Here is a 57,671-nt window from a genome sequence, read left to right on the forward strand (position 1 = left end):
TGACGGCCTGCGCCTCTGGCCCCGCTCGTCGGCCAGCCTCCTCCCGGCACCAGCGGCGCAGCGTCTCGCTCGTGCAGCCGATCTTGCCAGCAATCGAGGTCAGCGCCGCCCACTCCGACGGGTAATCCCCACGATGCTCCGCCACCATCCGCACGGCACGGTCGCGAAACTCACCCGAAAACTTGTTCCTTGTAGCGCTCATCTCAGCTCCTTCTCACAAATAGGAGCCTCCTGGAAAGCCAGGACGGTTCACTTTCCATCATTGCCCTTTATCGTAAATACTCGCCCTCGTTCCGGTATCATGTCGATTACATAACTTGGAGCACGGTGATACGGATCATCTTTAAGAGCGCTGCCAACAGGCTGTGCACCGCTTATTTCTTGGGCGGCGTACTGTGCACGCAAGCGTTCAAACTGCGCAACATTCTGAGCTGGTCCCGCCCCACTCAACACCTCCTCAACCCGGCCGGTTTCCTTTGCCAGCTTGAAGCGCTTGAGCATGTTGATGGAGCTGGAGGGAAGGAAGACGGAGACGACGGCCGTGCCGCCCTTCAGCTGGTTCTGAAGGCGCGGGTCAAGCTCGTTCCAGCGCTTTGAAATCCGCTGGCCGGTGGCTTCGTCGATATAGACGACGGTGGCATCAACCGCCCCGCCAACGACTTCCAGAACCCCCAGCACAGCCACCGTCTGATCCGGATAGTTCTCCATCGCAAGGCTGACGCCCTGCTCCACTCCGTATGCCATCGCCTGGCTGAGCGGGTCATCACCGGCACCGATCCGGGCAAGCCCTTCCAGCGGGTCCCCTTCTCCGGCGCCGGCGACATAAGCTCCGGCAGCAATCATTCCCCAGACAATGAGGGGAATTGCGTTGTTTTCAGCAGCGTTGCCGCCTGTGTTGGCGCCCGTATCCACATCGCCGCCCGCAAGGGCTGCAGCAAGGCCGCCAGCCAGCCGGGCAACATCAACACCCTTGGCCCGGAAACGCTCGAAGTCGCTTTCCAGAAGCGCCCTGATCGCCATAGCTTCCTGGGCTGTCAGCGTCTGGCCGCGAAGGCTCTCGGCCTGCTCCAGCTTGTCCCGAACCCAATCCTGAAGCTGAATCTGCGCAACGAGTTCCCCTGCCACGCCGCCTGCGGCACCTCCAGCGCAGTCACCTGACTGGATCGCGCCCGTCGCACAGCCAAGCGCGGCATGGGCGATGAGCTGGGCCGAAGTGCCGATGTCACCGTTGAACTTCGCCTGGCCAATCTCTTCGGCTGCGACCTTGCCGACCATGTCCGCCGCAGCAAGGCGCAGGGCCGGCATGAGGTTGTCACCAAAGCCGCCGCCCTGAATAACAGTCTCAACGCTGGCGTTGACCGTTGCCTTGATGAGATTGCGCTGTGCCTCCCTCAGTATCCGGTCCGCTACCGGGGCCGTTCTGGGCAGAGACTGCCCAATCCCCGACACATCCATCAGATGCGCGGTGAGGCCTGCGGTGACCATGGAGGTGACGAGGCTGCGCAGGGTGGCGGAGGAGCCGAGTTCTTCGAGCGCGCCGCCGAGGTTGCCGCGGTTGTTGACGAGGGCGACGGCGGTTTTGTTGATGAGGGCCTGAACACCCGCCTGAAGCGCGGCTTCCAGCGCCACGTTGCCCGCAACGCCGAGGCTGGTGGCCAGCGAGGAGGAGAGCGAGGCGGTGAGGCCGCCGCTGCCTGCGGTGAGTGCGGTGGCGACCAGCGTCACCAGCGCTGCGCCTGCCTCCGTCAGCCCCTGTTCCTTGTAGTCCCACTGTTCGAAGCGGGTCTCAACCGCCTGCCAGTCCACCTTGCCGGCCAGCGCCGGATCGTCGCGAAGCTCCCCCACCCAGGAAAGCCCGGGCTGCGCGGCGAGCTGTTCGATGGAGGCTTCGAAGCTGCCGGTCTTGTGGTACTCGACGATGATGCCGTTGCCCGCGTCGATCTTCAGGCCGCCACCCGCCTCGATCTCCACGTGCGCAATTGTTTCACTCAGCTGGCCCTGATCGCGCGAGTTCCACCACAGCAGGTCTTCTTCACGCTTGCTGTCGTGGCGGTAGCTCTGGTCCGTCGTGGTGAGCAGCGCCACCTGGCCGTTTTTGGCCTCGATGCGGGTTTCCCCGCCGCTCTGCAGGCGGGCCGCCCCCAGCGCGATGTTGCCCTCGCGGCTGATGATGGCGATGTCCTCGCCGGCCGTGATGGTGGTGCGCCGGGTTTCGGTGCCTGCGGCCTGGCGGCGGATGTTGGTTTCCGTCCCCAGAAGGCCGCTGGTCTTGATATCCAGCTTCAGGTCGCGGGAGAACTGGTCCTGCACGGAGATGATGGCAAGGTTGCCGCCCGCATCCAGCGTCACCGTGCGGCGGGCTTCCAGCTCTGCGCCGGCAAGGGTCAGGTTGCCGCCGGCATCCACCAGCATGGCGCCGCCAGCGCTCAGTTCCGCCAGCGTGTGGGTCAGGCTGCTGGCCCGGTCATAGCCGCCCTTGATGGTGTCGTCGCGGTTGCGCTCCAGCTGCAGGGCGGAGATTTCCACTGCATCACCGGCGGTGAGGACGAGATCCTCCCCGGCGGCAAAGCGCCCGCCTTCGGACAGGATGGAGCCCGAGGCGTTGATCAGCAGATCGTTGCGCGCCTCGATGCGGCCCACCTGCTGGATGCGGTCGGCATAGCCGTTGAAATAGCTGTCGCGCTGCTTCAGCGTGTCATTGGCCACCATATCCGCGTTGATGACCACGGTGCCGCCAGAAACGGTGCCCGAGCGGTTGGCGAAGAGGCTGCCGGCATCGATGATGATGTCCGCCCCGGCAAAGAGGCTGCCGCCTTCGTTGACGGTGCTGAAATCGGTGTCGATGCGCAGGTCACCCGCCGTGGCGATGAGGCCCGAGTTGGCCACCCCGCCCGCAACCAGCGTGGTGTCCCCGCCGGCGCGGATCTGGGCCGAGGCCACCTGCGTGCTGTTGCGCAAGGCGGCCAGATACAGCCGGGGCACGAGCACGTCCTGCCCGTTGACGTTCCGCTTCTCCAGCCAGACGATATCGCGCGTCAGCGCGGCGGCCTGCTCCTTCGTCAGGGCAAGGCCCGGCGTCAACTGCAGGTCCCCCTGCACGGCAAGGGCATTGTCATAGAGCTGGCGCATCAACTCGATCGGGTCGAGGCCCGTGCCCAGATCCAGCGTGCCGGTCTGGTTGAAGATCTGCTCGCGGATCAGGCGGAACTCGGCATAGGCATCGCCAAAGCGCCGCTCGATGGCCGCAGGATCGTAGTTGCCCACGCGGGAGAGGAAATAGTCGGAACTCAGATATTTGCTGAGGTCGACAAACTCGGAGCGTGTTTCGATGAGGAACGGCGCATCCGGGCTCTGGGCCTGCTCGAAGGTTGCCTCGCGGCCGATGAGGCCGTCGATGCTGATGTCGAGGGATCCGGTTCCGGCAAAATCCCGCGCTGCCGTGCTGGCATCCACCAGCGCCGGATCCAGCGCCCGCTCGCCCGAGGCAAGGCCGATCTGGCCTGCGGCCTCCCGCACCGCGTTGTTGGTCAGGAAACCGGTGACATCCGCGTCCAGATCCCCGCCCGCCACGATGGTACCGAAGACCTGATCATAGGTGGAGGACTCGGTATCCGTGTCCGTCGTCGTCCAGTAGCGCGTCTTGCGGCTGAGGCAGATACCCAGGACGCGCCGGGCGCAGTAACGCTCGGAATGCTGGGTGACGGCTCTTGTCACCACGGTCTCGATCAGATCACGCCCCTCGTTGACCACGGTTGTGGCCGCCAGCGTCATGTCACCGCCAGAGGCAATCTGGCTGTAGCTGTTGGTCAGCGTATCCGTGCTGACGGTCAGCGTGCCACCCGCAAGGATCTGGCCTGCCGGGCCATTGGCCGTTGCCTTCTCGCGGGTCGTCTCCACCGTTGTGGTGGTGTTGCCGGAAGTGCTGGAGGTGCTCGTCGTCTCCGTGGTCACCACCAGCCCGTCGCGGCTGTTCGTGATGGTGCCGGCCGCCAGCGCCATGTTGCCGGAGACGGCCTCGATGGTGCCGGAGCGGTTATCGATGGCAGCCGCACGCGTGCTGCTGCGGCCAGCGATGGTCAGATTGCGTTCGGCCAGAATATCGGCAATGACATTCGTCAGCGTGCCGTCGAGCAGGATGGCCAGATCCGTGCCGCCATAGAGGAGGCCGGTGTTGTCGAGATTGCCCGAAAGCGCGAGGTCCAGCGCCCCGCCTGAAGAGCCGAGAGCCCCTACGTTGACAAGCGATGCCGCCTTGAGGCTGACGCCCGCGCCGCCATTCACCGAAGCGCCGGAGGCAACTGTTACCGCGCCTGCCAGTTCGCCGCTGATGCCCTCAAGCGTGAGAAGTCCGGCAGAGACCAGACGCCCGCCGAAGAGCGTTGCGCCATCGGTGGCAAGCGTCACCGGCCCTTGCACCAGGGTTTCGGTGCCAAGCTCCAGAGCTCCAGCGCTTGTGACGTTGAGCGCACCGGCATAGGCCACAAGGCTGCCCCGGCTGAGGAAGCTGCCTGCGTCCACCGTCACCGTGCCGCCGTTGATGGTGCCGGAGGAGGTGAGCGTGGTGCCGGAAGCGTCCAGCGTCAGCGCGCCGCCCGCAGCCATGATGCCGCTGCTTGACAGCGTACCGCCTGCCTTGATCAGGGCGCCGGAGGTGCTGGAAAGGGTGCCGGCATTTTCCAGCGCGCCAAGGCTCGTCACCTCAAGGCCATTTCCAGCCGCCGTGGACTGTCCGCCGATGATGCCGTCATTGCGGATGCTGGCAGCAGAAACGGTCACCTTGCCATCCGCCGCGACGACAGCGCCGCTGCCGGTGGTCAGTGCCCCGGTGGAGACGAGGCTCAGGGTGGAGGCGGAAACCGTGCGGCCGTTGACGGCCATGTTGCCTGCCGATGTCAGGCTGACGCCGCCGTTGGCCGAAACTTCGCCGTCCTGGCTCAGCGCACCCTCGGTGCTCGCCAGCGTGGCGCTGCCAAGGGCGGCAAGGCTGGCCGTGGACGTGAGGCTTGCGGCCTGCGCCAGCAGATTGCCGCCAGAGGCATAGCGGCCATTTTCCAGCGCCAGCGCCGCATCGGAGCGCAGGGCGATATCCCCGGCGGCGGTCACATTGGCGTTGAGCGCAGCGATCCGCTCTGCCGACAGGATCATGTCCCCGCGAGAGCGCAGGGCCGTCACCCCATCAGCCGAGGCGCGGTTGATTAGAAGCTCGTTGGCTGTGACAGACAGACGCCCTGCCCCGGCGAGCTGACCGGCACGGGCATCCACGGTGTCCGCCTCGACACTGAGCGTGCCGCTGGTGCCCTGCGTGCCATCGGCTGCGGTCCCGGAGGCGGCAAGCGCGCCTTCGCCCAGCGTGACTGCGCCGCCCTTCAGCGCCACATCGCCCGTGGCTGCCACCAGCGCGCCATCGCGCAGCGCAACGCCCTTCAGCCCCTCAAGGACAATGGCTTCATCGGAGAAGAGCGTGCTCGTCACCTCCACCACATCGCGGGTGGAGCGGGCGGAAATCGTCTGCGTGGCCCGTGCCTTGCCGAGTGTCAGCTTGCCATCGGCGGAAAGCGACATGGCCCCGGCATTGGCCGCCATCTGGCCCGACATGCGCACGCCCGCGCCCTGATCGGTGGAGATGACCTTGATCTTGCCCGCATACATGCCGCCCAGCAGGGAGGAGTCGATGGCAATGCCCGGCTCCTCGCCATCGCTGCCCAGCGGCGTCACGAGGCCGGAGGCGTAGTCATAGGCGTTGCGGCCTGCGATGAGGTTCAGCTCGCCGCCCGACAGCACGGGCCCGTTGACGGAGATGCGGCGCGATACGATGTCGAACACCGAAACGCCGCCAAGATTGGCGCCCTTTTCGCCGATCAGCACATCGCCGCGCTCGACGCGGAAGCCCGTCAGCCGGCCATCGGCGCCGATTTCCGGCAGGCCTGTTGTCAGCGTGGTGCGGGGCGTGTTGAGGAAGCCGCAGCCGTTGCAGGTAACGCCATTGGGGTTGGCGATGATCACATCGGCCTGCGCGCCATGAACCTCCACCATGCCTTCCAGCAGGGAGCGGCTGGTGCCGGTGACCTCGTTGAGGATGACGCTGGCAGGGCCGGAGGTGGCAAGGTTCGGGTTGCCAGGCACAACGCCGCCCAGCTGCGACAGGCCCACATCCTGATTGTTGTTGTTGAGGATCAGGCCCGGCGTGCCGACGTTGAAGCTGTCGTATTTGTTATGCGACAGGCCGGCATCATTGGGGGTGACGATGTTGACCATCGGCACGCCATTAGGCGCAACGCCAGCCTCCTGCGCGCGCAAAGCGATGGGCTGGATGACGATCAGCGCACTCAGCGTGCTGGCCAGCAGCCTGCGGCCGAAACCCTGCAGGACTGAAACGGTCTTCGTACCCAGACCTGTAACGGTCCGGCGGAAACGGCTTGCGCGTTGGGCCATCTTGGTCATCCGTTCAAATGTTCAGCCATGGCCCCTCAAGGGGTCATGGGAGATCCAGTCGTCAGAAGGAAATCGCCACCCGCCCCAGGAAAAGGCCTGAGGAGGGTTTCTGGGCGGCCGGCAAATCCGGCTCGATCAGCAAATCACTGTAGGAAATATCGAAACTCACGCGGCCGCTGCGGTTGCGCAGGCCAACGGCAGCGCCCAGCATGCTGCCGGACACGCCATTGCCCTTCCCGGCAGCCAGGGTGCGGCCAAAATCGACCGCCACATAGGGTTCAACCCGCCCCAGAAACCGGGCCAGCTGCGCATGTTCGGGAGCCGGCAGAAGCAGCGACACTTCATTGCGCCAGACGTAGCCCCGGTCGCCATAAAGCACGCTGTCGCGCACACCGCGCACGGTGTAGTAACCGCCGGTGGCAATCTGCTCGGAGCCGAACAGCCGCTCGCTGGACCACTGTCCGGTCGCGTTGGAATTGAACAGCAGGTTCGCCTCACCCACCGGAAAGGCGCGGAAATAACCAAGCGAAGCAGTAACCTTGTTAAACTGGGCGCGCGGCGTGCCGGGCGCTGCCCATTTGTCGCGGACGGCCCCCAGCGCATCAAGGCCACGGTTATAGGCAACGGACGCACTGGCCTGTCCGCCGAGAAACTGGCGCGAATGGCCCAGCTCGAAGGTGCCGATGGCCAGCACGCGGCTGGACACGTCGATGCGGTTGCCGAGGATGAAGTTCTCGGTTTCCTTCCAGGTCAGGCGGCTTGTGGCCCAGGTCTTGGAGGTCTGATCCCGGTGCAGCACCCGCGACACATAAGGCGAGAGGGAGCGCGAGCCGCCCGAGGTGTCGATCTGGGAGAACTGCCCCTCGATGTTGGAGCGGTAATTACTCCAGCTGCCATTGAGGCCAGCCGTCCAATAGCCGAAGGGCACGGAGACGGCGCCGTTCAGCGTGTTGCTGTCCGGGCGCTTGGGCGAAATGAACAGCGGGTGCCGGTCCATGGAGCGCTGGAAGCCGAAGCTCCACTGGTCATTGATGCCGAACACATTGTCGAGGCCAAGGTCCACGCGGCTCTGATAGATGCCGGTTGCCTCGGAGCCCAGATTGTCCGCACCATAGCTCAGCGCCCAGAACTGCCCGCGCTCGATGGCGACCGCCAGCACGCTGTCGCCCAGCTCTGCGCCCGGCTCCAGCGTGATCGTGGCCGTGCTGGAATTCACCCGGTTGATCTGGTCCAGCCCCTGCTCCACATCGCGCAGGTTCAGCGGCTTGCCCTTCATGCCGGGAAAGGCGGTGACGAGACGGCCGGTGCCAATCTGCTCGCCCTTGAGCACCACGTCCTCAAGCTGGCCTTCCACGATCTCGACCCGGAGGGCTCCGGTCGAAAGATCCTGTTCCGGCAGATAGGCGCGCGAGGCGATGTAGCCGCGCGTGAGATAAAGCTGCGTCAGGTCTTCCAGAACGCCATTCAGTTCGGCAAGGCCCAGACAGCGGCCCTGCCACTTGGCAGTCACGGCATTGATGCGGGTCTGCGGCACCAGAGTGGCGCCGGTCACGCTGATGGTCTGAACATCCACGCAGGTGCCGCCCGGCGGCGGCCCGGCGTCACGCGGAGTATCGAGAACTGCGCCCGACGGCGCGCGGCGCTGGGTCTCCAGGCTTTCAGCCTCGAAAAGCCGTTGCTGCTCGGAGAAACGGCGCTGGATTTCCTCGGCCTGACGTGCGGCCTGATCGGCAGCGCTCTGCGCAAGGGCAGGCCCGGCGAAGCCAAGGCCGGTGACGGAGGCCAGCAGCAGCGGGCGCAGAGGCAAGCGGGAAAGACCCCTCATCCGCCCTCTCCTGCCGCACCGTCCGGCACCTTGCCCGAGGCCAGCGCCTCAAAGCCCTTGGTGAAGCCGGCGAGGGAGAAAGACACCTTCACCGCCCGGCCATTCAGCAGGCGGAAATAGGCCGTGCCATCGGACGCCTTCTGCATCTGGCCGATCATGCCCTTGTCCAGCGGCACAACGGCAAAGCAGCCCAGATGATTGCAGTTGCGGTAACGGAACAGTGCCGGCTTGCCCTGCCCGGCCTGCAGGCCGAAATCAGACGGCAGGTCCACGTCCAGCGGGGTCAGCACCACCAGCACCCAGTCCGCCTTGCCGGACCTGTCGGCAGCCTTGGAAACAGCGAGCGTCAGCAGCTCAACAGGCTGGCCCTCATGCTCCACCATCAGCGGCTGCACCAGTTCGCAAGGGTTGCCGCTCTCCGCCCCAACGCATTTCAGCAGCCAATCCCCGAATTGCCCGGACACGGGCTGGCCTGGAGCCGCACTGTCCTGAGCGCGGGACGCAAAATACCCTCCAGAAACATTAAGAATTAAGACTGCAAAAAGAACAAACTGAGCGTATTTCAGAAATCTTGAAAAAGAAAAACCGCGAGAAAACAGCGCATATCCGGATTTGAAGACCCGCGAAATACAGGCACCGGAATTCACAACCTCATTTCCATTAAAGGTATAGATAGCACCCGCCAAATCAATGCTCCATACAACCTGCCATATCAGGTTTTATACGTAGCAAACCTGGACCTAAATGTGACCTTGATCACATTCTTTTCGCTTCAGATGACATTGGCAAAAATGCTTAAACTTCAGAAACATATGCAATCAGGGAGCCGTCCGCCTGACGCTGTGCAATTTTCGGAGAGCCTGAACCAAGGCAACAATGAGGCAAAACGGCAGGCCGAAGCGCGTCCGCAGCCTGCCTTGCCGGCGCAGAAGCGCCACAACTCATCCCGATTCCCGATGAGCTTGGCTCGTCGGAAATTGGTTAAGCGTGTGCGGCGCCTGAGCAACTTCAAGACGTGATGCGTCAGCATCGAAAGCCTTGGCATCACTTACTGAACAGCCCGTTCAGGGCTGCCAGCCGCCATAGAGCGGATGATCTGAGGACAGCGGCAGCCTGACCAGTCCTTCCCCCCGCGCCGAAGCATAGAGCGCCGTCATCAGCTCCACCGAATGGCGCGCTTCGGCAAGACTGGGCAGATAAAGGTCCGGCTGGCCGCTGAGCCTTGCGTGAATGTCGGCAAGCTGCCCGGCATAGCGCAGCGGCGGTTCGGCGGCGGCGGCCACTACGGCATCGATTTCCGCCTGACGGGCCGGATCCGTGGCCTCGAACGTCCAGGGACCGGCGCCGATCTGATAGGGATGCGTGCCGGATGTCGCGGTCACATGCTCGAAACAGGCGCGGAAGCGGGAGGTGTTTCCAGAAGCGCCAAGCGTAACCGACGAGGTCACCAGTGCCCCACTTTCAAGCCGCAGGATGATGGCGGCGCAGTCTTCCGTTTCAATCGGGTTCACCCGCGTCTCGAGGAAGGCCGCCACCTCCTGCACGTCACCCATGAGGAAAGTGGCAAGGTTGTGGGCATGGCAGGCATGGCTGACGATGACGCCGCCCATCTCGCCCGCCCAGGTGCCGCGCCATACCGGGGCATAATAGTCCGCCCCGCGCTGCCAGTGGGTCTCGATGGACAGCGTATAGGCCTTGCCCAGCAGCCCCGCCTGCTTCAGCGCATGCACAGCCCTGTAGCCAGCGCCATAGCGGTACTGGAACACCGGGAACACATGACGGCCAGAACGCTCCGCCGCTGCGATGATCTCGTCCGCCTCACGCAGGGAACCGGTCAGCGGCTTTTCGCAGATGGCATGCTTGCCAGCTTCAAGCACTGCCAGCGTCACCGCATGATGCAGGCGCGGCGGCAGGCAGATAGCGGCAATCTCCACCTCCGGATCCGCCAGCACTTCGGCTATGTCCGTCACCGCCTTGCAACCCGGCACGGCGCTGGCTGCCTCTTCCGCCCGCGCCCTGTCCAGATCGCAGACATAGAGCAGGCGGTAGTGATCCGGCAGAGCGGCGATGGCCAGCGCATGCGCCTTGCCGATGCCTGCCCCCAGAACGGCAATACCGATGGGACGGCTCATTCTGCTGTCTCCCCCTGCCCTGCCGCTTCCGCCATCTGCTGTGCTGTCAGGGCCAGTTCCGTTGCCAGAAAGGCGTGCGCCTGCGGCATCGCACTTTCGCCCCGCGTCAGGATGTCCGCGCAGAGCGCCGCGAAATAGGGCTTTCCGGCGCCTTCGGCATTGAGATAGTGCGTGCCGCTGCGGTCCGACAGGAACACGTGATCCTTGCCCGGACGGCCCGCGATATCGATGTATTTGCGCAGCTCGATGAAGCCTTCGGTGCCCAGAATGGTGATGCGTCCATCACCCCAGACCGGCAGGCCATCCGGCGTCAGCCAGTCCACACGCGCATAGCCGCGCCCGCCGTTCCCTTCCAGCAGCACTTCGCCGAAGTCCTGAAAGCCGGGCCGCTCGGCATTGGCCACATTGCCCGCATGGGCACTGACCACCCTTGCAGTGGTGGAGCCGGTGAAGAACAGGAACTGGTCGAACTGATGCGCGCAGATATCCGTAAGGATGCCGCCGGAGCGCTCACGGGCCCAGAACCAGTCCGGGCGCGTTGGCCCATTCAGCCGGTGGGGGCCAAGGCCAACGGTCTGCACCACCTTGCCGATCCGCCCTTCGGCGATCAATTGCCCGGCCAGCGTGGCGCTCTCTACCTGCAGGCGCTCGGAAAAGCAGACGGACCAGATCCGCCCCGTCTCCGCCTGCACCTGCCGGATCTGCGCCAATTGCTCCAGCGAGGTGCAGCCCGGCTTGTCTACCATCACGTCCTTGCAGTGGCGCATGGCCGCAATGGCGATCCGCGCCCGGTCCGCATTCACCGCCGCGCTCAGAATGATATCAAGGCTGCCATCCTCCAGAACGGCAGCCTCCTCGCACTGCGGCACGTCAGGAAACAGGCTGCGGAAGGCGGCGCGCTCTGCGTCGCCTGTTTCCACTCCGGTGCTCCAGGCAACGATCTGTGCACCCGCCGCCCGCATGCATGCGGCCATGCCGAGAATATGGCCATGGTCAACGCCGATGACGCCAACCCGGATCGCCCGTTCCATGACGGCCTCCCTATCTGTCTTGCGGTCTGATACCAACTCTCGATGAGCTCGCCTCATCGAGAGTTGGTTAAGCCTGTGCGGCGCTTGAGCAATTTCAAGGCGTGATGCGTCAGCATCGAAAGCCTTGGTATTAAAGCTTGATGCCGCGGGCCCGCAGCATGGTGGGAATGTTCACGGCGGAGCCGGTCTCGATGGACATGTTTGCGGCAATGCCGGTCAGGATCGACCAGCCGCCCGCCACATGGTCGGATGCACGGCCAAAGCGGTCGGGCTCCATGCCTTCGGGATCGAAGATATAGCCCAGCATCACGGGATCAGCGCCGCCGTGGTGGCCTTCGCCGTGCGGCACCTCCAGCAGGCGCGGATGCTCTCCGGCCAGATGCAGCTCGGTCGTCACTGCATCCCCGCCCGCATGGGCGCGCTCGCCGCCGAAGACGCCATGCACTTCCACATGCCGGTGGGTGATGTCGCCCTTCGTGCCCTGGAACTTGATCTCCAGCCCCTCCCATGGGGAATAGGCGGTCAGGGTGTAATTGGCCGTCACGCCGGAAGCATAGCGGATGTGGGCCTGCATCGTGTCCTCGATGCCGATATCCGCATCAAAGACGCAGCGGTCACGGTAATAGCCATCCTCATCCTCCGCCTCGCGGTAGAGGCTGCGCAGGTTTTCGTCCCCGTCCATATCCAGCTCGAAATCGCAGGACGAGGCGACGGCACAGTCCGCGCAGCGGGCACCGCGCCCGCCAAGCCCCAGTTCCTGCGCCATTTCCGGCCGGTAGAAGGCGCGCCGTCCCGAGGCAAACACATCCACCGGCACGGAAGCCAGCCACCAGTTCAGCAGATCGAAATGATGAGTGGACTTGTGCACCAGCAGCCCGCCGGAATTTTCCTTCTGCCGATGCCAGCGGCGGAAATAGTCAGCCCCGTGCACCCGGTCGAGATGCCAGCGGAAATCGACCGCCGTCACCGTGCCGATGGCGCCCGACATGATCAGCTCCTTGATCTGCGTGCGGGCCGGCGAATAGCGGTAGTTGAAGGTGACCATTACCTTGCGGCCCGTGCGGGCCTGCGCGTCGAGGATCATCTTCAGCCGCGTCAGATCAATGGTAAGCGGCTTCTCGCAGATCACATCGCACCCCGCCTCGAAGGCGCGGACGATGTAGTCGCTGTGCAGGAAATCCGGCGTTGCCACCACCACAGTGTCCGGCTTCTGCTCGGTGATCAGCCGGTCGAAATCCCCCGCCAGATAGGTCGCAACCCCGTTGGTGCCGGGCTGCGAGGCGGCTTCCGCCGCAAGCCGCAGCCGGTGGCCGTTGCTGTCGCACAGGGCGACGATCTCATGCTTGTCCGAGTAATCCTCGACAACGGAATCGCGGAACATCTTGTGCCGCGACCCGCATCCTACGATGGCTATCTTCACTGGTTCTGGCTCTCGTTATGCCAAGGCTCGGAGATGCTGACGCATCGCACCTTGAAATTGCTCATGCGCCGCAAGGGCTTGACCGGCACTCAATGAGACAAGCTCATTGAGTGTTGGCATTGGCAGCCCCGGTGCGCTGGCCCGAGGCATCGAAGTAATGAAGGTCTGACGGATCGAAGCCGACCGGCACCATATCTCCGGCGCGGAAGGCGCGGCGGCTGGAATCGCTGACCAGCAGCATCTGGCCATTCGCCAGCGCCACATGCAGCAGCGTCTCGCTGCCAAGATACTCGACAAGGCGAAGGCTACCCTGCCCCTGAACTTCGCCTTCACCGATGCGCATGGCTTCCGGACGGATGCCGAGCGTCAGCTTTGTGTCGCTGGTGGCCAGCTGCGGAATGGTAAAGCGGCCAAAGCCCTCCACATCCGCCGCAGACGCACCATCAACGGCAGAATGGCTGGCCGACATCAGGTTGATCTTGGGCGAGCCGATGAAACCGGCGACAAAGAGATTGCGGGGCTTTGTGTAAAGCTCCTGCGGCGTGCCAACCTGCTCGATCTTGCCGCCGCGCAGCACGACGATGCGGCTGGCCATGGTCATGGCTTCCACCTGGTCGTGGGTCACGTAGATCATCGTGGTACCCAGCCGGTTGTAGAGCGCGGCAAGCTCCGCGCGCATCTGCACGCGAAGCTCAGCGTCGAGGTTCGACAGCGGTTCGTCGAAGAGGAAGAGTTTCGGCTCACGCACAATGGCACGGCCGATGGCCACACGCTGCTTCTGCCCGCCGGACAGCTGGCGCGGCTTTCGCTCCATCAGCGCCTCGATCTGCAGGATACGCGCCGCCTCCGCCACGCGCCGGGCCACTTCCGCTTTCGGCACATTGAAATTCTGCAGGCCGAAAGCGAGGTTCTTGGCGACTGTCATGTGCGGGTAGAGCGCGTAGCTCTGGAACACCATCGACAGCTCGCGCTTAGAGGCGGGCAGATCATTGACGATGGTGCTGCCGATGGAAATCGTGCCCTCTGAGATATCCTCAAGCCCGGCAATCATGCGCAGCAGGGTGGACTTGCCGCAGCCCGATGGGCCGACGAGCACCAGAAATTCCCCGTCCACCACGTCGAGATCAAGCCCCTTGATGATGCTGAGCTTGCCGTAGCTCTTGCCGACGTTGCGAAGTGTCAATCCAGCCATAGTTATGTTCCTTTGGAGCACTGCTCTCACTTCATTCCGGAGGTCGCGATGCCGCGCACGATCAGCTTCTGGAAGGCCACGAAGAAGATCAGCACCGGCACGAGCGAGAGCACCGACATGGCAAACATCTGTCCGTAGAGGGACTGGCCCTCCTGATCGAGGAACAGGCGAAGCGCCAGCGGCACGGTGTAGCTCTTGATGTCATTGAGGTAGATGAGCGGGGCGAGGAAATCCTCCCACACCCAGATCAGCGAGAAGATCGCTGCCGTTGCCATGGCCGGCAGCGACAGGGGCAGGATGATGGCCCAGTAGATCTTGAAAGGCGAACAGCCGTCGATCATCGCCGCCTCGTCCAGTTCCCGCGGCAACTGGCGGAAGAACTGCACCATCAGGAAGATGAAGAAGCCATCTGCCGCCAGGAAGCGCGGCACCACCAGCGGCAGGTAGGTGTCCACCCAGCCGAGATTGAGGAACAGCACATACTGCGGGATCAGCACCACGTGATAGGGGATCATCAGCGTCATCATCATCAGCGCGAAGAAGAAGCTGCGCCCCGTGAACTGCAGCCGCGCAAAGGCATAGGCAGCAAAGGAGCAGGAGATCAGGTTGCCGATGACCGACAGCACCGTGACGATGGTGGAGTTGATGTAGAAGGTGGTGAAGGACAGCGGCAGGGCAAACCAGCCCTTGGTGTAATTGTCGAACTGGAAGTTCGACGGCCATAGCGAGAGATTGCCGAAAATCTCGTTTTCCGGCTTCAGCGAGGAGGCCGTCAGCCAGAACAACGGATAGAGCATCACCACCGAAAACAGCATCAGGAACAGATGCTTCAGGTAACGGCCGTTGCGCTCGCGCCGGTCGCGCTTGAGACGCAGCTCATGGGCGATGCGTGCGGCTTCATCGGCCTCGATGGCCTTGTCCAGGTCAGTCGCGGTCGTTGTCATAGTGCACCCAGTATTTCGAGGTGAAGAAGGCAAGCGCCGTGAAGGCCGCAATGATCAGCAGCAGCACCCAGGCCAGAGCCGAGGCATAGCCCATGCGGAAGAATTTGAAGGCTTCGTTGAACAGATAGACCGTGAAGAACAGCAGGCTGTCCGCCGGCGCCCCGACACCGTTCGAAATGATGAAGGCGCTGGAGAAGGTCTTGAAGGCATCAATCGTCTGGAGGACCAGATTGAAGAAGATGACCGGTGCCAGCAGCGGCAGCGTGATGCGGGTGAACTGGCGCCATTTCGGCGTGCCGTCAATTTCCGCCGCCTCATAGAGATCCCTTGGAATGCCGCGCAAGCCAGCCAGGAAGATCAGCATCGGCGACCCGAACTGCCAGACGGCCAGCGCCACCAGCGTGTAGAGCGAGGTCTTCGGATTGGTGATCCAGTCCGTCCCGGAAATGCCGAAGAAGCCCAGCACCTCGTTGACGACGCCAGAGGCCGCAAACAGCTCGCGCCAGAGAATGGCGATGGCAACGGAGGCCCCGAGCAGAGAAGGCAGATAGAAAATCGCACGGTAGAGCCCGATGGTCCGCAGCCCCTTGTCCAGCAGCATCGCCACCGCCAGCGCAAAGGCCAGACGGGCCGGAACGGCCAGAACAACGTAGGTGAACGTCACCTCCAGTGCCTTCCAGAACCGGCGGTCGCGGCTGAACATGTAATCATAGTTGGCAAGGCCGACCCAGCGCGGATCACTCACCATGTCGTATTTGGTGAAGGACAGGTAGAGCGACACAAGGATCGGCCCGAGGGCCAGAAGGAAGAAGCCAAGCAGCCACGGAGACAGGAACAGATATCCGGGCGCATTGCGGGCGAGGAACCGTTTCATGAAAGGCAGGCCTTGTTTGCAGGCATCCGCCCCGCCGGCTGGCAGGGCGGATGAATCCAGGCAATGCGCGTATCAGCGTGCGCGTTCGATGATCGACTGGGCGTCGTCGATGAACTCCGCACCGGCATCGGCAGGCGTCTGGGTGCCGAGGATCACATTCGAAGCCGTACGCATGAAAGCATCCCGCACCTCGCCTGCGCCCTTGGGCTGCGGCATCGGCAGCGGGCCGACCTTGTCCTGAATCGCCGTGAAGTAATCGACCGTGCGCTTCTCGATGGAGCTGAAGGACGGGGCCAGCGCCTCGCGCACCTTCGGCGAGCACGGAATGCCACGCTCGAGGCCGAGAATGCCGGTGATCTCCGGATCATTCACCCAGTCGTTCATGTATGCCATGGCTGCATCCACATCCTTGGCATCGCGCGACAGGGACAGGAACATGGACGGCTTGATGAACTGCCCCGGCTTGCCGCCCGGCAGGTGCGGCAGCATGGCAGGGCCTGCCTCGTCCTGCATCAGATCCTGCACACCGACGATCTGGTTCGACCAGATCAGCGACATGGCCGTATCGCCCTTGACGACACCGCGCTCAGCCAGCGCCGGATCGAGCATCAGCGCCCGGTCCTTCGGGGCAACGGCATCGGCCTTGCGCAGGTCATCCCAGAACTGGAAGAAGGAAGCGGCATCTTCGGCCGTCGCCGCCACGTTGCCCTCGTTGTCATAGAACTCGCGGCCGCGCTGGCGCACCCAGGCTTCCAGATATTCGATGTAGGTCGAGAAATCATCCGTGCCCTTGACCCTGCCCCCGGACGCCTTGGTGATGGCAGCCGCAATCTTGGCAAAGTCCTCGTGCGTCCAGCTCAGAGGATCAAACTCGATGCGCGCATCCTTGAAGACCTGCGCGTTGTAGACAACCATCTGCGAGTTCGAGCCGATGTTCAGCGCATAGAGCTTGCCGTCCACCTTGCCGCCTTCCAGCGGACCCTGATCGAAACCATCGAGCATCAGCGTCTTGCCGATGTGGTCATCCAGCGGCTGCAGCGCACCGCGGCCGACATATTCAAACAGGAAGCGGTGATCCATCTGCACCAGATCGGCCATGTTGCGGCCGGCGGTCTGGGTGGCCATCTTGGTCCAGTAGTCGCCCCAGCCGATGGTTTCGCCCGAAACGGTGATGCCCGGATGCTTCTTCTGGAAGGCCTCGATCACGGCGAAGGTGCGCTTGTCGCGCTCCGGATTGCCCCACCAGTAATGGCGGATCGTACGGCTCTGGGCGAGGGCTGCACCGCCCGGCATGGCGGCGGCAAGCGCGGCAAGACCCATTCCCCCAAGGACGGTTCTGCGTGTGACAGTCATTCTGGTCTCCTCCCTGTTCGGCCCGGAACCTCCATTCCGCGGCCTTTGTGCTCCGGCAGGGCTCCTCTCCCTGCCGCATTCCCCCGCAGCCCTGTCAGATGTAGCTGCGCAAAAGCTCCGTCAGGCACAGCATGGCCATCGCCTGCCCGTAAGGCATCGAGGTCAGCTTGATCTCACGATAGAAATCGAGGTCGTGGCCCATGGCGGTGCCAAAGGACACCTGCTGAAGCTCACCATCTTCGCTGATGTTTGCAACAACACCGCGCATGGCACGCTCGGCCACCTCAAGGTATTCGCCCGGCAGGTAACGCTTGCGCACGCCCTTCATCAGGCCATAGGCAAAGCCCGCCGTGGCTGAGGCTTCCACATAGCTTGACGGGTCGTCCAGCAGCGTGTGCCACAGGCCGCTTTCATGCTGGTACTGTTTCAGCGCCGCCGCCTGACGGCCCAGCACCGACAGGAGATGGCGGCGCAGCGCATCGCCTTCCTTCAGGTCCAGCATCTCGATGAACTCAGGGATAGCAATGGTGATCCAGCTGTTGCCACGCGCCCAGAGGGCACGGGCAAAGTTGTGATTGCCATCAAAGCTCCAGCCGTGGAACCAGAGCCCGCTTTGCGTGTCCATCAGATACTGGATATGCAGAAGGAACTGGTACTTCGCCTCCTCCACATACTCCGGACGGCCCAGCACAAGCCCGGTCTTGGCCAGCGGCAGCACGCTCATCATCAGCGTGTCATCCCACATCTGCTGGTCGTTGACGCTGTTGTAGACAATGTGCTGCAACCCGCCCTCGCGGGTGCGCGGCATCTCGTGCATCACCCATTCGGCCCAGGTTTCCAGATAGGGCACCCACTGCGGGTTGGGCTCCAGCTCATGCAGCCAGGCAAGAGTGAGGAAAGGGGCAACCGTGTTGATGTTCTTGGTCGGCGTGCCTTCCGCCAGCCGCGCCGAGAACCAGTCCCGGATGATGCGCATCGCACCGGCATTGCCGGTCAGCTGCCAATAGCGGAACAGGCCGTAAAGCCCGATGCCGTGAGTCCATTCCCAACCGGCCCAACCCTTGGTATCAATGACGCGGCCATCTTCGAGGCGGAGCAGGAATTCACCCGTCTTGTCCTCGATGTTGATAAGGTTCCCGGTCAGCCGGTCGATGAGGCCGCAGACCTCGTCCCGGGTGACAAACCTCTCCTTCTGCCGCAACAGCGGATGCATGCGCGATCTCCTCCCAGATACCGCTTGAAATTTTTTCGGAACGCAGTTCCGTAATTGTCAGGCAATCACAATCCCGCAACCTTGGCAATCACTTAAACCGATTTAATCGTCATTTTTACACGCCTGCATAATCTTTATTCATGCCCTGCACACGGCAGCTTGACAGACAGGAATTCAAATTTCAGAATGACGTTTCAAAAAATACTGAACGAGAAAAATGCCCGACAGCAAGTCCAAGGCTTCTTCCAGAGCCGAGCCCAAAACCGAAAATGCCGCTGCGGTCCTCAAGGTTTTCGCCGTGCTGGAGGCATTGGTTGACGAGCGGCAGGCCAGCCTTGCCGTCATCGCCCAGCGGGCCATGACCTCCAAGACCACGGCGCACCGGCTTTTGCAGACCATGGTTGACCTTGGTTACGCCGAGCAGGACGGCGACACGGAGAAATACCGCCTCACCCTCAAGCTCTTCAGCCTCGGCGCCCGGTCCCTGAACGAGGAATCGGATCTGATCCGCATCGCCGACAAGGTGATGGGCCGGCTGTCCCGGGCGACAGGCGAATGCATCAATCTCGGCGTCTTGGACGACCGGGAGCAGCGTGTCGCCTACATCCACAAGTACGATTCCTTCTACAACCTCTCCACCCAGTCCACCCTCGGCCGCCGCAATCCGCTGCACAGCACCTCTCTGGGCAAGGCCCTGCTGGCCTGGCGCAGCGACGAGGAAATCCGCGAACGGCTCAACGGACTGGACATGCCCAAGCTTGCCCCGCGCACCATCACGGATGCGGAAAGCCTGTTTGCCGCCATTCTTCAGGTCCGGGCGCAGGGTTTTGCCGAAGAAATCGAGGAAAGCGAGGCCGGCGTGCGCTGCATGGCCATTCCGGTTCTGGACCATCTGGGCCGCTCCATCGCCGCCATCAGCATTTCCTTCCCGCTGTTCCGCTTCGATGAAACCCGCAAGGCCGAATACGCAGGCCTCCTCAAATCCGCCTCCCGCGAGGCCTCCACCGCACTGGGCTGCCCGCCGGACAAGCTGGTGTGATACCGTCCGGAGCGTGGCCGTGTTTGCATCGAACGGCAAGGAGAAGGAAGGCCGTCCTATAGCCTCGGCGCCCCTCTCCCCCCTTGAGGGGGAGATGTCTGCGATAGCAGACAGAGGGGGGTAGCAGCGCTTCACCATGGCCTTAACTTTCATTCAAACGGACAGTCCGTTACCCCCCTCTGCCCCCTGCCGGGGGCATCTCCCCCTCAAGGGGGGAGAAGAACTGGAGCCTGACTGGCAGTCCGGAAAGACATCACTCCGCCAGGAGGAGGGCTGAGAAGAAGACGCTTGTCCCACGCCCTCAGTTCACCCCTCAGCCACAGCCCGCCGCCACGCAGCGGCGTAGGCGGCAAGACCGTCTTCCGGTATGACAGCCGCCGCCTCATCCTGCACCGTGCCTTCCCCGTCCCGTCCTTCATCACCCGCCAGCAGCAGCGCTGCGCCGATGCTGGTGCCGGTGACGGAGCCATCGCCCACCTGCACCTTGCGGGCGGTGGCCGCTTGCAGCATGGCGAGGTAAAGCCGGTTGGCGGCAAACGGCCCTTCCACAATCACCGGCCCCTGCCCACCGGTCATGGCAAGGCATTCCGCCGTCACGAGCGCCAGATAGAAAGACACCGCCGCGTAGCGCTGGCCATCAGACAGACCGGCCTCGTCCACGCTCCAGCTGTGCGTCCGGCCCTGAAACGGGCCGGAGCGCGGTTCGACAGCGGGCAACAGAAGGATGGAACGGTCCAGAACCTGCTGCACATCAGCATCCGTGCTGGCTCTGTCATGCCCCTCCATCATCAGATCAAACTCGCGCCCGCCCATGAAGCGGGCCGAAGGCACGGCCCCGCCAAGCGCGTTGACATTGACCAGCGTGTCGCGGGCCGGATCGAGCATTTTCGCAGCCGCGCCAACACTCAGCGAAATCACCCAGGTGCCGGTCGAAACAACAGAAAAAGCTCCCTGCCGGGCCAGAAGATGCGGATAGAGCGAGGCGTTGCTGTCATGGATGCCGCAGGCAACCGGAATGCCCTCCGGCAGCCCTGCCCGTTCCGCCACATCCGGCAGCAGCGGGCCCAGCACGTCCCCAGCCTTGCGCACCGGCGCCATGCGGCCCTCAAGGCCAAGCCGTGACACCAGCGGCGAAAACACACCCTCGAACGGGTTCCACAGATCCGTATGGCAACCCAGTGACGTGACCTCACAGGCGGCAAAGCCCGTCAGGCGATAGGTCCAGTATTGCGGGTAGGTGAGAACCTGCGCGGTGCGCTCCCGCAGGCCCTCTTGCGTTTCCAGCAGCCAGTGAAGCTGCGCCCCCAGATTGAGCCCCATGGACAGGCGCGGCGAGCCGGTCTGTGCAAAGCCGGGCCGCAGGGCATCGTACTGGCTGGCGAGATCATCCGGGCCGGTAAATTCATAGTCGAGCACAGGTGTGGCCAGCTTGCCGGAGGCATCCAGAAGCACGGCTGAGGCGCCATGGGTGGTGACGCTGATGCCGTCGATCCGGTGCTCCGCCGCCAGTTCCTTCAGGCTTTCCAGAAAGAAGCTCCAGAGCCCTTCCACATCGAAATGCGGATAGGGCCCGTCCGTCAGCACAAGGTTCGGCCGCCGCCGCACGCCCAGCTCCTGCCGGCACACGATGTCCACCACCGCCACCTTGGCGTTGGTCTTGCCGATGTCGATCACCGCGATGTTGCGCAAGCTGGTCATGCCGGGTCAGTCCATGTGGAAGACGGTTTCGAGCGCAATCGCCACCGGCTCGTTGTCCGGCTTCGTTTCCATGATATCGGCCATATGCGCCCACCAGCGCTGCATCACCGGCGACGCCGGAAGGCTTGCCACCTTCTCGGCGCTCTCGCGCCACATCACGGCGAAGAGGATATTCGTCTCCCGGTCGAGATGGATGGAGTAGTCGCGGATGCCGGCTTCCTTCAGCAGGGCGGACAGCTCCGGCCAGATCTCGTCATGCCGGCGGCGGTATTCGGCCTCCATGCCGGGATTGAGCTTCATCTTGAAGGCATATTTCTCCATCTCACGCTCCCTTGCGGCGCTGCAGGATCTGGCGGGCAAGGCGCGGCAGGGCGATGACGCCGATCAGCAGCAGGCCGGTGAAGATCGACATGACGATGCCCGGCACGTTGAGAAGACCGAGACCGAAGGTGACGAGCCCCATCACCAGCGCCGCGATGACGACCCCGGCGATGCTGCCTGCTCCGCCCAGAATGCTGACCCCGCCCAGCACCACCATGGTCACCACCTCCAGTTCCATGCCCGAGGCAATGGACGGGCGCGTCGCGCCGAGCCGCGAGGTGAGGCACACGGCGGCAACGCCGGACATGAGGCCGGTGAGCAGGAACAGGGCAAACTTCACCCGCGCCACCCGGATGCCGGAAAAGAGCGCCGCCACCGGATTGTTGCCGATGGCATAGACCGCCCGGCCGAAGGTGGTGGCATGCAGCAGCAGGCCGAAGAGAACAGCCAGAATGGCAAAGAGCACCAGCTCGAAGGAGATCACCCACCAGACATAGCCCTGCCCGAACCAGGCGAAGGACACCGGATAGCCGGTAAAGGCCTTGTCGCCCAGCACGATATAGGAGATGCCGCGGAAGAGGCTCATGGTGCCGATGGTGACGACAATCGACGGCAGGCCCAGACCCGTGACAAGTGCGCCGTTCACCACCCCGCACAGCAGCCCGACACCGAGGCCGATGGCCACCAGCGTGGGCGTGTCGGCCCCCATCTGCACCGCATAGCCCATGGCGGTGGAAGACAGCGCGATGATGGCGGCGACCGACAGGTCAATCTCGCCGGAGATGATCAGCAGCGCCATGGCAAAGGCGATCATCGCCTTTTCGGTGAAGTTGAACGTGGCATCCGACAGGTTCCACGGATCAAGGAAATAGGGAGAGGCCAGCGCATTCAGAATGAAGATGGCCACCGCCACACCGAAGAGCATCAGCTCCCAGCTTGTCGCAATCCGCTGCAACGGGCTGCGCAGCCGGTCGGGAATCTGCCGCCCGCCGCCGGGCGCCCCGGAACCAGAGCCGGGCGTTTGAAGGGAAACGGATGTCATGCCGTATGCTCCGCCGCTTTCAGGATGACCCGGCCCTTCGGCCGGTTCTGGGTAACATTGACCGCCACTGCAATCAGGATGGCCGAGCCGGAGATGGCGAGCTGCCAGAAGGGCGAGACATTGACCACCGGCAGTGCGTTCTTGATGATGCCGAGGAACAGCGCCCCCAGCACCGCGCCTGCCACGCTGCCCGCGCCGCCGGCGATGGAAATGCCGCCGATGACGCAGGCCGCCACCACATCCAATTCAAAGCCTGCGGCAATATCCACATAAGCGACCGCATAGCGCGCAACCCAAAGATAGCCGGTGAGCCCCGCCAGCGCGCCGGAGAGCACGAAGGCAGCGCATTGGGTGCGGCCCGTATCGATGCCCGCATATTGCGCCGCATGCGGATTGCCGCCCACCGCATGGAAGGCCCGGCCCAGCGCCGTGCGGGTGACCAGAACGGCAAAGCCGGTGACAACCGCAATCGCTATCCAGGACAGTACCGGCAGGCCCAGAACCACCGTGCGCGGAAAGGCCTTGAAGGCATCGCTCATCTGATGCGCGTTGATCCAGCGCCCTTCGGAAATGAGGAAGATGATGCCCCGGAAGATGGTCATCGTGCCCAGCGTCACCACGATTGGCGGGATTGACAGGCGCCAGACCAGCAGCCCGTTGATCAGCCCGAGCCCGCCTCCCAGCGTGATGGACAGGAGGATGATCAGAGGCACCGGCAGATCCGGCATCATGGTGTTGACCAGCGCCGCCACCATGCCCGTGAGCGCCAGGTTGGCCGCCACCGACAGGTCGATGCAACGGGTCAGGATCACCGCCATCTGCCCCAGCGCCAGAATGATCAGCGGTGCGGTGTCATTGAACACGCTGGCAAGATTGCCGGGCGCGACAAAGCCTGGAAAGCGCGAGGCGATCAGCCCGGTCAGCGCCACCATTGCGCCTGCCAGCACCAGCTCGCGGCCATGGGAAAGACGGATGCTCATGCGTGGCCCTCCTCGATCCCGGCAGCGGCCCGGACCAGATTTTCCGGCGTCATCGCCTCTCCCTCGAATTCGGCGGCAATCCGCCCTTCGCGCATCACGATCACCCGGTCGGACATGCCCAGCACCTCCGGAATCTCGGACGAGACGAGAATGACCGCGAGCCCTTCGGCCGCCAGTTCCGCCATGAACTCATGCACCGCCGCCTTTGAGCCAATGTCGATGCCCTTGGTCGGCTCGTCCAGAATGATGACGCGGGGCCGGGTCGCCAGCCATTTGGCGATGATCACCTTCTGCTGGTTGCCGCCCGAGAGGAGGCCGATATCCTGATCGAGCGCAGCAGCCCTCAGGTCCAGCCGGCGGGTGTAGTCCCGCGCCAGCGCAAACTCTTCCGCCATCTTCAGAAAACCCTTGCGGGAAACGGCCTGCAAAGACGGCAAGGTCACGTTCTGATAGATCGGCAGGCCCTTCACCGCCCCCTGCTTGCCCCGGTCCTCCGGCACATAGACGATGCCCTGCCGGATGGCCGCATTGGGGGAGCGGATCACCGCCACCTCGCCATCAATGCGGATCGCGCCCTTGGACGGTTTCGTGATGCCGAACAACGCCTGCATGAACTCGCTGCGCCCGGCCCCGACAAGGCCGTAGAAGCCTAGGATTTCACCGGCACGCAGGGTGAAGTTGATGTCCTCGAACTCGGTCGGATGAGCATAGCCCACCACCTTCAGCAGTTCATCGCCCAGCTTCGGGGTGCGCTTGGGGAACACCTGATCCACCGGGCGGCCCACCATCATGCGCACAAGATCGCCCTCGCGCACATCGCGGATATGCCCTGCGCCCACCAATTCCCCGTCACGGAATACGGTGTAACGGTCAGCCACGCGGAAGATTTCATCGAACTTGTGGCTGATGAAGAGGATGGCCTTTCCTTCCGCCTTCAGCCGGTCCACCAGCTCGTAGGTTTCCTCGATTTCCTTGTGCGACAGTGCCGCCGTCGGCTCGTCCATGATGACGACGCGGGCGTCAATTGACAGCGCCCGGGCAATGGCCACCAGATGGCGGCTGGCGATGCCGAGGTCCTTCAGCTGCACGTCCGGTTCAATCTGTGCGCCGATCCGCTCCAGCAGGCGCCGCGCCTCCTGGCGCATCTTGCGCCAGTCGATGAGGCCGAAGCGGCTGCGCGGGGCATGGCCGATGAAGATGTTCTCTGCCACAGTCAGCTCGTCAAAGAGCACGGTTTCCTGATGGATCGCCGTCACTCCGGCCTTTGCGGCCGCCTCAGCTGCGGGAAAGGCCACCGGCTGGCCGTCCACGCGGATCTCGCCCGCATCCGGCTGGTAGATGCCGGTCAGAACCTTGACGATGGTGGACTTGCCCGCACCATTTTCCCCGATCAGCGCCGTCACCTGCCCCGGATAGAGATCCAGCGACACGCCCGACAGCGCCTTGACGCCCGGAAAGGACTTGGAAATGCCGGTCAGCGAAAGAACCGGATGGTCCTTTACGCTGGCCGGGTGCAAGGCGGCACCCGGCTGATCCGGGAAGTTGGCAAGCATGGCAATGCCCCGGTTATGCCGGGACGTGCAATCCCGGCGTCATGTGTGATGTTTCATCAGGGTCGCGGACGGTGCCCGGCCAATCACACAGCGTGTCACGGGCCGGGCACATGTTGAGGCCTGGGAGGTCTCAGAAAATGTCCTTGAAGGCATCGATGTTGGAGCTGTCATAGACAAACGGATCTGCCATCGCGCCCGTGTTGCTGTCATCCAGCTTCAGCGTGCCCATGCGGCCCATCGGAATTTGCGCGCCGGGCTTGGCTTCGGCCTTGCCGGTGGCAAGGTTGTAGGACAGCACCGTGGCGGCATAGCCGAGGTCGATCGGGTTCCAGATGGCGAAGGACTTGGAGGCACCCGACTTGATGTGACCGGCCATTTCGGACGGCAGGCCGAGACCCGTCACATTGACCTGACCAGCCTTGCCCGCATCGGTGACAGCCTGCGCCGCCGCAACGATGCCGACGGAGGTCGGGGCAATGATCGCCTTCAGGTTCGGATAGGTCTGCATCAGGCCCTGGGCCTCACGGTAGGACTTGTCGGCAAGGTCATCGCCATAGACGGTGGCCACCACATTGATGCCCTTGTATTTGTCCTTGACCTTGTTCATCTCCTCGATCCAGATGTTCTGGTTCGTCGCCGTGGCAGAGGCCGACAGAACGGCCACATCACCACCCTCCGGCAGGTGATCTGCCGCCAGCTTGATGATCATGTTGCCGATCAGCGGATTGGACGAGGGGTTGAGATGCAGCTGGCGGCCTTCCGGCGCCACGCCCGAGTCCCACGAAATCACGGTGATGCCGCGGTCCATCGCCTTCTTCAGGGCCGGAACCAGCGCGTCCTGATCATTGGCCGAGATGGCAATCGCATCCACCTTCTGGGCGATCAGTGCATTGATCACCTCGATCTGGCCTTCAGCCGTGGTGCCGGTCGGGCCAGTGTAGATGATCTCCACATCGCCCAGTTCCTTGGCAGCTTCCTGCGCGCCCTTGTTGGCCGCCTCGAAGAAGCCGATGCCCAGCGCCTTCACCACCAGCGCAATGCGCTTGGTTTCGGCATGGGCCGGAGCGGAGAATGCGAGCGCGGCAACAGCAGTCGCCGCCAGAAGCGTCTTCATGAATGTCATTGTCTTCCTCCCAGTCATTCCACCGGCTGTTCCTCCCGCCGGTCAGAAATCTTTGTTTCGTCAGCCCCCGCCGGCGGCGCTTGCCTGCGCTGCCTCGACGGGCGCTGCAATCACCTGCACCCCTGCCTGCTCCAGCATCTGGGCGGCGCTGTCTGGAATGCCCTCGTCGGTGATCACCGTGGTGATGCGGTCCAGCGGGCACAGGATGAGGCTGGAGCGGCTGCGGAATTTGGACGAGTCCGCCAGCACCACCAGTTCATCCGCCTGCCCGATCAGCTTCTGCTCCGCCTGGATGAGAAGCGGATCCGCCTCCATCAGCCCAAGCGGCCCCAGCCCTTGCGCCCCCATAAACATGCGCCGCGCATAGAAATTGCGCGTCACGTCATTGTCGAAGGGGCTCAGGATGATGTTCTGCTCCCGGTAGATCACCCCGCCGGACAGGATGATCGTGTTCTTCGAATGCTTAAGCAGGTGCTCGGCAATCGGGAACGAATTGGTGAAGATCTGCATGCGCTTGCTCGCCAGCGGATGCACCATCTGGAAAGTGGTCGTGCCGCCGTTGATGATGATCGCGTCACCATCCGTGCAAAGCTCCACCGCCGCACGGGCAATCGCCCGCTTCTGCTGCGCGTTGATCGCCTCGTTGACGCTGAAGGGACGGCCCGCCAGCCCGACGAACTGCGGCGGCGTGATCGATTCCGCCCCGCCGCGCACCCGGCGCAGCTTCTTCTGCACATGCAGCGCCGCGATGTCCCGGCGGATGGTCGCTTCCGAGGAATCGGTCAGCGCCACCAGTTCCGCAACAGTCACGACCGGACGGTCCTGAACGGCGGACAAGATGATCCTGTGGCGCTCTTTCTCGTGCATGCATTCCTCCCGATGTCCCGCTCAGGCTTCCATCAAATTCGAGCAGTGTCAATCACGATTCGTCATATTGCTGCAATGCAGCGTCAATTTTGATCGATCATGATTGAAACTGATTGACAACAAGACATATCACGGCAAGTCTCCGGTCAAAAGCTGGCCTGGCTCCGGCTCACTCTCGGGAGGACTACATGACTGATTCCGCCGCCGGTTCCCGGCTCGCAAACCTGTGGGATGAGGCAAAGGCTTCGGCCATGACCGAATCCGGCCGCCTGCTCTACCGCTCGAACCTGCTCGGGTCCGACAAGCGCATCACCAACTACGGTGGCGGCAACACATCCGCCAAGGTCATGGAAAAGGATCCACTGACCGGCGAAATGGCGGAAGTGCTGTGGGTCAAGGGCTCCGGCGGCGATGTGGGCACAATCAAGCTCGACGGTTTCGCCACGCTCTACATGGACAAGCTGCGGGCTTTGAAGGGCATTTACCGGGGCGTCGCCTTCGAGGACGAGATGGTGGGCCTGCTGCCCCACTGCACCTTCAACCTCAATCCGCGTGCCGCCTCCATCGATACGCCGCTGCATGCCTATGTGCCGAAGAAGCACGTGGACCACATGCACCCGGATGCCATCATCGCGATTGCCGCCTCGAAGGACAGCAAGGCGCTGACGGAAGAGATCTTCGGCAAGGACATAGGCTGGCTGCCGTGGAAGCGCCCCGGCTATGAACTGGGCCTGTGGCTGGAAAAGTTCTGCCTCGAAAATCCGGAAGCACGCGGCGTCGTGCTGGAAAGCCATGGCCTCTTCACCTGGGCCGATGATGCGCGCACCTGCTACGAGACGACGATCGAAATCATCAACAAGGCGATGGCGTGGTTCGAGGGCAAGCTGTCCGGCAAGGCCGCTTTCGGCGGGCAGAAACACGCCATCCTGCCGCGTGATCAGCGCCGCGCCATTGCCGCCCGCCTGATGCCCGCCATCCGCGGCATGGTCAGCGGCCAGCAGCACATGGCCGGCCACTTTGACGACAGCGATGCGGTGCTGGAATTCGTCTGCGCGAAAGACATGGAAGCCCTCGCGGCGCTGGGCACGAGCTGCCCGGATCACTTCCTGCGCACCAAGATCCGCCCGCTGGTGGTGAAGCTTGATCCGGCAAACCCGGATGTGGACGCAGTGCTCAAGGGCCTGCCGGATGCGGTTGCTGCCTACCGGCAGGACTACACGGCCTATTACGAGCGCTGCAAGCATGCGGACAGCCCCGCCCTGCGCGACCCCAACGCCGTTGTCTATCTGGTGCCGGGCGCCGGCATGATCACCTTCGCCAAGGACAAGGCCACGGCCCGCATCTCGGGCGAGTTCTACGTCAACGCCATCAACGTGATGCGCGGTGCTTCCGGCGTTTCCACCTATTGCGGCCTGCCGGAGCAGGAAGCCTTCGACATCGAATACTGGCTGCTTGAGGAAGCCAAGCTCCAGCGCATGCCCAGGCCGAAGAGCCTTGCCGGCCGTGTCGCCTTCGTCACCGGCGGAGCTGGCGGCATCGGCTCGGCAACGGCGGAGCGGCTGATGAGCGAAGGCGCCTGCGTGGTGCTGGCCGATATCGACGCCAATTCCCTCGCCCAGACCGCAGAGCGCCTGGCTGCCCGCCATTCCCGCGACGTGGTGCGCACGGTTGTCATGGATGTGACCAGCGAGGACGCCGTGGAGCGGGCCTATGCGGAAGCCTGCACCGAATTCGGCGGCATCGACATTCTGGTGTCGAACGCGGGCATCGCCTCCTCGGCGCCCATCGAGGAAACCAGCCTCGAGCTGTGGAACAGGAACATGTCGATCCTTTCGACCGGCTATTTCCTTGTTTCCCGCAGCGCTTTCAAGGTGATGAAGACGCAAGGGATTGGCGGCTCGATCGTCTTTATCGCCTCCAAGAACGGCCTTGCCGCCTCTCCCGGCGCCAGCGCCTATTGCACGGCCAAGGCCTCGGAAATCCACCTCGCGCGCTGCCTTGCGCTGGAAGGGGCGCCGGATGGCATCCGCGTCAACGTGGTCAACCCGGATGCAGTGCTGCGCGGCTCCAAGATCTGGTCGGGCGACTGGCTGAAGGAACGGGCACAGGCCTATGGCAAGGACACGGCGGATCTGGAAGAGCATTACCGCCAGCGCTCGCTGCTGAAGCGCTCCGTGCTGCCCGAGGATATTGCAGAGGCCACCTATTTCTTCGCAAGCGAAGCCTCCGCCAAGTCCACCGGCAACATCATCAACGTGGACGCAGGCAACGTCCAGTCCTTCACCCGCTGACGGAGGCCATTCATGACCCAGATGATCGGTTCTGATGTCCTTGAGAAGGACAATGCCGCCCGCAAAGCGGACCTCGCGCGCGACTATGACAGCCTTGGCGAGCGGCTCGCCCGCCGGGGCATCGACATCAACGCGGTGAAGGCGAAGGTTGCCGCCTATGGCGTTGCCGTGCCGTCCTGGGGTGTCGGCACTGGCGGCACCCGCTTTGCCCGTTTCCCCGGCGCAGGCGAGCCGCGCCACATCTTCGACAAGCTGGAAGACTGCGGCGTCATCCAGCAGCTGACCCGGGCAACGCCCTCCGTCTCCCTGCATATTCCCTGGGACAAGGCCGATCCGGCAGACCTGAAGGCCAAGGCGGACAGCCTCGGCCTCGGCTTTGACGCCATGAACTCCAACACCTTCCAGGATCAGGCCGGACAGGCCCATTCCTACAAGTTCGGCTCCCTCTCCCACACGGATGCTGCCACCCGTGCGCAGGCGGTGGAGCACAACATCGAATGTATCGAGCTTGGCCGCGCCATTGGCTCGAAGGCGCTGACCGTGTGGATCGGCGACGGCTCCAACTTCCCCGGGCAGTCGCATTTCACCCGCCAGTTCGAGCGCTATCTGGAAGCAGCCCGGCAGATCTACGCCGCCCTGCCGGAGGACTGGCGGCTCTTCACCGAACACAAGATGTACGAGCCCGCCTTCTATTCCACCGTGGTGCAGGACTGGGGCACGAACTATCTCATCGCGCAGGAGCTGGGCCCCAAGGCCTTCTGCCTCGTTGATCTCGGCCACCATGCGCCCAACGTGAACATCGAAATGATCGTCGCCCGCCTCATCCAGTTCGGCAAGCTGGGCGGCTTCCATTTCAACGACAGCAAATATGGCGATGACGATCTCGACACCGGCTCGGTCGATCCCTACCGGCTATTCCTCGTCTTCAACGAGCTGGTGGACGCGGAAACCCGCAAGGCGCCGGGCTTTGCCCCCTCGCACATGCTGGACCAGTCGCACAATGTCACCGACCCGATCGAAAGCCTGATGGTCAGCGCCATGGAGGTGCAGCGCGCCTATGCGCAGGCCCTGCTGGTGGACCGCAAGGCCCTCGACGGCTTCCAGGACAGCAACGACGCGCTGATGGCCACCACCACGCTGAAGACCGCCTTCCGCACCGATGTGGAACCAATCCTCGCCATGGCCCGTCTGGAATCGGGCGGCGCCATCGACCCCGTCTCCACCTACCGCGCCTCCGGCTACCGCGCCCGCGCCGCAGAGGTCCGGCCAGCAGTTTCCGGCGCTGGCGGGGGGATTGTGTGAGAGCGGGCCACGGATTGACCTGATGCCTCTCCCTCACCCCGGACATGCGTGCATGATCCGGGGTGAACCGTTCTTGACGCTGGGTGTCTCTCCGTCTCCGTCAAGCCTCAGCAAAACAGCAGCTCTGCCTCCCGCCTTCCAAAGGAAATATCTTTCCCAAACATTCGCATGCCAATTGGCAAGCTGGCAAAACCGGGCTAACAGGCGGTTGAAACAACGCGGAACGGCTGCCCATGACGCATGAGCCCGCCTTTGCCCTTGAGGTGGAGGATGTCCACAAGAGCTACGGCCCCAACGAAGTGCTGAAAGGCATTTCGATGACCGCCCGCAAGGGCGACGTGATCTCCCTCATCGGCTCATCGGGAGCGGGCAAGAGCACCTTCCTGCGCTGCCTCAACTTTCTGGAACAACCTGACCGGGGCCGCTTCGTCGTCAATGGCGAGGCAGTCGCCCTGAAGCCGGACCGGCATGGCCGCCTGCATCCGGCCAACTGGCGCCAGATCGAGCGCCTGCGCACCGGGCTTTCCATGGTGTTCCAGAACTTCAATCTCTGGGCGCACATGACGGTGCTGGAAAATGTCATCGAAGCGCCGGTGCATGTGCTGGGCCAGAACCGGCGCGAGGCCGTGGAGCGGGCCGAAGCGCTGCTGGCCAAGGTCGGCCTTCATGACAAGCGCGATGCCTATCCGGCGTTTCTTTCGGGCGGCCAGCAGCAGCGCGCCGCCATTGCCCGCGCCCTGTGCATGGAACCTTCGGTGATGCTCTTCGACGAGCCCACCTCCGCGCTGGACCCGGAGCTTGTCGGCGAGGTGCTGAAGGTCATCCGCGATCTGGCCGCCGAAGGGCGCACCATGGTGCTCGTCACCCACGAGATGAGTTTCGCCCGGGATGTCTCCAGCCACGTCATGTTCCTGCATCAGGGCCGCGTGGAAGAGGAAGGCACGCCGGAGAAGGTGTTCGGCGCGCCGGAAAGCGTCCGCTGCCGCGAATTCACCGCCTCATTGAGACACTGAAAACCAATCACAGCATAAACGGGGAAACACCATGAAGAAGCTTCTGTCCATTCTCCTCACCGGCGCCGCGCTTGCGGCAAGCTCCGTCTCCGCCTCCGCCGAGCTGCGCTTCGGCGTGATGAACGAGCCCTATCCGCCCTTCTTCACCAAGGATGCCTCCGGCAAGTGGGTGGGCTGGGAAATCGACCTGATGGATGCCGTCTGCGAGGAAATGAAGGAGCAGTGCTCCATCGTCGACATCGCCTGGGACGGGCTGATCCCCGGCCTGCAGGCCAAGAAGATCGACGTGATCTGGTCCTCCATGTCCATCACCGAAGAGCGCAAGAAGACCATTGCCTTCACGGACAAGTACTACAACACGCCCAGCAAGCTGATCGGCGCCAAGGACGGCATCATGGGTGCAGGCCCGGATGACGTCGCGGGCAAGATCATCGGCATTCAGGTCTCGACCATCCAGTCCGACTATTATGCCAAGTACTTCAAGGACAAGGCAGAAGAAAAAACCTATGCCACCCTCGATGAGGCCTTCCAGGACCTCGCCGCCGGGCGCATTGACTATGTGTTCGGCGATGCCATGCCGCTGGAAGAGTTCCTGAAATCCAGCTACGGCGAAAGCTGCTGCGAGGACAAGGGCAACGTGGCCGATGATCCGGCCGTGCTGGGCTCCGGCATCGGCGGCGGCCTGCGTCAGGACGACACGGAACTTCAGGCCAAGCTGAACGCCGCCATCGCCGCCGTACGCGCCAGCGGCAAGTACAAGGAAATCTCGGACAAGTACTTCTCGTTCGATCCTTACGGCGAGTGATCTGCAGGAAATGAAGTTGCCGGGATTGGCGTCAGCGCCTCTTCCGGCCTTTTCTGAGTAGCTGGGTATGTGCAAACAGGCCGCAGCACCCCTCTCCCCACTTGAGGGGGAGATGTCTGCGACAGCAGACAGAGGGGGGGGCCAGCGCCTCAGCACGGCACGGCCACTCTTGAATAGACGGGCAGTCCGTTACCCCCCTCTGCCCCCTTCGGGGGCATCTCCCCCTCAAGGGGGGAGAGGAGTTGGTGCCTGGCTGACGGTCCGAAATGAACATCCCCCATTGGGGCAAAGGCCGCAGGCCAAAGACTTTATTGGATTGTCCCAGAGGCAGCATGGCGAACCTGACCTATCTTGAGCTTCTGGCACCCTCGCCTCCCGGCTGGGGCGGTGTGCTGCTGGCCGGGGCTGCGTCGACAATCGCCATTTCGCTCGGCGCTTACCTCACCGGCATGGTGCTGGGGCTGCTGGGGGCCTGGGGCAAGCTCAAGGGCGGGCGCGTGACCTCTGCCCTGCTCGATGGCTACACCACCGCCATCCGCGCCATTCCCGAACTCATCCTGATCATCGGCCTTTATTATGCCGGCACCGACGGCCTGAACCGGCTGCTCACCGCCATCGGACTGCCCACCATCGAGGTGAACGGCTTCGTCGCTGCCGTTGCCGTGCTCGGCATCGTCCAGGGCGCCTATATGACAGAGGTGTTCCGCGGCGCCATTCAGGCGGTACCCATTGGCCAGATCGAGGCGGCTGCGGCCTTCGGCATGCGCCCTTCCCTGCGCTTCCGCCGCATCATCCTGCCGGCGATGATCCCCAACGCCATGCCGGGCCTTGCCAATCTGTGGATGTCCGTCACCAAGGACAGCGCCCTCATTGCCGTTGTCGGCTATCAGGAGCTGGCGCTGGCCACGCGCATCGCGGCGGGCAACACCAAGCAGTATTTCCTGTTCTTCGCGGCGGCGGCGGTGCTCTATCTGATCATCAGCCTTGTCTCCACCCGTGTGTTCAACCTGCTGGAGCGGCGCGCGCGCCGGGGCCAGCCGGCCCACGGCCGGGCATAGGAGGAGCGGATGGATTTCTCCTGGCTGGCCAAATACACCCCGCTGCTTCTGTCCGGCGCCTGGCAGACGGTTGCCCTTCTCGGCATTTCCGTCAGCATCGGCTTCGTCCTCGCCATTGGCCTGGCGCTCGCGCAGGTGTCCGGCCCCTTGTGGCTGCGGCTGCTGGCGCGCGGTTATTGCGGCTTCTTCCGTGGTACACCTCTGCTGATCCAGCTCTGGCTGCTTTATTATGGCGTTGGCTCGCTGCTGCCGATGGTGCCGGGCCTGCGCGGCAGTTTCCTGTGGCCTATCCTGCGCGAGGGATTCTTCTTCGCCGCCGTCAGCTTCACGCTCAACCACGCCGCCTATCAGGCCGAGATCCTGCGCGGCGCGCTGCTGAGCGTGCCCAAGGGCGAGCTGGAAGCCGGGCGCGCCTTCGGCATGACGCCCTTCCTGCTGCTGCGGCGCATCTGGCTGCCGCGTGCCATACGCACTGCCCTGCCCAGCATCACCGGCGAAATCGTGCTGCAGCTCAAGGCAACACCGCTCGCCTTCACCGTCACGGTGATGGATCTCTACGCGGTTGCCTACAAGGTGCGGCAGGATACGCTGCTCGTCTATGAACCGCTGATCGTGGTCACGCTCTTCTATGTGGGCCTGACCATCATCCTCACCCGCATTTTCAAGCATGTGGAGGCACAGGTGCCCGTGCGCCGCTGACGGCGCAGCCCTGCAGCCCCCGAACCCGCAAAGGAGCATCCCATGGCCAGCAACATCCGTATCCTCGACGGCGGCATGAGCCGCGAACTGGTGCGGCTCGGCGCCGAGCTGAAGCAGCCGGAATGGTCGGCCCTTGCCCTCATCGACACACCCAGCATCGTGCGGCAGGTGCATGAGGAGTTCATCGCCGCCGGCGCCGATGTCATCACCACCAACAGCTACGCGCTGGTGCCCTACCACATCGGCGAAGAGCGTTTTGCGAAGGAAGGCCGTGCCCTGATCGCCCTTTCCGGCCGCCTTGCCCGTGAAGCGGCAGACGCCGAAACCGCGCGCAGCGTGCTGGTCGCCGGCGGCCTGCCGCCCATCTTCGGCTCCTACGAGCCGCAGAATTTCGATCCCGCCCGCGTGCAGGACTATCTCTCCGTCCTAGTCGAGGAACTCAGTCCCTATGCAGATGTGTGGCTGGGCGAGACCCTGAGCCTCATTGCCGAGGGCGAAGCCGTGCGCATTGCCACCGAGGGCACCAACCGCCCCTTCTGGGTGTCCTTCACGCTGGAAGATGCAGACACGGAAGCGGCCATCGCCAACCCGAAGCTGCGCGGCGGGGAAACTGTGACGGAAGCTGCCGAATGGGCCGCAGGCTCGGGCGCGGCAGCGCTTCTGTTCAACTGTGCCAAGCCGGAGATCATGGCCAGCGCCATCAAGGCCGCCTCAGCCGTCTTCGCCGCCAAGGGCGTGAAGCTGGATCTCGGCGTCTATGCCAATGCCTTTGAAAGCAACACCGATGACGGCGCGGCCAACGAGGCCCTGCACGGCACCCGCGCTGACCTGACCGGCGACCGCTACACCGGCTTTGCCTGCGACTGGGTCGACGCCGGCGCCACCCTCGTCGGCGGCTGCTGCGGCATCGGCGCCAGCCACATCCACAGCCTTGCCGCCCGCCTGAAGGGAAATGCGGCCTGAGGCGGGCAAGCATCGCCGTCCAGGATAACGGAGCACCGGCAGATTTGCCGGTGCAGTTCTGTTCAAACCTGATAGAGTTTTCCTCATGATGCGATTCCGGGCAGCCGCCCGGCTCTCCCGCGTCAGCCCCCTATCACGCCCTGCTTCTTTCCCATGGAACGCTGACATGAGCAGCCAGGAAACAGGTACCGGATCGAGGGCGTCGCAGTCCTTGATATCGTTCTGGCGCTCCTGGGCGTGGCCGCCGCCATGTACCTGCCACTGCAATCAGCGCAGACGCTGGCCATGCGCGTCGGCAATCCGTCCACGCAGGACATCTTCTTCGGCTCGGCACTGGTGCTGCTGACGCTGGAAGCGACACGCCGCTCTGTCGGCCCGACGCTGCCGATCATCGCGCTGCTGTTCATGGGCTTTGCCCTGTTCGGCCCCTGGATGCCCGGCGCGCTGAAACATGGCGGCACCTCCTGGCTGGGCCTCATCAACCACCTCTACATGACCAATCAGGGCATTTACGGCATCGCCATCGGCGTGATGGCGAAATACGTGTTCCTGTTCATCGTCTTCGGCGTGCTGGCCACCCGCATCGGCCTCGGCCAGCTGTTCATCGACGTGGCCATGGTGCTGGCCGGGCGTTATTCCGGCGGCCCGGCAAAGGTCGCCATCTTCTCCTCCGCCTTCATGGGCACCATCTCCGGCTCCTCCATCGCCAACACGGTGACGACCGGTGCCCTGACGATCCCGGCCATGAAGCGCGTCGGCTATCCGGCCCGTTTTGCCGCCGCCGTGGAAGCCACCGCCTCCACCGGCGGGCAGATAACCCCGCCCATTCTGGGTGCAGCCGCCTTCATCATGGTGGAATATCTGCAGATCCCGCTGCGCGACGTACTGGCCGCAGCCCTGTTCCCGGCGCTGCTGCATTACTTCGGCATTCTCGTCATGGTGCATCTGGAAGCCAAGCGCCTCGGCCTGCGCGGCCTCACGAAAGATGAACTGCCGAAGCTCGGCATCGTGCTGAAGCAGCACTGGCTGTCGGTCATCCCGCTGATCATTCTGGTCTATCTGATCCTCTCCGGCCGCACGCCCGATTATGCCGCCGTCTATGGCATCATCGCCTGTGTCGTCGTCGGCGTCTTGAACCCGGTTGACCGGCTCAACCTGAAGGATCTCTACAATGCGCTGGCCGCCGGTGCCCGCAACACGCTCGCGGTGGGCGCTGCGGCAGCCACTGTCGGCATCGTCGTGGGTGTGGTGACGCTGACGGGCGTCGGCTTCCGCATCGGCTATGTCATCGTCCAGACCGCTGGCGACATCGGGGCAACCCTGGGCTCCCTGTGGCCGCTGTCGCTGTTCACCGCAGGCCAGTGGACCCTGTTTGTCTCGCTGATCCTGATCGCCGTCGCCTGCATCATCATGGGCGCCGGCATCCCGACCACCGCAACCTACATCATTCTGGTCGCTGTGGCCGCCCCGGCCCTTGCCGTGCAGCAGGTGGAGCCGCTGGTCGCCCATTTCTTCGTGTTCTACTACGGGGTTCTGGCCGACATCACGCCACCGGTGGCGCTTGCGGCCTATGCGGCGGCGGGCATAGCCGGGTCCAACCCGTTCCAGACGGGCAACACCGCCTTCCGCCTCGGCATCGCCAAGGCGCTGGTGCCGTTTGTCTTCGTCTATTCGCCGTCGCTGCTGCTGGTGAATGCAGACTTCACCTGGTCCGCCTTTGCCATCACGCTCACGGGCGCGGCCCTCGGCATTGCCTGCCTTGGCGTGGCCTTCTCCGGCTATTTCATCGCGCCGATGCGCAAGCAGGAGCGCTGGTGGACGGGCATCGTCTCGCTGCTGTTCATCTCGCCGGGCCTTGAGACCATGGCAGCAGGCATCATCCTGCTGCTGCCGGTGGTGTTCCTGCAGATCAAGGCAAGGCAGAAACTGGCCGCAGCCTGATACGGGCTCTCGATGAGTTCGACTCATCGAAAACTGGTCAAGCCCGTGCGGCGCTTGAGCATTTTCAAGGCGTGATGCGTCAGCATCGAAAGCCTTGGTATGAGGCCTGCCACCAGACACAAAAAAGCCGGGCTGCGGAACGCCGCAGCCCGGCTTTTCATTGAGACGGGATCTTACTTCAGCAGCGCGGCCGAACGGTCGAGCGCGGCGGAGAAGCCCTTCAGCGAGACCTGCAGGTTCAGCGGATTGCCTGCAACGGCCTGAACGCCAAGCTTCAGCACGTTGCCCTTGCGGATCGCGGCAACCGTATCCTTGCTGAGGGTCAGCGGCACCACGCAGCCAACGGGCATGCAGGTCTGGAAACGGGCGTCCGTGCCCTTTTCCTGATCATCGACGGTGAGCTTGACGCCACCATCCAGGTTGAGGCCAAAAGGCAGAACCAGAGTGCCGTTGACGGCACCGTCGGCTGCCGGAGCGAACTCGGCCAGAAGCACCATCTGGCGGGTCTGCTGATCCTGCTGCTGCTGCGAAACAGCGCAGCGCTTGCCGCCCTCACCCGACAGGCAGGTCACAGTCCAGTCGTCGAAGGTTTCCTTGATGGAGGAAGCGCCGGAAGGCAGACTGCCTGCCGTCTGAGCCATTGCCAGGCCTGCAGAAACCAACAGTGCCGCACCCGCAAGAGTGGAAGCCAGCTTGAAGTTCATTCGTCTTATCCCGATGACCGGAAAGCAGCACAGCCGCTGCCCTCAACTTGAATGGGCCTAACTAACCGGCCTTTGCCCACACATGCAAGCTACGCCTGCATTTTTTGAAACAGACAGCCGCCTGCTTCATCACCGGAGGTTGGCTTTCCGGTTGATGAAGCAGGCAAGTCCGCGCTCAGCCCTCCTTCGCCGGATCGTAGGCCAGAAGCCGGAGCGCATTGAGCGTCACCAGCACCGTTGCGCCCGTATCTGCCAGAATCGCCAGCCACAGGCCGGTGATGCCGAGAATGCTGGTGACGAGGAACACCGCCTTCAGGCCCAGCGCGAGGGTGATGTTCTGGTGAATGTTGCCCATCGCCTTGCGGGCAAGGCGGATGAGGGCGGGCACATCCGTCACCCTGTCGCGCAGCACAGCCGCATGGGCCGTCTCCAGCGCCACATCCGTGCCCGAGCCCATGGCTACACCCACCGAAGCCTGAGCGAGCGCCGGCGCATCATTGATGCCGTCGCCCACCATCATCACCCCGCCGGAGGCAGCCAGCGCACGCACTTCACGCACCTTGTCTTCCGGCATCAGCTCCGCGCGCTGCGTGAGGCCAAGACCGGAGGCAATCGCAGCCGCCGTGCGGGCATTGTCCCCCGTCAGCATGACGGCACCAACCCCCAGCCGTTCCAGCTGGCCGATCGCCTCGCGGGCGTCCTCCCGCGGTTCATCGCGCAGGGCCACAAGTCCGGCAAGGTTTCCGGCCCGGATGACGCAGACCACCGTCTTGCCTTCGCCTTCCAGACGTTCCGCCTGCGCCGCCGCCTCTTGCGGCAGCAGGCCGGTTTCGCTGGCATGGCGCGGGGAGATCACCTGCAGCAACTCTCCTGCGACCAGTGCCTCGACACCGCGCCCAGCCATGGCCCGCGCCCCGGATGAGGGGAGAACGCTCGCGCCGGTCTCCTGCGCACGGGTGAGGATCGCTTTCGCCAGCGGATGCGACGACCCGGCCTCGACGGAGGCTGCAGCAGAGATCACGTCCAGCACATCGACGCTGCCAAAGGGAACCACATCCACCACCTGCGGGCGGCCAGCCGTCAGCGTGCCGGTCTTGTCGAAGGTGACCGTCTTCACCTGCGCGATGGCTTCGATCACCGCACCGCCCTTCATCAGGAGGCCACGGCGTGCGCCCGCAGACAGGGACGAGGCAATGGAGGCCGGCACCGAAATGACCAGCGCACAGGGGCAGCCGATCAGGAGCAGCGACAGGGCCCGGTAGATCCAGGTGTTCCACTCCCCGCCAAACCCGAGCGGCGGCACAACGGCGACCGTGGCGGCCAGCAGCACGATGAAAGGCATGTAGTAGCGGCTGAACCGGTCAATGAAGCGCTCGGTCGGGGCACGGGCGCTTTCCGCCTCCTCCACCAGCTTGATGATGCGGGCAATGGTGTTGTCCGCCGCCGCACGCGTCACTTCAACGCTGAGGGCGGCTTCGGTGTTGATGGAACCGGCAAAGACATCCGCCCCCTCGCCCTTGGTCACCGGCACGCTCTCACCCGTCACCGGGCTTTCATCAATGCCGGAGATGCCGGAGCGGATGACGCCATCAGCGGGAATGCGATCTCCAGGCCGCACCAGCACCAACTGCCCCGGAACAAGGCTTTCCGCCGCCACCTGCCGCGTTCCACTGTCCGTTTCCAGAAGCGCGGTTTTCGGCACCAGGCCTGCCAGAGCCCGGATGCCATCGCGCGCCCGGTTGGCGGCAACGCCCTCCAGCACTTCGCCCACGGCGAAGAGGAACACCACCAGCGCCGCCTCTTCCGCCGCCCCGATCGCCAGCGCACCGGCGGCGGCAATGGTCATCAGCATCTCGATGGTGAAGGGCATTCCGGCCGCCAGGGCGGCAAAGGCGCGCCGGGCAACAGGCGCAACCCCGATGACGCAGGCCACGGTGAAGACCCAGGCCCCAACCTGCGGCGGCAACACGAAATGCGCGGCCCAGGCCAGAGCCAGCAGCCCGCCGGTCAGAATGACCAGCCGCCCCTTGCCCGTCTGATGCCACGCCCGGCGGCCGCCATCAGCCAACGGCTTTTCATCCTCATGACTGTGGCCGTGCACGCCCCCATGGGCATGATCGTGGTGCTGCTCATGCTCATCATCATGGTCATGAGCAGGGCTGTGATCGTGATGCTCATGCCCGCAGCAGGCAGCACCCCTGTCCGCATCCCCTTCGGCGCCCGGAACTTTCATGCTGATGCCGAAGCCAAGGGCACTGACGGCCTTCTCCACGGTCTGCCGCCCGGTCTGGCTTTCATCCAGTTGCAGGCGCAACCGCTCGCTCATCAGAGCCACCTCGACGGCGCTTACCCCCGGCAGGCGCTCCACCGCGCCCTTGATCTTGCCCGCGCAGGACCCGCAGTCCATGCCCGTCACGGTCCACTCAAGGGTAGAAACCGCCTCATGCTTGCTCATGGTTATCTCCTTGCCCAACGAACGGGCATTTCAGGTCATGATCAAGGGCTAGCACCTCTAGCGGCTAGAGGTTCAAGAGGTTTTTTTGACGCGGAGCAAAGCCTGTTTTTCGAGGCGGAAAAGGCCCTGCCGGTGATGGACTCGAAAGCCGACTCGTGAAACATGACAGGGTTGAGACACGAAAGTGACGTTCAAAACGGCATGCCTCGATATTCATCTTGCAGGCACAGTTTTGAACGCCTTACCATCCGGTCAAAAAGCAGGGACAGCGACAGAAGGAACTCCAGATGAAGAGCAGATCCAGTTTTGACGTCAGCCGCCGCGGCCTTCTTCTTGGCGCAGGCGCAGCTTTTGCAGGCAGCGCATTGCTGCCCCGGATTGCATTTGCGCAGACACCGCTCAAGGTTGCCGGGATCTACACGGTTCCCGTCGAGCAGCAGTGGGTGAGCCGCATTCATATCGCTGCGGAAGCCGCGAAGAAGGCTGGTCTCATCGAGTACACATTCTCGGAGAACACCAGCAACACCGACTATCCGCGCGTGATGCGCGAATATGCCGAGGGCGGCGCACAGCTGATCGCCGGCGAGATCTTCGGCGTGGAGCAGGAAGCCCGTGAAGTGGCCGCCGACTATCCGGAAACCGCCTTCCTGATGGGCTCGTCCTTCAAGCCGGAAGAGAGCCTCGCCAACCTGTCCGTCTTCGACAACTACATCCAGGACGCATCCTACCTCTCCGGCATCATCGCCGGTGCCATGACCAAGTCCGGCAAGATCGGCATGGTCGGCGGTTTCCCCATTCCGGAAGTGAACCGGCTGATGAATGCCTTCATGGCCGGCGTCAAGGAAACCCGCCCGGATGCCACCTTCCAGGTCAGCTTCATCGGCTCCTGGTTTGATCCGCCAAAGGCCAAGGAAACCGCCTTCGCCATGATCGACGGCGGCGCCGACCTGCTCTATGCGGAGCGTTTCGGCGTATCGGATGCGGCAAAGGAGCGCGGCGTGCTGGCCATCGGCAACGTGATCGACACCCAGTCCGATTATCCGGAAACCGTGGTGGCCTCGGCCCTGTGGCACTTCGAGCCGACGCTGAACAAGGCCATCGAGGCCGTTGCCGCAGGCAGCTTCAAGGCGGAGGACTATGGCGTCTATTCCTTCATGAAGGAAGGCGGCTGCTCGCTCGCCCCGCTCGGCACCTTCGAGGGCAAGGTTCCCGCCGCCGCCATGGATCTGGTCAAGGTCCGGGAAGCCGCGATCAAGGATGGCAGCTTCACCGTCACCATCAATGATGACGAGCCCAAATCCTCGTGAGCACATCTGACAAGGAGGCGCAGGAGACCGTTCTGCGCCTCGACGGCATCACCAAGCGCTTTGGTGCCCTCACCGCCAATGACAGCATCAGCCTGACCCTGAACCGGGGCGAGATCGTCGCCCTGCTCGGGGAAAATGGTGCTGGCAAGACGACCTTGATGAACATCCTCTTTGGCCATTACACCGCCGATGAGGGCACCGTCGAGGTCTTCGGCAAGGAGCTGCCGCCGGGCCGCCCGCGTGCTGCGCTTGCGGCAGGCGTTGGCATGGTGCATCAGCATTTCACGCTGGCCGAGCACCTGAGCGTGGCGGAAAACATCGTGCTGGGCACGGCGCCGCTGTTCCGCCTGTCGCTCGGCCTTGGCGCCGCCCGCCAGCGCATCCGCGCCCTTTCCGAGGATTTCGGCCTCAAGGTCGATCCGGATGCCCGCGTCTCAAGCCTGTCAGTGGGTGAAAAGCAGCGGGTGGAGATCCTGAAGGCGCTCTACCGCAATGCCCGCATTCTCATTCTCGATGAGCCCACGGCCGTCCTGACGCCGCAGGAAACCGATGCCCTCTTTGCGACGCTGAAACGCGCCGTGGCGATCGGCCTTTCCATCGTCTTCATCAGCCACAAGCTGCATGAGGTGATGGCCGTGGCAGACCGCTGCGTCGTGCTGCGCCACGGCAAGGTGGTGGCCGAACGCCAGACCTCCGCAACCTCCGCCCGCGAGCTTGCCGCGCTGATGGTTGGCGGAGATGTACCCGAGCTTGCCCCCTCCAACGCAAAGCCGGGCCGGACCATCTTTGCCCTGCGCAATGTGTCAACGCCGGACCGGGAAGGCGCTCCGGGCCTCAAGCGTGTGACGCTGGAGCTGAAGGCAGGCCAGATCACCGGACTTGCCGGAGTTTCCGGAAACGGCCAGACGGACATATCCGATCTGGTGGCAGGGCTTGCCAGCCCGGATCAGGGCAGCCTTCACGTGGAAGGCACCGTACCGCTGCGCTGGACGCCGGAAGCTGCCGTCAGCGCCGGTATCGCCCGCATTCCCGAAGACCGGCACAAGACCGGCACCATTGCCGACTTCAGCCTGACCGAGAACGCCATTCTGGAAACCTACCACCAGCGCCCCTTCTCACGCGCCGGATGGATGAACCGGGCGGCGGCGGAATATTTCACACAGCACATCATCGACACCTACGATGTGCGCTGCCCGGGGCCAGACACCCGCATCCGCCTGCTGTCCGGCGGCAACATGCAAAAGCTGATACTGGGCCGTGTGCTGGAGCCGGGGCCGCATGTGATCCTCGCCAACCAGCCGGTGCGCGGGCTCGATATCGGAGCCATCACCTTCGTGCATTCCCGCCTGATCGCCGCGCGCGATGCAGGGGCAGCCGTGCTGCTGATCTCGGAGGATCTGGACGAGGTGCAGCGGCTGTCGGACGTGATTCACGTGGTCTATGAAGGCCTCCTTTCACCTGGCTTTGCACGCGGCAGCCTCACCACGGAACAGCTTGGACTCTGGATGACCGGACAAGGATTTGACCATGCGGCTTGAGCCGGTCGCCAACCCCAGCCTGCTGCGCCGAGCGGGGCTTCCGGCCCTTGCGCTGGTGCTCACCGTCGTGGCCGGATCGCTGCTGGCGCTGATTGCCGGGGCTGATCCGTTCCAGACGCTGGGCCTCATCGTCAAGGGCGCGGCGGGCAGCAAGTTTGCCCTGCTGGAGACCCTCAACCGGGCAACCCCGCTCATCTTCACCGGCCTTGCCGTTGCTGTCGCCTTCCGGGCGCGGCTGTGGAACATCGGCGCGGAAGCCCAGCTTTATGCAGGTGCCATTGTTGCGGCGCTGATTGGCGCTCATGTCACCGGCCTGCCGCAACTGCCCCTGCTGGCGCTCATGGCCGTTGCCGCCATGCTGGCGGGCGCTGCCATGCTGCTGCCGCCGGTGCTGCTGAAAACCCGCTTTGGCGTGGATGAAGTGGTCACGACCCTGCTCGTCAACTTCATCATGCTGCTTTTCGTCTCCTATCTGCTGGAAGGCCCGATGAAGGATCCGGCGGGCATGGGCTGGCCGAAGTCTGCCGCCCTGGCCAAGGATGCCCGCCTGCCGCGCATCATGGAGGGCCTGCGCCTGCACTGGGGCTTTGCGCTGGCGCTGATTTCAGCCGTTGCCGTCTGGGTCATCCAGACCCGCACCACACTTGGCTACGAGATCCGCGCCACCGGCCTCAACCAGAAGGCCGCACGCTTTGCCGGCATTCCGGTCAATATGGTGCTGGTGAAGACGGCCCTGCTCTCCGGCGGGCTTGCCGCCATGGCCGGTTTCAGCGAGGTCTCCGGTCTCAAGGGCCACCTCAGCCTCGATCTGTCGGCCAACTTTGGCTACACGGGCATCGTCGTTGCCATGCTGGCCCTGCTGCACCCGCTCGCCGTCGTGCCTTCCGCGATCTTCGTGGCCGGCATCTTCGTCGGCGCCAACAGCATGAGCCGTGCCGCCAGCGTGCCGTCCTACATCGCCGACATGCTGCTGGCCATCGCGCTGCTCTTCATGGTGCTGGCCATCCTTCTGACACGCTACCGGGTGAGGCGCGGATGAACGAGCTTCTGGACATCCTGCTCTCCGCCAGCCTCTGGGCTGCGGCCATCCGCATCGCCTCGCCGCTGATCTTTGCCACCATGGGCGAACTCATCTGCGAGCGCGCGGGCGTCCTCAACCTCGGCATCGAGGGCATCATGGTCATCGGCGCTTTCACCGGCTGGGTGGCCGTCTATATGGGCGCGCCGCTGTGGTGGGGCGTTGCGGCGGCCATGATGGCCGGCATGGCCTTCGGCCTCATCCATGCGGTGCTGACCGTGCCCTTCGGCCTGTCCCAGCATGTGGTGGGCCTCGGCGTGACCATGCTGGCCACGTCCTCCAGCTATTTCGCCTACCGCCTGCTGCTGCCGGAAGTCACAAGCCCGCCAAAGATTGACCCCTTCCAGCCACAGCCAATCCCCGGCCTTTCCAGCCTGCCGCTGGTGGGCGAGGCGCTGTTCAGCCAGACCGCCCTCACCTATGCCGCCTTCCTGACGGCACTGATCGTCGCGCTGGTGCTCTACCGCACGCCGCTCGGCCTTGCGGTGCGCGCTGCGGGCGAAAACCCGGCAGCGGTGGAGGCACAGGGACTTTCGGTCACGGCCCTGCGCATGGGCGCGGTCGTCTTCGGCTCTGGCCTGATGGCAGTCGGCGGCTCGTTCCTGACGCTCTCGGCCTTTTCGTCCTTCTTCTTCGAGATGATCAACGGGCGCGGCTGGATCTGCATCGCCCTCGTCGTCTTCGGCGCCTGGAAGCCGGGCAAGGCGGTGCTGGGCGCCATCCTCTTTGCCGCCTTCGATGCGCTGCAGGTGCGCCTGCAGCAAACGGGCTTTGGCGCCATCGTGCCCTATCAGGTGTTCCTGATGCTGCCCTTCATCCTGTCCATTCTGGCGCTCATCCTCATGTCCCGGCGGGCCGAAGTGCCTGCAGCGCTGATGCAGCCCTTCAACAAGGGGGAACGCTGATGTTCGACCTCATCATCAAGGGCGGCACCCTGCCCGATGGCACCACCGCCGACATCGCCATCACGGGCGAGCGCATCGCCGAAGTAGGCCATCTCGACGACGCAGCCTTTGCCAATGCCGGACGGGTGATCGACGCCACGGGCGATCTCGTCTCCCCGCCCTTCGTCGATCCGCATTTCCACATGGATGCAACGCTGTCCTACGGCCTGCCCCGGGTGAATGCCTCCGGCACGCTGCTGGAAGGCATCTCGCTGTGGGGCGAACTGCGTGAGATCGCCAGCGTCGAGGACATGGTCTCCCGCGCCCTCACCTATTGCGACTGGGCCGTATCCATGGGCCTTCTCGCCATCCGCACCCATGTGGACACGACGCCGGACCACCTGCGCGGCGTGGAAGCCATGCTGGAAGTGAAGCGCAAGGTCGCGCCTTATCTCGACCTGCAACTCGTTGCCTTCCCGCAGGACGGGCTCTACCGCACGAAGACGGGCCGCGAGAATGTACTGCGGGCGCTGGACATGGGCGTCGATGTGGTTGGCGGCATCCCGCATTTCGAGCGCACCATGGAAGACGGGATGGCATCCGTGAAGGATCTCGCCCGCATCGCCGCCGAACGCGGGCTGATGCTGGACCTGCACTGCGACGAAACCGACGATCCGATGAGCCGCCACGTGGAAACGCTGGCCGCCGAAGTGACACGCCACGGCCTTGGCGGGCGGGCGGCTGGAAGCCACCTCACCTCCATGCATTCCATGGACAATTACTACGTTTCCAAACTGCTGCCGCTGATCGCGGAAAGCGGCATGGCGGCCATTCCCAATCCGCTGATCAACATCACCCTGCAGGGCCGCCACGACACCTACCCCAAGCGGCGCGGCCTGACGCGGGTGAAGGAGATGCAGGCGCACGGCATCACCGTAGGCTGGGGCCAGGATTGCGTGCTTGATCCGTGGTACTCGCTTGGCACCGCCGACATGCTGGACGTGGCCTTCATGGGCCTGCACGTGGCGCAAATGACCCATCCGGCAGAGATGGCCCGCTGCTTCCGCATGGTGACGGAAGACAACGCGAAGATCCTCAATCTGGAAGGCTATGGCCTTGCGCCTGGCTGCAAGGCCTCGCTGGTGGTGCTGGATGCAGGCAACCCGGTGGAAGCCCTGCGCCTGCGGCCTGACCGGCTGGCGGTTGTCTCCAAAGGCAAGGTCGTGGCCGAGCGCCCCCGCAACAACGCCCGCCTCACCCTCCCCGGCCGCCCGGCCACCATCCGCCGCCGGCATGAGGAGTGAAGGGGAAGCGTAAGGGGAGAGCCGTGAGCTGCCCCCTCCTTCGTCATGCCATGGCTCGACCATGGCATCCACGCCGAGCCCTATCCGGGCGGTACAGCATTACTCTAAATAACTAAATTCATTTGCACTTTCCCCGATCCGGCAGGTCAGGAAATGGATGCCATGGTCAAGCCATGGCATGACGGAAATCGAAAGGCTGCGGGACAAAAATGCGATCTTTCCCGACATCACTCGCTGCTAAAAGGCCCCAAGCCCCCCCCGGCATGAATGATGAGAACCAGGCCCGAGAAAAGCGCTCCCCCTCCTCCTTCGTCATGCCATGGCTTGACCATGGCATCCATGCCGTGACCTATCCCGGCGGCACAACACCAATCTAACTCACTGAATTAAATTAGACTTTCCTCGACTCGAAAGATCAGGGAATGGATGCCACGGTCAAGCCGTGGCATGACGGAAAATGAGGGGCTAAGGGACCAGCGCGCGCTCCGCTCCCCTCAACGTCAGCCCCGATCCGTAACCTCAGGCGATGCCCAGAAACAGTGCCAGCGAGCGGGTCACTGCAATCATGGAAGCCTCATCCAGCCTTCCGATGACCTGACCTATCCGGTCGCTGCGCACAGTGTGGATTTTGTCCACCATGATCTCTGAGCGTTTGCGCAGACCGTTTGTTTCTGATGGCTCGACAGAGAGGCGGAAGATCGGCAGATCGCGCAGATCGCTCGTCACCGGCAGCACGGTGACAGATGGCAGCGCCTCAAAGAAATCAGACTGAACGACAACAGCGGGGCGCGGCTTGCCATAATCGCCCTGCAGCGCGACGAGGACGATATCCCCGCGCTTCATTCCCAGCCCTGCGTCTCTGCGGCCTCTTCGATCCAGTCGAGGATTTCCGCTTCAGCCGGATCATCGCGCAACGACAGGCACTGCCGCCGAATCTCCACGGCAAAACCGGGCCTGCTGGTGTCCGGCACCCAGACCTGCACTGGCCGCAACCCGGCAGCGCGCAACGCTTCCCGGTGCTTGGCAACACGCGCCTTGACGGATGCTCCCATGGCCTATGCTCCCATTCGTTACATGTAACAAAGATACTGGATAGGAGAACAGCGATCAAGAGACTTGCGCCTAAGCCCTCCCCCTCCTCCTTCGTCATGCCATGACTTGATCATGGCATCCATGCCGCAGCCTCTCCAAACGGCATGGCGTAGCCTTAACTCATTGTATTCAGATGCACTTCCTCAGAACCGGCAAGTCAGGGGATGGATGCCACGGTCAAGCCCTGGCATGACGGAAATCGAAAGGCTGCAGCAAGAAGCCGCACAAACAGAAGCCCCCGGCAATCGCTCGCCGGGGGCTTGGTGTTTCAGGGAACCTCTTGCCGGATCAGCGCAGGTCTGCGGGCAGCAGGGCTTCGGGGAGGTTCTGGTAGCTGACGGGGCGGACCCAGCGGCGGATGGCCATGGTGCCGACCGAGGTGGCGCCGAAGTTGGTCGAGGCCGGATAGGGGCCGCCGTGAACCATGGCGTCGCACACTTCCACGCCGGTCGGGAAGCCGTTGGCCAGAATGCGGCCTGCCTTGCGCTCCAGCACCGGCATCAGGCTGGCGGCGAGTTCAACGTCGCCATCATCCATCTGCAGGGTCACGGTCAGCTGGCCCTCGAAGCTTTCGGCGATGCGGGCAAGCTCAGCCTTGTCCTTGACGCGCACGACGATGCCGAGCGGGCCGAAGACTTCATGCGTCAGCGCCGGATTGGCGAGAAGCTGCGCACCGCTCGTCTCGAACAGATGGGGAGTTGCCTGACGGGCCGGACAGGAACCGGTGAGGCGCGCCTTGGCAGCGCCCGTGGCGGCGATCTTTTCAGCACCAGCGGCAAAGGCCGACGCGATGCCGTCCGTCAGCATGGTCTGCGGCGCGACATCCTTCAGGGCTGCTTCCGCCGTGGCGATGAAGGCATCTGCCCCTGCCCCGTCCATGACCAGCACGAGGCCGGGGTTGGTGCAAAACTGGCCAACGCCCATGGTCAGGCTTGCGGCCCAGCCCTTGGCAATCGCTTCGCCGCGTGCAGCATGGGCCGCGGGCAGAACAAAGAGCGGGTTGACGCTGCCCAGCTCGCCGAAGAAGGGAATCGGCTCGGGCCGCGAGGCACACAGGTCAAACAGCGCACGCCCGCCACCCAGCGAACCGGTGAAGCCAACAGCCTTGATCAGCGGATGGCGCACCAGCGCCTCGCCCAGCTCCCGCGAGGGGCCCTGGATCAGCGAGAACACGCCTGCCGGCATGCCGCAAGCCTTGATGGCCGCATCAATCGCCTGCGCCACCAGCTCGCCCGTGCCGGGATGGGCCGGATGGCCCTTGACCACCACCGGGCAACCGGCGGCCAGCGCGCTGGCGGTGTCGCCACCGGCCGTGGAGAAGGCTAGCGGGAAATTGGACGCGCCGAACACGGCCACCGGTCCAATGGGGCGCTGGATCAGGCGGATTTCCGGGCGCGGCAGCGGAGCGCGGTCCGGCAGGGCCGCGTCCTTGCGCACATCCAGATAAGCGCCCTTGCGGATCTCGGCGGCAAACAGGCGAAGCTGGCCGGTGGTGCGGCCGCGCTCGCCTTCAAGGCGGGCGGTGGGCAGCGCGGTTTCGGCAGCGGCCACTTCGGTGATCTCCGCACCGCGTGCCTCGATTTCCGTGGCGATGCGCTCCAGGAAGACAGCCCGCTCCTCACGCGAGGTTGCGGCATAGGCGGCAAAAGCTGCTTCGGCGGCCTTCACCACCGCATCCACCTCCGCCGGGCCGCCAGCGGCGAACTGGCGGGGCTCGCCCGTGACGGGCGAAGAGGAAAAGACTTCAGAACCTGCAACCCAGGCTCCGGCGATCAGGTGCTTTCCGGTCAGCATGATCTCTCTCTTTGATTAGAAGTGGAACGGCTCGGTCACAAGCCGCCGTCCAAGGGTCATGGCATCGGACACATGCACCATCGGCGTCAAGTCCACATCCCGTCTTCCGCCACGCACCAAGTCTGCCATATGGGCATAGAGGCGCGGATATTCACGGTCCGGACCTTCAATCCGTTCACCATCCGAGGTTTCCATCTCCGCCCCGCCCTTGCGCAGCACCAGCGATCCGGCGTCCGTCTCGACCTCGATGTCCCAGGTCTGCGGGCCTTCCTGACGCCAGTCAAAGTCTGCCGAGACATTGCCGGAGAACGTCAGATCCGCGGCAATCGGCGTCTGGCGGTTTTCCGGGAAGGTCAGTTCGGCACTGACAAGATGCACAGGCATAGGCAGGATGGCGGTCAGGATCGACAGGGCATTGATGCCCGGATCGAACACACCCATGCCGCCCGGCTCGAACACCCAGTCCTGACCGGGATGCCACTTGCGCACATCCTCCCGCCAGGTGATGTGGGCGCGGGTGACCTTGCGGGTGGAGAGCCACTGGCGCGCCGGCTCCACCGCATTGGCCATGCGGCTGTGCCAGGTGGCGAACAGCGTCAGCCCCCGTTCAGCGGCCAGCGCTTCCAGCGCATGCACCTCGGCAAGCGTTGCTCCCGGCGGCTTTTCCAGCATCACGTGACGGCCGGCCTTCAGCGCCGCTTCCGCATAGGTGAAACGCGGCACCGGCGGCAGGCACAGGGAAATCACGGAAATGTCCGGCCGCTCCGCCAGCATCTGCGCGAAATCGCGGTAGGACGGCACGCCGTCCACCTGCCCCTGACGGGAAACGGTTGCCTCAAGCCGCCAGTCGGAACTGGCGGCCAGAGCGGGCACATGCTGGTCAACGGCGATCTTGCCGATGCCCACCAGCGCAACGGGAAGGCTTGCGGACATCAGTGCGAGTCCCTGCCCACCGGGGCGCCACGGCAGCCCTTGAGGAAGTCAAGATCAGCCCCGGTGTCGGCGCCCGTGACATGCTTGTGGTGCAGCATGGCATAGCCGCTGTCCGGCGGGGTGATGCGCGGCGACCAGGCGGCGAGGCGGCGGTCAAGCTCCTCCTGCGGAATGTCGAGATGAATGCGGCGGGCTTCCACGTCCAGCTCGATGTAGTCGCCATCCTGCACCACGGCCAGAGGGCCGCCAACGGCGGCTTCGGGCGAGGTATGCAGCAGCACGGTGCCGAAGGCGGTGCCGGACATGCGGGCGTCGGAAATGCGCACCATGTCGGTGATGCCCTTGCGCAGCACCTTCGGCGGCAGGCCCATGTTGCCCACCTCGGCCATGCCGGGATAGCCGCGCGGGCCGCAGTTCTTCAGCACCATCACGCAGGTCTCGTCAATGTCGAGCGCCTCGTCGTTGATCTTGGCCTTGTAGTCGTCGATGTCCTCGAAGACCACGGCCCGGCCGCGGTGCTTCATCAGCGACGGCGTGGCGGCGGACGGCTTCAGCACCGCCCCGTTCGGCGCCAGATTGCCGCGCAGGACGACGATGCCGCCAGACTGGGTCAGCGCCTTGTCTGCGGGCAGGATCACGTCCTCGTTGTGGTTCACAACGTCCTTGACCTGATCCCACATGCTTTCGCCCGAAACGGTCAGCGCATCCTTGTGCAGCAGGCCCGCTTCGCCAAGGCGCTTGATCACCACCGGCAGGCCGCCTGCATAGAAGAACTCTTCCATCAGATACTTGCCGGAGGGCATCAGGTTGACGATCGTCGGAATGTCGCGGCCGCAGCGGTCCCAGTCGTCCAGTGACAGATCGATGCCAACTCGGCCGGCAATCGCCAGCAGATGGATCACCGCATTGGTCGAACCGCCGATGGCCGCATTGGTACGGATGGCGTTCTCGAAGGCCTGCTTGGTCATCACGTCGGAAGGCTTCAGGTCGTCCTTCACCATCTGCACGATGCGGCGGCCGGTCATCTGCGCCATCACGCGGCGGCGGCTGTCCACTGCCGGAATGGCAGCATTGCCGGACAGGGCCATGCCGAGGGCTTCGGCCATGCTGGCCATGGTGGAGGCCGTGCCCATGGTGTTGCACGAGCCGGGGCTGCGCGACATGGAAGCTTCGGCCTCGGCGAATTCGGCAGCGGTCATCTCGCCCGCCTTCACCGCTTCGGAGAACTTCCACAGATGCGTGCCGGAGCCGACGCGCTCATTGCGGTAATAGCCGTTGAGCATCGGCCCGCCGGTGACGACGATCGACGGCAGGTTGGTGGAGGCGGCGGCCATCAGCAGGCTCGGCGTGGTCTTGTCACAGCCCACCATCAGCACGCAGCCATCCATCGGCTGGCCGCGCATTGCCTCTTCCACCGCCATGGCCGCAAGATTGCGGAACATCATCGCGGTCGGGCGGAAGGCGCTTTCACTGGCGGAAAACACCGGCACTTCCACCGGGAAGCCGCCTGCCTCGTAGATGCCATTCTTCACCCGCTGCGCCAGATCATTGAGATGGGCGTTGCAGGGGGTCAGTTCGGACCAGGTGTTGAGGATGCCGATGACCGGGCGGCCATCGAACAGATCATGCGGGAAGCCCTGGTTCTTCATCCAGCCGCGATGATAGATGGCATCGCGCGACGTGCCGCCGAACCATTCCTGCGAACGGAGCTTGCGGGGCCAGGGAGCGGGTTTGAAGGTCATCTCGGTCTCACAGTGCTTTGACAGTCAGGGCGCCGGTTTCTTTGGGCGCGAAGACCAGGGGATTGACGAGCGGCAGACCGAAGCCTTCTGCCTCGATCTCGAAAACATCACCTGCCTGCGTGCGCACACCATCGGCGAAGGACAGGGTAGCCGTGCCGAACATGTGCACATGCACATCGCCCGGCTGACGGAACAGGCCATATTTGAAGTGGTGGTGCTCCAGATTGGCGAGCGTATGCGACATGTTGGCTTCGCCCGACAGGAACGGCTTTTCCCACAGCACCTTGCCATCGCGGCGGATGCGGGACGTGCCGCGCACATCGGCGGGCATGTCACCCACCAGAATTTCCGGGCCGAAGGAGGCATGGCGCAGCTTGGAATGGGCAAGCCACAGATAGTTCACCCGCTCGGTCACATGGTCGGAGAACTCATTGGCCACCGCCCAGCCCACGCGGCAGGGCGTGCCGTCGGGGGCGATCACATAGATGCCGGCAAGTTCCGGCTCCTCGCCGCCATCCTCGGCAAAGCCGGGGGCTTCCAGCGGCTCGCCGCTGGCAACCGCAACAAAGCCGTTGCCCTTGTAGAACCACTCCGGCTGGGCTCCCACGCTGCCGCTTTCCGGGCGGCCGCCTTCAAGGCCCATGCGGAACATCTTCATGGAATCGGTCAGCGTCTCGGCGCCTTCGAGCTTGGCATGCATCGCATCGCGGGCCGAAGCCGAACCCAGATGAGTGAGGCCCGTGCCGGTCAAGTGCAGATGCGCCGGGTCCGGATGGGTGATCGGCAGCAGCAGACGGCCTTCAACGGCGGCCTGTGCCAGATCTACGGCCTCACCAAGGCAGCGCTCTTCGATCACGGCCTTGAGGCTGCGCCCGCTGGAAGCGGCTGCCATGGCCAGTTCATAGGTGCTGGCCGTGCCACGCAGGATTGCGGCCTTGTCTCCATAACGAACCACGACGGAGATGGAGCCATCCGGATTGCGGAGCTGGGAAATCAGCATGAAAGCCTCACTTGTTCTTGCTGTAGACGTCGAAGATGACGGCGGCGAGGAGGACGAGGCCGATGATCATCTGCTGATAGTCGATGCCGATGCTCATGATCGACATGCCCATGTTCATCACGCCCATGAAGAGCGCGCCAATGACGACGCCCATGATCTTGCCGGAACCGCCCGTCATGGACGCCCCGCCAATGAACACCGAGGCGATGGCCACCAGCTCGAAGCCCGTGCCTGCCTTGGGCGTTGCCGAGTTGAGGCGGGCCGTCACCATCATACCGGCGAGAGCCGCCAGGACGCCCATGTTGACGAAGCAGAAGAACACCAGCCGCTCGGTCTTGATGCCGGAGAGCTTGGCGGCCTTTTCGTTGCCGCCCACCGCATAGATGCGCCGGCCGAGGGATGTGTTTTCCGTCAGGAAGGCGTAGAGCACCGTCAGCAGCGTCACCACCACCAGCACATTCGGCAGCCCCCGGAACGAGGAGAGCTGATAGCCGACGAAAGCCAGCGCCAGAGCGATCAGCACATTGCGGCCCACAAAGAAAGCCATCGGCTCCTGCACCACGCTGAACTGCTTCTCGCGCGCCCGGCCCCGCAGACCGAAGAGGAACACAGCCAGAATGGCAACGGCAATGACCAGAAGAGTCAGCCCGTGCGGGCGGCCGATCCCCAGCAGATCCGGTATGAAGCCATTGGACATGGCCTGGAATTCCCGCGGGAAGGGGCCGATGTTCTGCCCGCCGAGCATCCACATGGTGGCGCCGCGGAACACCATCATGCCGGCCAGCGTCACGATGAAGGAGGGAATGCGCCAGAAGGCGATCCAGTAGCCCTGCATGGCACCGATGATGCCGCCGACGATCAGCGTCAGCGGAATGACCACGTAATAGGGCAATCCCTGCTGCACCGTCAGCCAGGCCGCAATGGCACCGGTGAAGGCTGCGACCGAACCGACCGACAGGTCGATGTGTCCGGCGACGATGACCAGCAGCATGCCCAGCGCCAGAACGATGATATGCCCGTTCTGCAGGAACACGTTGGTGATGATCTGCGGCTGCAGGAAGTTGACCGGCTGATCCCGGAGCTGCAGCACGATCGTGAAGAAGGCAACGATGGCAACCAGCGCCATCAGCATGCCGTTTTCCCTGAGATGCCCGCCCAGGAGCGTGCTCAGGTCCTTGCGTTCAGATGCCGTTTGCCCCGCCATCACGCCACCTTTTCCTTGTTCACTGTCTTGAGGATCATGGCCATGATCCGCTCCTGGCTGGCTTCCGCCTTGCCGAGCTCGCCGACGATCCGTCCCTCGTTCATCACATAAATGCGGTCGCACATGCCCAGAAGTTCCGGCATCTCCGACGAGATCATGACGACGCCACGTCCTTGCGCGACCAGCTCGTTCATGATCGTGTAGATTTCAAACTTCGCCCCCACGTCGATACCGCGTGTCGGCTCATCCAGAATGAGCACCTGCGGATCGGTGAAGAGCCACTTGGACAGCACCACCTTCTGCTGATTTCCGCCCGAAAGGTTCACTGCCTTCTGATGCACACCCGGCGTGCGGATGGACATGGCGCGGCGGTAGTCTTCCGCGATCTTCTTCTCGCGGTGCTTGTCGAGAACGCCCTTGGTGGCGACCCCGGCCAGATTGGCAAGGCTGATGTTGCGCACGATCGGCTCGTCCAGGATCAAGCCCAGCGCCTTGCGGTCTTCCGTGACATAGGCAAGCCCGGCATCGACGGCCTTGGACACGGTGGACGTATCCACCTCTTTGCCGCCCATGCGGACGGAGCCGGAAATGTTGCGGCCATAGGCCTTGCCGAAGATGCTCATCGCCAGTTCGGTGCGGCCGGAGCCCATCAGACCGGCAATGCCGACGATCTCGCCCTGACGGACGGTGAAGGCCGCATCCGAAATCACCTGCCGCTCGCGCACTTCCGGGTGCCAGACGTTCCAGCCCGACACTTCCATCAGCATTTCGCCGGGCTTGTGCTCCCGGTCCGGATAGCGGTGCGCCATGTCGCGGCCCACCATGTCGCGGATGATCCGCTCTTCCGTGATATCCGCCCGGTCGATCGTGGATACCGTCGTTCCGTCGCGCAGGATGGTAATCCGGTCGGCAACGCGGGAAATCTCGTTGAGCTTGTGCGAAATGAGGATGGAGGTCACCCCTTGCGCCTTCAGCTCCAGCATCAGGTCGAGCAGCTTCTGGCTGTCGTTTTCCTGCAATGCTGCCGTCGGCTCATCCAGAATGAGCAGCCGCACATCCTTGGCCAGTGCCTTGGCGATTTCGACAAGCTGCTGCTTGCCGACGCCCAGCTTCTCCACCTTGGTGGCCGGAGCTTCGTTGAGACCGACCTTCTTCAGATATTCGGCCGTGCGCGCAAAGGTTTGCGGCCAGTTGATCACGCCGTTGGTGGCAACCTCATTGCCGAGAAACAGGTTCTCCGCGATGGACAGGAGCGGCACCAGCGCCAGCTCCTGGTGGATGATGATGATGCCCTTGGCTTCGCTGTCCTTGATGGAGCGCATCTGCAGCGTTTCGCCGGCATAGATGATGTCGCCCTCGTAGGAGCCGTAGCCATAGACCCCGGACAGCACCTTCATCAAGGTGCTCTTGCCCGCGCCGTTTTCGCCGCATATGGCGTGAATTTCGCCCTCTTCCACGGTCAGATTCACCCGGTCAAGCGCCTTGACGCCGGGGAAGACCTTGGAGATGCCGCGCATTTCCAGAAGGGTTGCCATCGAACCTCTCAGAGCAGCCTTGCAGGATGCAGGAGGCCCGCCCCGGTCTCAGCGGAGCGGGCCTTGCATGCAGATGTCAGATCACTTCAGCTGATCGGCGGTGTAGTAGCCGGAGCCCACGAGGATCTCTTCATAGTTGGTCGCATCGACCGACACCGGCTCGAGCAGGTAGGACGGCACCACCTTGACGCCATTGTCATAGGTCGTGGTGTCGTTGATTTCCGGCTCCTTGCCGCCCAGCAGGGCTTCGGCCATGCCGACGGTGACGCGGGCCAGCTCACGGGTGTCCTTGAACACCGTCGAGTACTGCTCACCGGCGATCATCGACTTGACGGACGGCACTTCGGCGTCCTGACCGGTGACGACCGGCATCTTCATGTCGCCGGAGCCGTAGCCCACGCCCTTGAGCGAGGACAGGATGCCGATGGACAGGCCGTCATAGGGCGACAGCACGCCGTTGACCTGCTTGCCGCCGTAGTTGGCCGAGAGCAGGTTGTCCATGCGGGCCTGAGCCACAGCACCATCCCAGCGCAGGGTGCCGACAACATCCATGCCCATCTGGCCGGACGGAACGGCAACTTCGCCGGAATCGATCAGCGGCTGCAGGACGGACATGGCACCGTTGTAGAAGAAATAGGCGTTGTTATCGTCGGGCGAACCACCGAACAGCTCCACGTTCCACGGCTTTGCATCCGGGAAGCGCTCCTTCAGGCCCTTCACCAGGCTTTCGGCCTGCTGCACACCAACCTTGAAGTTGTCAAAGGTGGCGTAATAGTCGACGTTGCCGCTGTCACGGATCAGGCGGTCATAGGCGATCACCTTGATGCCGGCTGCATTGGCGTTTTCCAGCGCATTCGACAGGGTGGTGCCGTCGATGGCAGCAATCACGAGCACATTCACACCCTTGGTGATCATGTTCTCGATCTGCGCCAGCTGGTTCGGGATATCATCCTCGGCATACTGAAGATCGGTGCGGAAACCGGCCTTCTGGAACTGCTCGACCATCGAGTTGCCGTCGGAAATCCAGCGGGCGGACGACTTGGTCGGCATGGAAATACCAATCGACCCCTTGTCCTGTGCAAAGACGCTGGACGTCATCAAGGCAGGAGCAGCCAGCAGGGTGCCAGCAAGGGTCAGCGCCATGAAGGCGCGTTTCGTCAGTTTCATCTCTTTTTCCTCCCCCGCCCTAAGCGCATAGGGCGTCAAATGGTCCTTGGCTCCACCGCTTCTCCCGGTCCGGAGTCCATTCACCGTGGGAAGGCTTGCACCGGCCAAACATAACTGTCAAATTCGATTATATCCATCAAACATAGCAAATCAGATATGAATGATCCATACCATACCAGCAGCCTGCACAAGCGCGGCCTGAAACTCTCGCATCTGCGGCTCATGGCGGCCCTCGGCGAGCGTCCGCAGATCGGCCTGGCCGCAACACTTCTGGGGATGACCCAGCCTGCGGCCTCGCGTTTGCTGGCCGAAGTCGAGCGTATCATCGGCCAGCCGGTGCATCAGCGCGAAGGGCGCGGCCTCTCGCTGACCGGCAGCGGCCAGGCGCTTGCCCGCCGCGCCGCCCGCATCCTGCAGGAACTGGATGACGCAGGCCGGGAGATCGAGGAACTGGCGGAAGGCAGCAAGGGCGAGGTCCGCATCGGATCGGTGACGGCTCCGTCCATCGAGCACGTGCTGCCGGCCGTCCAGAGAGCGCGGGAGCTCAATCCCGGCCTGCTGATCGAGGTCATCGTCGATACGTCCGACAATCTGTGCAAGGCGCTGCTGGCCGGGCGGATCGACTTTGCTGTCGGCCGCCTCGTCGGCATCAGCGATCCGTCGCTGGTGGAGATGGAGGTGATGGAGCCAGAGCCTGTCAGCCTGATGGTCCGGCATGACCATCCGCTTCTGCAGCCAGGCAATGCGGCCCTAGAAGACATCATCCGGCACGACTGGGTGATGCCGAGCCCCGACAGCGTGCTGGGCCGCGCCGTCATCCGCC

General features: G+C 63.7%; 46 protein-coding genes (1 of these 46 running past the window's edge). 16 read left to right on the forward strand and 30 right to left on the reverse strand.

The genetic code is table 11. From position 1 onward, the window contains the following. The 4 genes from H163_RS0115510 to H163_RS23750 form a co-directional block, all read right to left on the reverse strand. Positions 1 to 202 (reverse strand): hypothetical protein (locus H163_RS0115510; protein WP_019965519.1); only part of this gene is annotated, 202 nt, incomplete at its 3' end. 47 nt (positions 203 to 249) lie between these two features. Then, complete coding sequence (locus tag H163_RS22995; RefSeq protein ID WP_160118273.1) at positions 250 to 6,432, reverse strand: two-partner secretion domain-containing protein; 6,183 nt, start codon at positions 6,430 to 6,432, stop codon at positions 250 to 252. Between the two features lie 61 nt (positions 6,433 to 6,493). Next, positions 6,494 to 8,257: a ShlB/FhaC/HecB family hemolysin secretion/activation protein gene (locus H163_RS0115520; RefSeq protein WP_051105409.1), complete on the reverse strand. Its 1,764-nt coding sequence runs from the start codon at positions 8,255 to 8,257 to the stop codon at positions 6,494 to 6,496. Next, the gene (locus tag H163_RS23750) at positions 8,254 to 8,721 is read right to left on the reverse strand and encodes an invasion associated locus B family protein (protein WP_051105410.1); all 468 of its coding nucleotides are present in this window, start codon (positions 8,719 to 8,721) and stop codon (positions 8,254 to 8,256) included. Before H163_RS23750 ends, H163_RS0115520 begins: the two co-directional genes overlap by 4 nt. 282 nt (positions 8,722 to 9,003) lie before the next feature. On the opposite strand from H163_RS23750, the gene H163_RS24445 reads away from it, so the two are divergent. Further along, positions 9,004 to 9,276: a hypothetical protein gene (locus tag H163_RS24445; protein ID WP_147290450.1), complete on the forward strand. Its 273-nt coding sequence runs from the start codon at positions 9,004 to 9,006 to the stop codon at positions 9,274 to 9,276. A gap of 45 nt (positions 9,277 to 9,321) precedes the next feature. Here H163_RS24445 and H163_RS0115530 read toward each other — a convergent pair whose 3' ends face one another. The 8 genes from H163_RS0115530 to bglB form a co-directional block, all read right to left on the reverse strand. Continuing rightward, positions 9,322 to 10,389, reverse strand: a complete 1,068-nt coding sequence (locus H163_RS0115530) for a Gfo/Idh/MocA family protein (RefSeq protein WP_019965523.1) — start codon at positions 10,387 to 10,389, stop codon at positions 9,322 to 9,324. Continuing rightward, positions 10,386 to 11,420, reverse strand: coding sequence for a Gfo/Idh/MocA family protein (locus H163_RS0115535; protein WP_019965524.1), 1,035 nt, complete (start codon positions 11,418 to 11,420; stop codon positions 10,386 to 10,388). Before H163_RS0115535 ends, H163_RS0115530 begins: the two co-directional genes overlap by 4 nt. A 130-nt stretch (positions 11,421 to 11,550) precedes the next feature. After that, on the reverse strand, positions 11,551 to 12,840 hold the full coding sequence (locus H163_RS0115540) for a Gfo/Idh/MocA family protein (protein WP_026355916.1): 1,290 nt from the start codon (positions 12,838 to 12,840) through the stop codon (positions 11,551 to 11,553). A 103-nt stretch (positions 12,841 to 12,943) separates the two neighbouring features. Beyond that, complete coding sequence (locus H163_RS0115545) at positions 12,944 to 14,032, reverse strand: ABC transporter ATP-binding protein (protein ID WP_019965526.1); 1,089 nt, start codon at positions 14,030 to 14,032, stop codon at positions 12,944 to 12,946. A gap of 26 nt (positions 14,033 to 14,058) precedes the next feature. Then, positions 14,059 to 14,847: a carbohydrate ABC transporter permease gene (locus tag H163_RS0115550; RefSeq protein ID WP_244296245.1), complete on the reverse strand. Its 789-nt coding sequence runs from the start codon at positions 14,845 to 14,847 to the stop codon at positions 14,059 to 14,061. Between the two features lie 109 nt (positions 14,848 to 14,956). Further along, the gene (locus tag H163_RS0115555; protein ID WP_019965528.1) at positions 14,957 to 15,850 is read right to left on the reverse strand and encodes a carbohydrate ABC transporter permease; all 894 of its coding nucleotides are present in this window, start codon (positions 15,848 to 15,850) and stop codon (positions 14,957 to 14,959) included. 72 nt (positions 15,851 to 15,922) lie between these two features. After that, on the reverse strand, positions 15,923 to 17,203 hold the full coding sequence (locus H163_RS0115560; RefSeq protein WP_026355918.1) for an ABC transporter substrate-binding protein: 1,281 nt from the start codon (positions 17,201 to 17,203) through the stop codon (positions 15,923 to 15,925). Positions 17,204 to 17,297: 94 nt separating this feature from the next. After that, positions 17,298 to 18,416 (reverse strand): beta-galactosidase BglB, encoded by a 1,119-nt coding sequence (gene bglB, locus H163_RS0115565; protein ID WP_019965530.1) that lies wholly within the window; start codon positions 18,414 to 18,416, stop codon positions 17,298 to 17,300. 217 nt (positions 18,417 to 18,633) lie between these two features. Here bglB and kdgR point away from each other — a divergent pair, with 217 nt between their 5' ends. Beyond that, positions 18,634 to 19,455 (forward strand): DNA-binding transcriptional regulator KdgR, encoded by an 822-nt coding sequence (gene kdgR / locus H163_RS0115570; RefSeq protein ID WP_019965531.1) that lies wholly within the window; start codon positions 18,634 to 18,636, stop codon positions 19,453 to 19,455. A gap of 306 nt (positions 19,456 to 19,761) precedes the next feature. Here the strand turns inward: kdgR and H163_RS0115575 are convergent, their stop codons facing one another. From H163_RS0115575 to H163_RS0115605, 7 genes are all read right to left on the reverse strand, one after another. After that, positions 19,762 to 21,153, reverse strand: coding sequence for an FGGY-family carbohydrate kinase (locus H163_RS0115575; protein ID WP_019965532.1), 1,392 nt, complete (start codon positions 21,151 to 21,153; stop codon positions 19,762 to 19,764). 6 nt (positions 21,154 to 21,159) lie between these two features. Continuing rightward, positions 21,160 to 21,474, reverse strand: coding sequence for an L-rhamnose mutarotase (gene rhaM / locus H163_RS0115580; RefSeq protein ID WP_019965533.1), 315 nt, complete (start codon positions 21,472 to 21,474; stop codon positions 21,160 to 21,162). Position 21,475: 1 nt separating this feature from the next. Beyond that, complete coding sequence (locus tag H163_RS0115585; protein WP_019965534.1) at positions 21,476 to 22,516, reverse strand: ABC transporter permease; 1,041 nt, start codon at positions 22,514 to 22,516, stop codon at positions 21,476 to 21,478. Then, positions 22,513 to 23,496 carry an ABC transporter permease gene (locus H163_RS0115590; protein ID WP_019965535.1) on the reverse strand — a complete coding sequence of 328 codons (984 nt, stop codon included), beginning with the start codon at positions 23,494 to 23,496 and terminating at the stop codon, positions 22,513 to 22,515. Before H163_RS0115590 ends, H163_RS0115585 begins: the two co-directional genes overlap by 4 nt. Beyond that, positions 23,493 to 25,049 (reverse strand): sugar ABC transporter ATP-binding protein, encoded by a 1,557-nt coding sequence (locus tag H163_RS0115595; RefSeq protein WP_019965536.1) that lies wholly within the window; start codon positions 25,047 to 25,049, stop codon positions 23,493 to 23,495. The genes H163_RS0115590 and H163_RS0115595 overlap by 4 nt, the downstream gene beginning before the upstream one ends. A gap of 130 nt (positions 25,050 to 25,179) precedes the next feature. Continuing rightward, positions 25,180 to 26,172, reverse strand: a complete 993-nt coding sequence (rhaS, locus tag H163_RS0115600) for a rhamnose ABC transporter substrate-binding protein (RefSeq protein WP_019965537.1) — start codon at positions 26,170 to 26,172, stop codon at positions 25,180 to 25,182. 60 nt (positions 26,173 to 26,232) lie between these two features. Beyond that, on the reverse strand, positions 26,233 to 27,039 hold the full coding sequence (locus tag H163_RS0115605; RefSeq protein WP_019965538.1) for a DeoR/GlpR family DNA-binding transcription regulator: 807 nt from the start codon (positions 27,037 to 27,039) through the stop codon (positions 26,233 to 26,235). 188 nt (positions 27,040 to 27,227) lie between these two features. On the opposite strand from H163_RS0115605, the gene H163_RS0115610 reads away from it, so the two are divergent. The 8 genes from H163_RS0115610 (at position 27,228) to H163_RS23005 (ending at position 37,111) form a co-directional block, all read left to right on the forward strand. Continuing rightward, positions 27,228 to 29,330: a bifunctional rhamnulose-1-phosphate aldolase/short-chain dehydrogenase gene (locus H163_RS0115610; protein WP_019965539.1), complete on the forward strand. Its 2,103-nt coding sequence runs from the start codon at positions 27,228 to 27,230 to the stop codon at positions 29,328 to 29,330. 12 nt (positions 29,331 to 29,342) lie between these two features. Next, positions 29,343 to 30,632 (forward strand): L-rhamnose catabolism isomerase, encoded by a 1,290-nt coding sequence (gene rhaI, locus H163_RS0115615; protein WP_019965540.1) that lies wholly within the window; start codon positions 29,343 to 29,345, stop codon positions 30,630 to 30,632. Between the two features lie 233 nt (positions 30,633 to 30,865). Further along, positions 30,866 to 31,645, forward strand: coding sequence for an ABC transporter ATP-binding protein (locus H163_RS0115620; protein ID WP_019965541.1), 780 nt, complete (start codon positions 30,866 to 30,868; stop codon positions 31,643 to 31,645). A gap of 31 nt (positions 31,646 to 31,676) precedes the next feature. Further along, positions 31,677 to 32,450 (forward strand): transporter substrate-binding domain-containing protein, encoded by a 774-nt coding sequence (locus tag H163_RS0115625; protein WP_019965542.1) that lies wholly within the window; start codon positions 31,677 to 31,679, stop codon positions 32,448 to 32,450. 332 nt (positions 32,451 to 32,782) lie between these two features. After that, complete coding sequence (locus tag H163_RS0115630) at positions 32,783 to 33,508, forward strand: ABC transporter permease (RefSeq protein WP_019965543.1); 726 nt, start codon at positions 32,783 to 32,785, stop codon at positions 33,506 to 33,508. A 9-nt stretch (positions 33,509 to 33,517) separates the two neighbouring features. Continuing rightward, positions 33,518 to 34,207: an ABC transporter permease gene (locus H163_RS0115635; RefSeq protein WP_019965544.1), complete on the forward strand. Its 690-nt coding sequence runs from the start codon at positions 33,518 to 33,520 to the stop codon at positions 34,205 to 34,207. A 42-nt stretch (positions 34,208 to 34,249) separates the two neighbouring features. Next, positions 34,250 to 35,170 (forward strand): homocysteine S-methyltransferase family protein, encoded by a 921-nt coding sequence (locus H163_RS0115640; RefSeq protein WP_019965545.1) that lies wholly within the window; start codon positions 34,250 to 34,252, stop codon positions 35,168 to 35,170. A gap of 192 nt (positions 35,171 to 35,362) precedes the next feature. Then, the gene (locus H163_RS23005; protein WP_081626047.1) at positions 35,363 to 37,111 is read left to right on the forward strand and encodes a TRAP transporter permease; all 1,749 of its coding nucleotides are present in this window, start codon (positions 35,363 to 35,365) and stop codon (positions 37,109 to 37,111) included. A 173-nt stretch (positions 37,112 to 37,284) separates the two neighbouring features. Here the strand turns inward: H163_RS23005 and H163_RS0115650 are convergent, their stop codons facing one another. Both H163_RS0115650 and H163_RS0115655 read right to left on the reverse strand, forming a co-directional pair. Beyond that, on the reverse strand, positions 37,285 to 37,815 hold the full coding sequence (locus H163_RS0115650) for an invasion associated locus B family protein (protein WP_019965547.1): 531 nt from the start codon (positions 37,813 to 37,815) through the stop codon (positions 37,285 to 37,287). A gap of 175 nt (positions 37,816 to 37,990) precedes the next feature. Then, a complete protein-coding gene (locus tag H163_RS0115655; RefSeq protein ID WP_026355920.1) occupies positions 37,991 to 40,270 on the reverse strand; it encodes a heavy metal translocating P-type ATPase in 2,280 nt (759 codons plus the stop codon). Positions 40,271 to 40,557: 287 nt separating this feature from the next. On the opposite strand from H163_RS0115655, the gene H163_RS0115660 reads away from it, so the two are divergent. Genes H163_RS0115660 through H163_RS0115680 form a run of 5 tightly spaced genes read left to right on the forward strand, consistent with a single transcriptional unit; the run spans position 40,558 to position 46,381 of the window. After that, on the forward strand, positions 40,558 to 41,577 hold the full coding sequence (locus H163_RS0115660) for a BMP family protein (protein WP_019965549.1): 1,020 nt from the start codon (positions 40,558 to 40,560) through the stop codon (positions 41,575 to 41,577). After that, positions 41,574 to 43,115: an ABC transporter ATP-binding protein gene (locus H163_RS0115665; RefSeq protein WP_019965550.1), complete on the forward strand. Its 1,542-nt coding sequence runs from the start codon at positions 41,574 to 41,576 to the stop codon at positions 43,113 to 43,115. The genes H163_RS0115660 and H163_RS0115665 overlap by 4 nt, the downstream gene beginning before the upstream one ends. Then, complete coding sequence (locus H163_RS0115670; RefSeq protein WP_019965551.1) at positions 43,105 to 44,154, forward strand: ABC transporter permease; 1,050 nt, start codon at positions 43,105 to 43,107, stop codon at positions 44,152 to 44,154. The genes H163_RS0115665 and H163_RS0115670 overlap by 11 nt, the downstream gene beginning before the upstream one ends. After that, a complete protein-coding gene (locus H163_RS0115675; RefSeq protein ID WP_019965552.1) occupies positions 44,151 to 45,098 on the forward strand; it encodes an ABC transporter permease in 948 nt (315 codons plus the stop codon). Before H163_RS0115670 ends, H163_RS0115675 begins: the two co-directional genes overlap by 4 nt. Next, positions 45,095 to 46,381 (forward strand): amidohydrolase family protein, encoded by a 1,287-nt coding sequence (locus tag H163_RS0115680; RefSeq protein ID WP_208975422.1) that lies wholly within the window; start codon positions 45,095 to 45,097, stop codon positions 46,379 to 46,381. Before H163_RS0115675 ends, H163_RS0115680 begins: the two co-directional genes overlap by 4 nt. Positions 46,382 to 46,900: 519 nt before the next feature. Here the strand turns inward: H163_RS0115680 and H163_RS0115690 are convergent. From H163_RS0115690 to chvE, 9 genes are all read right to left on the reverse strand, one after another. Continuing rightward, a complete protein-coding gene (locus tag H163_RS0115690; RefSeq protein ID WP_019965555.1) occupies positions 46,901 to 47,224 on the reverse strand; it encodes a type II toxin-antitoxin system PemK/MazF family toxin in 324 nt (107 codons plus the stop codon). After that, positions 47,221 to 47,433 carry an antitoxin MazE family protein gene (locus tag H163_RS0115695; RefSeq protein ID WP_019965556.1) on the reverse strand — a complete coding sequence of 71 codons (213 nt, stop codon included), beginning with the start codon at positions 47,431 to 47,433 and terminating at the stop codon, positions 47,221 to 47,223. The genes H163_RS0115690 and H163_RS0115695 overlap by 4 nt, the downstream gene beginning before the upstream one ends. A gap of 328 nt (positions 47,434 to 47,761) precedes the next feature. Continuing rightward, positions 47,762 to 49,267, reverse strand: a complete 1,506-nt coding sequence (locus tag H163_RS0115700) for an aldehyde dehydrogenase (NADP(+)) (protein ID WP_019965557.1) — start codon at positions 49,265 to 49,267, stop codon at positions 47,762 to 47,764. A 15-nt stretch (positions 49,268 to 49,282) separates the two neighbouring features. Further along, the gene (locus tag H163_RS0115705) at positions 49,283 to 50,200 is read right to left on the reverse strand and encodes a Gfo/Idh/MocA family protein (protein WP_019965558.1); all 918 of its coding nucleotides are present in this window, start codon (positions 50,198 to 50,200) and stop codon (positions 49,283 to 49,285) included. Then, positions 50,200 to 51,942, reverse strand: a complete 1,743-nt coding sequence (gene araD / locus H163_RS0115710; protein ID WP_019965559.1) for an L-arabinonate dehydratase — start codon at positions 51,940 to 51,942, stop codon at positions 50,200 to 50,202. The genes H163_RS0115705 and araD overlap by 1 nt, the downstream gene beginning before the upstream one ends. 7 nt (positions 51,943 to 51,949) lie before the next feature. Next, entirely contained in the window at positions 51,950 to 52,942 is a 993-nt protein-coding gene (gene araD1 / locus H163_RS0115715) for an AraD1 family protein (RefSeq protein ID WP_019965560.1), read from the reverse strand. Between the two features lie 7 nt (positions 52,943 to 52,949). After that, a complete protein-coding gene (gene mmsB, locus H163_RS0115720) occupies positions 52,950 to 54,146 on the reverse strand; it encodes a multiple monosaccharide ABC transporter permease (protein WP_019965561.1) in 1,197 nt (398 codons plus the stop codon). Continuing rightward, on the reverse strand, positions 54,146 to 55,681 hold the full coding sequence (gene mmsA, locus H163_RS0115725; RefSeq protein ID WP_019965562.1) for a multiple monosaccharide ABC transporter ATP-binding protein: 1,536 nt from the start codon (positions 55,679 to 55,681) through the stop codon (positions 54,146 to 54,148). Before mmsA ends, mmsB begins: the two co-directional genes overlap by 1 nt. 81 nt (positions 55,682 to 55,762) lie before the next feature. Continuing rightward, positions 55,763 to 56,848 (reverse strand): multiple monosaccharide ABC transporter substrate-binding protein, encoded by a 1,086-nt coding sequence (gene chvE, locus H163_RS0115730; RefSeq protein ID WP_019965563.1) that lies wholly within the window; start codon positions 56,846 to 56,848, stop codon positions 55,763 to 55,765. 156 nt (positions 56,849 to 57,004) lie between these two features. Here chvE and H163_RS0115735 point away from each other — a divergent pair, with 156 nt between their 5' ends. Next, positions 57,005 to 57,671, forward strand: partial view of a LysR family transcriptional regulator gene (locus H163_RS0115735; RefSeq protein WP_019965564.1) — the 5' portion only. 284 nt of this gene lie beyond the right edge of the window; only the first 667 of its 951 coding nucleotides appear in the window; the start codon lies at positions 57,005 to 57,007; the stop codon falls past the right edge of the window.

It is taken from the genome of Pannonibacter phragmitetus DSM 14782 (assembly GCF_000382365.1).
GTDB classification, from domain to species: domain Bacteria; phylum Pseudomonadota; class Alphaproteobacteria; order Rhizobiales; family Stappiaceae; genus Pannonibacter; species Pannonibacter phragmitetus.

Coding starts and splice junctions, on each gene's coding strand:
- H163_RS22995 (WP_160118273.1), bottom strand. CDS start 6,432: ATGGCCCAACGCGCAAGCCGTTTCCGCCGGACCGTTACAGGTCTGGGT.
- H163_RS0115520 (WP_051105409.1), bottom strand. CDS start 8,257: ATGAGGGGTCTTTCCCGCTTGCCTCTGCGCCCGCTGCTGCTGGCCTCC.
- H163_RS0115530 (WP_019965523.1), bottom strand. CDS start 10,389: ATGAGCCGTCCCATCGGTATTGCCGTTCTGGGGGCAGGCATCGGCAAG.
- H163_RS0115535 (WP_019965524.1), bottom strand. CDS start 11,420: ATGGAACGGGCGATCCGGGTTGGCGTCATCGGCGTTGACCATGGCCAT.
- H163_RS0115545 (WP_019965526.1), bottom strand. CDS start 14,032: ATGGCTGGATTGACACTTCGCAACGTCGGCAAGAGCTACGGCAAGCTC.
- H163_RS0115550 (WP_244296245.1), bottom strand. CDS start 14,847: ATGCTGTTTTCGGTGGTGATGCTCTATCCGTTGTTCTGGCTGACGGCC.
- H163_RS0115555 (WP_019965528.1), bottom strand. CDS start 15,850: ATGAAACGGTTCCTCGCCCGCAATGCGCCCGGATATCTGTTCCTGTCT.
- H163_RS0115560 (WP_026355918.1), bottom strand. CDS start 17,203: ATGACTGTCACACGCAGAACCGTCCTTGGGGGAATGGGTCTTGCCGCG.
- bglB (WP_019965530.1), bottom strand. CDS start 18,416: ATGCATCCGCTGTTGCGGCAGAAGGAGAGGTTTGTCACCCGGGACGAG.
- kdgR (WP_019965531.1), top strand. CDS start 18,634: ATGCCCGACAGCAAGTCCAAGGCTTCTTCCAGAGCCGAGCCCAAAACC.
- H163_RS0115575 (WP_019965532.1), bottom strand. CDS start 21,153: ATGACCAGCTTGCGCAACATCGCGGTGATCGACATCGGCAAGACCAAC.
- rhaM (WP_019965533.1), bottom strand. CDS start 21,474: ATGGAGAAATATGCCTTCAAGATGAAGCTCAATCCCGGCATGGAGGCC.
- H163_RS0115585 (WP_019965534.1), bottom strand. CDS start 22,516: ATGACATCCGTTTCCCTTCAAACGCCCGGCTCTGGTTCCGGGGCGCCC.
- H163_RS0115590 (WP_019965535.1), bottom strand. CDS start 23,496: ATGAGCATCCGTCTTTCCCATGGCCGCGAGCTGGTGCTGGCAGGCGCA.
- H163_RS0115595 (WP_019965536.1), bottom strand. CDS start 25,049: ATGCTTGCCAACTTCCCGGATCAGCCGGGTGCCGCCTTGCACCCGGCC.
- rhaS (WP_019965537.1), bottom strand. CDS start 26,172: ATGACATTCATGAAGACGCTTCTGGCGGCGACTGCTGTTGCCGCGCTC.
- H163_RS0115605 (WP_019965538.1), bottom strand. CDS start 27,039: ATGCACGAGAAAGAGCGCCACAGGATCATCTTGTCCGCCGTTCAGGAC.
- H163_RS0115610 (WP_019965539.1), top strand. CDS start 27,228: ATGACTGATTCCGCCGCCGGTTCCCGGCTCGCAAACCTGTGGGATGAG.
- rhaI (WP_019965540.1), top strand. CDS start 29,343: ATGACCCAGATGATCGGTTCTGATGTCCTTGAGAAGGACAATGCCGCC.
- H163_RS0115620 (WP_019965541.1), top strand. CDS start 30,866: ATGACGCATGAGCCCGCCTTTGCCCTTGAGGTGGAGGATGTCCACAAG.
- H163_RS0115625 (WP_019965542.1), top strand. CDS start 31,677: ATGAAGAAGCTTCTGTCCATTCTCCTCACCGGCGCCGCGCTTGCGGCA.
- H163_RS0115630 (WP_019965543.1), top strand. CDS start 32,783: ATGGCGAACCTGACCTATCTTGAGCTTCTGGCACCCTCGCCTCCCGGC.
- H163_RS0115635 (WP_019965544.1), top strand. CDS start 33,518: ATGGATTTCTCCTGGCTGGCCAAATACACCCCGCTGCTTCTGTCCGGC.
- H163_RS0115640 (WP_019965545.1), top strand. CDS start 34,250: ATGGCCAGCAACATCCGTATCCTCGACGGCGGCATGAGCCGCGAACTG.
- H163_RS0115650 (WP_019965547.1), bottom strand. CDS start 37,815: ATGAACTTCAAGCTGGCTTCCACTCTTGCGGGTGCGGCACTGTTGGTT.
- H163_RS0115655 (WP_026355920.1), bottom strand. CDS start 40,270: ATGAGCAAGCATGAGGCGGTTTCTACCCTTGAGTGGACCGTGACGGGC.
- H163_RS0115660 (WP_019965549.1), top strand. CDS start 40,558: ATGAAGAGCAGATCCAGTTTTGACGTCAGCCGCCGCGGCCTTCTTCTT.
- H163_RS0115670 (WP_019965551.1), top strand. CDS start 43,105: ATGCGGCTTGAGCCGGTCGCCAACCCCAGCCTGCTGCGCCGAGCGGGG.
- H163_RS0115675 (WP_019965552.1), top strand. CDS start 44,151: ATGAACGAGCTTCTGGACATCCTGCTCTCCGCCAGCCTCTGGGCTGCG.
- H163_RS0115690 (WP_019965555.1), bottom strand. CDS start 47,224: ATGAAGCGCGGGGATATCGTCCTCGTCGCGCTGCAGGGCGATTATGGC.
- H163_RS0115695 (WP_019965556.1), bottom strand. CDS start 47,433: ATGGGAGCATCCGTCAAGGCGCGTGTTGCCAAGCACCGGGAAGCGTTG.
- H163_RS0115700 (WP_019965557.1), bottom strand. CDS start 49,267: ATGCTGACCGGAAAGCACCTGATCGCCGGAGCCTGGGTTGCAGGTTCT.
- H163_RS0115705 (WP_019965558.1), bottom strand. CDS start 50,200: ATGTCCGCAAGCCTTCCCGTTGCGCTGGTGGGCATCGGCAAGATCGCC.
- araD (WP_019965559.1), bottom strand. CDS start 51,942: ATGACCTTCAAACCCGCTCCCTGGCCCCGCAAGCTCCGTTCGCAGGAA.
- araD1 (WP_019965560.1), bottom strand. CDS start 52,942: ATGCTGATTTCCCAGCTCCGCAATCCGGATGGCTCCATCTCCGTCGTG.
- mmsB (WP_019965561.1), bottom strand. CDS start 54,146: ATGGCGGGGCAAACGGCATCTGAACGCAAGGACCTGAGCACGCTCCTG.
- mmsA (WP_019965562.1), bottom strand. CDS start 55,681: ATGGCAACCCTTCTGGAAATGCGCGGCATCTCCAAGGTCTTCCCCGGC.
- chvE (WP_019965563.1), bottom strand. CDS start 56,848: ATGAAACTGACGAAACGCGCCTTCATGGCGCTGACCCTTGCTGGCACC.